The organism is Lysinibacillus parviboronicapiens (genome assembly GCF_003049575.1).
In the GTDB taxonomy this organism is placed as follows: domain Bacteria; phylum Bacillota; class Bacilli; order Bacillales_A; family Planococcaceae; genus Lysinibacillus; species Lysinibacillus parviboronicapiens.
On sequence record NZ_PYWI01000010.1, the window covers coordinates 1 to 57671 of the forward strand.

General features: G+C 39.0%; 53 protein-coding genes, 1 pseudogene, 2 riboswitches and 1 other annotated feature (1 of these 57 running past the window's edge). Of the genes and pseudogenes, 17 read left to right on the top strand and 37 right to left on the bottom strand.

The window, feature by feature from the left end; genetic code table 11:
* Positions 1–166: 166 nt before the first annotated feature.
* The 5 genes from C9J35_RS10315 to C9J35_RS10335 all read right to left on the bottom strand — a co-directional run bounded on the left by C9J35_RS10315 (position 167) and on the right by C9J35_RS10335 (position 3247).
* The gene (locus C9J35_RS10315; RefSeq protein WP_054768735.1) at positions 167–1345 is read right to left on the bottom strand and encodes a M20 family metallopeptidase; all 1179 of its coding nucleotides are present in this window, start codon (positions 1343–1345) and stop codon (positions 167–169) included.
* Positions 1346–1581: 236 nt separating this feature from the next.
* A complete protein-coding gene (locus tag C9J35_RS10320; protein WP_107924442.1) occupies positions 1582–1962 on the bottom strand; it encodes a DUF423 domain-containing protein in 381 nt (126 codons plus the stop codon).
* 89 nt (positions 1963–2051) lie between these two features.
* Entirely contained in the window at positions 2052–2318 is a 267-nt protein-coding gene (locus C9J35_RS10325; RefSeq protein WP_054768736.1) for a YwdI family protein, read from the bottom strand.
* Positions 2315–2494 (bottom strand): hypothetical protein, encoded by a 180-nt coding sequence (locus C9J35_RS24160; protein WP_054768737.1) that lies wholly within the window; start codon positions 2492–2494, stop codon positions 2315–2317. The genes C9J35_RS10325 and C9J35_RS24160 overlap by 4 nt, the downstream gene beginning before the upstream one ends.
* A 75-nt stretch (positions 2495–2569) precedes the next feature.
* Positions 2570–3247, bottom strand: coding sequence for a uracil-DNA glycosylase (locus C9J35_RS10335; protein WP_107924535.1), 678 nt, complete (start codon positions 3245–3247; stop codon positions 2570–2572).
* Positions 3248–3422: 175 nt separating this feature from the next.
* Here C9J35_RS10335 and thiD point away from each other — a divergent pair, with 175 nt between their 5' ends.
* Positions 3423–4253, top strand: a complete 831-nt coding sequence (gene thiD, locus C9J35_RS10340; RefSeq protein WP_054768738.1) for a bifunctional hydroxymethylpyrimidine kinase/phosphomethylpyrimidine kinase — start codon at positions 3423–3425, stop codon at positions 4251–4253.
* Between the two features lie 134 nt (positions 4254–4387).
* Here thiD and C9J35_RS10345 read toward each other — a convergent pair whose 3' ends face one another.
* Positions 4388–4936, bottom strand: coding sequence for an acyl-CoA thioesterase (locus tag C9J35_RS10345; protein WP_107924443.1), 549 nt, complete (start codon positions 4934–4936; stop codon positions 4388–4390).
* 170 nt (positions 4937–5106) lie between these two features.
* On the opposite strand from C9J35_RS10345, the gene C9J35_RS10350 reads away from it, so the two are divergent.
* Positions 5107–5388: a hypothetical protein gene (locus C9J35_RS10350; protein ID WP_107924444.1), complete on the top strand. Its 282-nt coding sequence runs from the start codon at positions 5107–5109 to the stop codon at positions 5386–5388.
* A gap of 85 nt (positions 5389–5473) precedes the next feature.
* Here C9J35_RS10350 and C9J35_RS10355 read toward each other — a convergent pair whose 3' ends face one another.
* Complete coding sequence (locus C9J35_RS10355; protein ID WP_107924445.1) at positions 5474–5836, bottom strand: DUF779 domain-containing protein; 363 nt, start codon at positions 5834–5836, stop codon at positions 5474–5476.
* A 21-nt stretch (positions 5837–5857) separates the two neighbouring features.
* Positions 5858–7378 (bottom strand): acetaldehyde dehydrogenase ExaC, encoded by a 1521-nt coding sequence (gene exaC / locus C9J35_RS10360; RefSeq protein ID WP_107924446.1) that lies wholly within the window; start codon positions 7376–7378, stop codon positions 5858–5860.
* A gap of 300 nt (positions 7379–7678) precedes the next feature.
* Here exaC and C9J35_RS10365 point away from each other — a divergent pair, with 300 nt between their 5' ends.
* Complete coding sequence (locus C9J35_RS10365) at positions 7679–8029, top strand: YojF family protein (protein WP_107924447.1); 351 nt, start codon at positions 7679–7681, stop codon at positions 8027–8029.
* 13 nt (positions 8030–8042) lie between these two features.
* Positions 8043–8732, top strand: a complete 690-nt coding sequence (gene bshB2, locus C9J35_RS10370; RefSeq protein WP_107924448.1) for a bacillithiol biosynthesis deacetylase BshB2 — start codon at positions 8043–8045, stop codon at positions 8730–8732.
* 44 nt (positions 8733–8776) lie between these two features.
* Here the strand turns inward: bshB2 and C9J35_RS10375 are convergent, their stop codons facing one another.
* Positions 8777–9523 carry a TerC family protein gene (locus tag C9J35_RS10375; protein WP_107924449.1) on the bottom strand — a complete coding sequence of 249 codons (747 nt, stop codon included), beginning with the start codon at positions 9521–9523 and terminating at the stop codon, positions 8777–8779.
* Positions 9524–9793: 270 nt separating this feature from the next.
* Here C9J35_RS10375 and ilvA point away from each other — a divergent pair, with 270 nt between their 5' ends.
* Entirely contained in the window at positions 9794–11056 is a 1263-nt protein-coding gene (gene ilvA, locus C9J35_RS10380) for a threonine ammonia-lyase IlvA (protein ID WP_107924450.1), read from the top strand.
* A gap of 162 nt (positions 11057–11218) precedes the next feature.
* Here ilvA and C9J35_RS10385 read toward each other — a convergent pair whose 3' ends face one another.
* From C9J35_RS10385 to C9J35_RS10395, 3 genes are all read right to left on the bottom strand, one after another.
* Complete coding sequence (locus C9J35_RS10385; protein ID WP_107924451.1) at positions 11219–12013, bottom strand: ABC transporter ATP-binding protein; 795 nt, start codon at positions 12011–12013, stop codon at positions 11219–11221.
* Positions 12006–13034: an ABC transporter permease gene (locus C9J35_RS10390; RefSeq protein ID WP_107924452.1), complete on the bottom strand. Its 1029-nt coding sequence runs from the start codon at positions 13032–13034 to the stop codon at positions 12006–12008. The genes C9J35_RS10385 and C9J35_RS10390 overlap by 8 nt, the downstream gene beginning before the upstream one ends.
* 93 nt (positions 13035–13127) lie before the next feature.
* A complete protein-coding gene (locus tag C9J35_RS10395) occupies positions 13128–14150 on the bottom strand; it encodes an ABC transporter substrate-binding protein (protein WP_107924453.1) in 1023 nt (340 codons plus the stop codon).
* A 340-nt stretch (positions 14151–14490) separates the two neighbouring features.
* Positions 14491–14535, top strand: a riboswitch (PreQ1 riboswitch).
* A gap of 8 nt (positions 14536–14543) precedes the next feature.
* Here C9J35_RS10395 and C9J35_RS10400 point away from each other — a divergent pair.
* Entirely contained in the window at positions 14544–15026 is a 483-nt protein-coding gene (locus C9J35_RS10400; protein WP_107924454.1) for a QueT transporter family protein, read from the top strand.
* A 288-nt stretch (positions 15027–15314) separates the two neighbouring features.
* Positions 15315–15516, top strand: a binding site (T-box leader).
* Positions 15517–15576: 60 nt separating this feature from the next.
* On the top strand, positions 15577–16740 hold the full coding sequence (trpB, locus tag C9J35_RS10410) for a tryptophan synthase subunit beta (protein ID WP_107924455.1): 1164 nt from the start codon (positions 15577–15579) through the stop codon (positions 16738–16740).
* Positions 16741–16805: 65 nt separating this feature from the next.
* Here the strand turns inward: trpB and C9J35_RS10415 are convergent, their stop codons facing one another.
* Positions 16806–18431: a long-chain fatty acid--CoA ligase gene (locus C9J35_RS10415; protein ID WP_107924536.1), complete on the bottom strand. Its 1626-nt coding sequence runs from the start codon at positions 18429–18431 to the stop codon at positions 16806–16808.
* Positions 18432–18848: 417 nt separating this feature from the next.
* Here C9J35_RS10415 and C9J35_RS10420 point away from each other — a divergent pair.
* Positions 18849–20072: pseudogene (locus C9J35_RS10420) on the top strand (IS110 family RNA-guided transposase).
* 477 nt (positions 20073–20549) lie between these two features.
* On the opposite strand, the gene C9J35_RS10425 reads toward C9J35_RS10420, so the two are convergent.
* Together C9J35_RS10425 and C9J35_RS10430 are read right to left on the bottom strand one after the other, a co-directional pair.
* Complete coding sequence (locus tag C9J35_RS10425; protein ID WP_107924456.1) at positions 20550–21503, bottom strand: L-threonine 3-dehydrogenase; 954 nt, start codon at positions 21501–21503, stop codon at positions 20550–20552.
* A gap of 323 nt (positions 21504–21826) precedes the next feature.
* Positions 21827–23482 (bottom strand): methyl-accepting chemotaxis protein, encoded by a 1656-nt coding sequence (locus C9J35_RS10430; protein WP_235616271.1) that lies wholly within the window; start codon positions 23480–23482, stop codon positions 21827–21829.
* A gap of 173 nt (positions 23483–23655) precedes the next feature.
* Between C9J35_RS10430 and C9J35_RS10435 the strand changes: the two genes are divergently transcribed.
* Positions 23656–24822, top strand: a complete 1167-nt coding sequence (locus tag C9J35_RS10435; protein ID WP_107924458.1) for an FtsW/RodA/SpoVE family cell cycle protein — start codon at positions 23656–23658, stop codon at positions 24820–24822.
* A gap of 215 nt (positions 24823–25037) precedes the next feature.
* Here C9J35_RS10435 and C9J35_RS10440 read toward each other — a convergent pair whose 3' ends face one another.
* Entirely contained in the window at positions 25038–25829 is a 792-nt protein-coding gene (locus C9J35_RS10440; RefSeq protein WP_107924459.1) for a carbon-nitrogen family hydrolase, read from the bottom strand.
* Positions 25830–25922: 93 nt separating this feature from the next.
* Here C9J35_RS10440 and C9J35_RS10445 point away from each other — a divergent pair, with 93 nt between their 5' ends.
* Complete coding sequence (locus C9J35_RS10445) at positions 25923–27089, top strand: pyridoxal phosphate-dependent aminotransferase (protein ID WP_107924460.1); 1167 nt, start codon at positions 25923–25925, stop codon at positions 27087–27089.
* Positions 27090–27128: 39 nt separating this feature from the next.
* Here C9J35_RS10445 and C9J35_RS10450 read toward each other — a convergent pair whose 3' ends face one another.
* The gene (locus C9J35_RS10450) at positions 27129–27632 is read right to left on the bottom strand and encodes a PPC domain-containing DNA-binding protein (RefSeq protein ID WP_054768008.1); all 504 of its coding nucleotides are present in this window, start codon (positions 27630–27632) and stop codon (positions 27129–27131) included.
* A gap of 206 nt (positions 27633–27838) precedes the next feature.
* Positions 27839–27943: riboswitch (SAM riboswitch) on the top strand.
* 90 nt (positions 27944–28033) lie between these two features.
* Here C9J35_RS10450 and C9J35_RS10455 point away from each other — a divergent pair.
* The 6 genes from C9J35_RS10455 (at position 28034) to C9J35_RS10480 (ending at position 33774) form a co-directional block, all read left to right on the top strand.
* Positions 28034–28864, top strand: a complete 831-nt coding sequence (locus tag C9J35_RS10455) for a MetQ/NlpA family ABC transporter substrate-binding protein (protein WP_107924461.1) — start codon at positions 28034–28036, stop codon at positions 28862–28864.
* Between the two features lie 63 nt (positions 28865–28927).
* Positions 28928–29953: a methionine ABC transporter ATP-binding protein gene (locus tag C9J35_RS10460; protein WP_107924462.1), complete on the top strand. Its 1026-nt coding sequence runs from the start codon at positions 28928–28930 to the stop codon at positions 29951–29953.
* On the top strand, positions 29946–30617 hold the full coding sequence (locus tag C9J35_RS10465) for a methionine ABC transporter permease (protein ID WP_107924463.1): 672 nt from the start codon (positions 29946–29948) through the stop codon (positions 30615–30617). Before C9J35_RS10460 ends, C9J35_RS10465 begins: the two co-directional genes overlap by 8 nt.
* A 13-nt stretch (positions 30618–30630) precedes the next feature.
* Complete coding sequence (locus C9J35_RS10470; protein ID WP_107924464.1) at positions 30631–31410, top strand: enoyl-CoA hydratase/isomerase family protein; 780 nt, start codon at positions 30631–30633, stop codon at positions 31408–31410.
* A 13-nt stretch (positions 31411–31423) separates the two neighbouring features.
* Positions 31424–32584 carry an alpha-hydroxy acid oxidase gene (locus C9J35_RS10475; protein ID WP_107924465.1) on the top strand — a complete coding sequence of 387 codons (1161 nt, stop codon included), beginning with the start codon at positions 31424–31426 and terminating at the stop codon, positions 32582–32584.
* Positions 32581–33774: a CaiB/BaiF CoA transferase family protein gene (locus tag C9J35_RS10480; RefSeq protein WP_107924466.1), complete on the top strand. Its 1194-nt coding sequence runs from the start codon at positions 32581–32583 to the stop codon at positions 33772–33774. Before C9J35_RS10475 ends, C9J35_RS10480 begins: the two co-directional genes overlap by 4 nt.
* Before the next feature lie 99 nt (positions 33775–33873).
* Here the strand turns inward: C9J35_RS10480 and C9J35_RS10485 are convergent, their stop codons facing one another.
* The 20 genes from C9J35_RS10485 to C9J35_RS10580 form a co-directional block, all read right to left on the bottom strand.
* Positions 33874–35073, bottom strand: coding sequence for a glycine C-acetyltransferase (locus tag C9J35_RS10485; RefSeq protein WP_201262058.1), 1200 nt, complete (start codon positions 35071–35073; stop codon positions 33874–33876).
* 363 nt (positions 35074–35436) lie between these two features.
* Positions 35437–36501 carry a nucleotide kinase gene (locus tag C9J35_RS10490; protein WP_235616272.1) on the bottom strand — a complete coding sequence of 355 codons (1065 nt, stop codon included), beginning with the start codon at positions 36499–36501 and terminating at the stop codon, positions 35437–35439.
* Positions 36502–36613: 112 nt separating this feature from the next.
* A complete protein-coding gene (locus C9J35_RS10495; RefSeq protein WP_054768010.1) occupies positions 36614–37249 on the bottom strand; it encodes a YczE/YyaS/YitT family protein in 636 nt (211 codons plus the stop codon).
* 226 nt (positions 37250–37475) lie between these two features.
* Positions 37476–37970 (bottom strand): Cys-tRNA(Pro) deacylase, encoded by a 495-nt coding sequence (gene ybaK / locus C9J35_RS10500; protein ID WP_107924469.1) that lies wholly within the window; start codon positions 37968–37970, stop codon positions 37476–37478.
* Positions 37971–37994: 24 nt separating this feature from the next.
* Positions 37995–38792: a putative metalloprotease CJM1_0395 family protein gene (locus C9J35_RS10505; RefSeq protein WP_107924470.1), complete on the bottom strand. Its 798-nt coding sequence runs from the start codon at positions 38790–38792 to the stop codon at positions 37995–37997.
* Positions 38793–39681: 889 nt separating this feature from the next.
* Positions 39682–40254, bottom strand: coding sequence for a VanZ family protein (locus C9J35_RS10510; protein ID WP_054768011.1), 573 nt, complete (start codon positions 40252–40254; stop codon positions 39682–39684).
* A 163-nt stretch (positions 40255–40417) separates the two neighbouring features.
* A complete protein-coding gene (locus C9J35_RS10515) occupies positions 40418–41956 on the bottom strand; it encodes an acyl-CoA carboxylase subunit beta (RefSeq protein WP_107924471.1) in 1539 nt (512 codons plus the stop codon).
* 78 nt (positions 41957–42034) lie between these two features.
* On the bottom strand, positions 42035–42817 hold the full coding sequence (locus C9J35_RS10520; RefSeq protein WP_054768012.1) for an enoyl-CoA hydratase: 783 nt from the start codon (positions 42815–42817) through the stop codon (positions 42035–42037).
* On the bottom strand, positions 42814–43731 hold the full coding sequence (locus tag C9J35_RS10525; protein ID WP_107924472.1) for a hydroxymethylglutaryl-CoA lyase: 918 nt from the start codon (positions 43729–43731) through the stop codon (positions 42814–42816). The genes C9J35_RS10520 and C9J35_RS10525 overlap by 4 nt, the downstream gene beginning before the upstream one ends.
* A gap of 12 nt (positions 43732–43743) precedes the next feature.
* Positions 43744–43956, bottom strand: coding sequence for an acetyl-CoA carboxylase biotin carboxyl carrier protein subunit (locus C9J35_RS10530; protein ID WP_054768013.1), 213 nt, complete (start codon positions 43954–43956; stop codon positions 43744–43746).
* A gap of 67 nt (positions 43957–44023) precedes the next feature.
* Positions 44024–45382 carry an acetyl-CoA carboxylase biotin carboxylase subunit gene (locus C9J35_RS10535; protein WP_107924473.1) on the bottom strand — a complete coding sequence of 453 codons (1359 nt, stop codon included), beginning with the start codon at positions 45380–45382 and terminating at the stop codon, positions 44024–44026.
* Between the two features lie 13 nt (positions 45383–45395).
* Positions 45396–47030 carry an AMP-binding protein gene (locus C9J35_RS10540; RefSeq protein ID WP_107924474.1) on the bottom strand — a complete coding sequence of 545 codons (1635 nt, stop codon included), beginning with the start codon at positions 47028–47030 and terminating at the stop codon, positions 45396–45398.
* A 31-nt stretch (positions 47031–47061) separates the two neighbouring features.
* Complete coding sequence (locus C9J35_RS10545; RefSeq protein WP_107924475.1) at positions 47062–48204, bottom strand: acyl-CoA dehydrogenase; 1143 nt, start codon at positions 48202–48204, stop codon at positions 47062–47064.
* A gap of 90 nt (positions 48205–48294) precedes the next feature.
* A complete protein-coding gene (locus C9J35_RS10550) occupies positions 48295–48942 on the bottom strand; it encodes a TetR/AcrR family transcriptional regulator (protein ID WP_107924537.1) in 648 nt (215 codons plus the stop codon).
* A 448-nt stretch (positions 48943–49390) separates the two neighbouring features.
* Positions 49391–50443, bottom strand: a complete 1053-nt coding sequence (locus C9J35_RS10555; RefSeq protein WP_054768014.1) for a YkvI family membrane protein — start codon at positions 50441–50443, stop codon at positions 49391–49393.
* Between the two features lie 18 nt (positions 50444–50461).
* A complete protein-coding gene (gene menC, locus C9J35_RS10560; RefSeq protein WP_107924476.1) occupies positions 50462–51568 on the bottom strand; it encodes an o-succinylbenzoate synthase in 1107 nt (368 codons plus the stop codon).
* A gap of 1 nt (position 51569) precedes the next feature.
* Positions 51570–52382: a GNAT family N-acetyltransferase gene (locus tag C9J35_RS10565; RefSeq protein WP_054768015.1), complete on the bottom strand. Its 813-nt coding sequence runs from the start codon at positions 52380–52382 to the stop codon at positions 51570–51572.
* Positions 52383–52716: 334 nt separating this feature from the next.
* Complete coding sequence (locus C9J35_RS10570; protein ID WP_107924477.1) at positions 52717–53832, bottom strand: M20 peptidase aminoacylase family protein; 1116 nt, start codon at positions 53830–53832, stop codon at positions 52717–52719.
* 5 nt (positions 53833–53837) lie between these two features.
* Positions 53838–54707, bottom strand: coding sequence for a MurR/RpiR family transcriptional regulator (locus C9J35_RS10575; protein WP_235616273.1), 870 nt, complete (start codon positions 54705–54707; stop codon positions 53838–53840).
* Positions 54708–55086: 379 nt separating this feature from the next.
* Positions 55087–57276 (bottom strand): DNA topoisomerase III, encoded by a 2190-nt coding sequence (locus tag C9J35_RS10580; RefSeq protein WP_107924478.1) that lies wholly within the window; start codon positions 57274–57276, stop codon positions 55087–55089.
* Positions 57277–57636: 360 nt separating this feature from the next.
* Here C9J35_RS10580 and C9J35_RS10585 point away from each other — a divergent pair, with 360 nt between their 5' ends.
* Positions 57637–57671 carry the 5' portion of a hypothetical protein gene (locus tag C9J35_RS10585; RefSeq protein ID WP_107924479.1) on the top strand. The gene runs 163 nt beyond the window's last position, so 35 of the gene's 198 nt are visible here — the first part of the coding sequence; it begins with the start codon at positions 57637–57639; its stop codon lies beyond the right edge, outside the window.

Sequence of the window (57671 nt, forward strand, 5' to 3'; positions counted from 1 at the left end):
TGTTTTGCCTCCAGTTTCCTTCAGATTCCGCGTCGCCACGGACACCCTTGCTCTTGGCTAACCTCTACTTCTGTCTTCGGGGTTCGGGACTTGCACCCTATAGTTCATACGCATGCCGGGCGCACACCAAAAAAGAGCTGTCCAATAAAATTGGACAGCTCTTTTTTTAATGATTATGTTGTAAATATTGTAAAGTTGCTTTGCCTAAAGTTTTTGCTGCAATCAACATTGCACGTTCATCAAAATCAAAGCGTGCATGATGGTGTGGGTAAGCTGTTGCCCACTCAGGTTTTTTTGCCCCTGTAAAGAAGAATGTACCTGGTACTTTTTCGAGATAATAAGCAAAGTCTTCCCCAATCATGAAAGGTGGACATGTTATGACATTTTCTACCCCTGGCACGTCAAGTGCAAGTTGTGCAACAAAGTCGGTTTCATTTACATGGTTATAGACAGGTGGATAACCTCTAGTATAACGATATTCATAACTTGCGCCAAAAGCAAGGCAAGTCGCCTTTAATACCGCCTCCAGTTCCTGTTCCATTTGCGTACGTACTTGCTCATCAAATGTACGCACTGTCCCAGTTAATGCAACTCGTTCTGCAATGACGTTGAACGGATTAATGGCTTCAAAATGACCGATGGTTAAAACCGCTGATTTCAATGGATCAATACGGCGAGATACAAGTTGCTGAGCATTAATGACAAACTGTGATGCAAGGACAACAGCATCCACTGAATGATGCGGCTCAGCACCATGCCCACCTTTCCCTTGGATTAGGATTTCCGCCTTATCGGCAGCGGCCATAATAGCTCCATCACGTACCAAAATATCACCAAGTGGCGTTGGCGCCCATAAATGTGTACCAAAAATGACGTCCACTCCGTCTAAACAGCCATCTTCAATCATCGGCTTAGCCCCGCCTGGAGCAATTTCCTCCGCGTGTTGATGAATAAATACTACATTACCGGCAAGTTCATCCTTCATAGCATTTAACGCCTTCGCCAGTCCGAGCAAAGTAGCCGTATGTCCATCATGTCCACAAGCATGCATTTTGCCAGCTACCTTTGACTTATAAGGAACATCATTTTCTTCCTGAATCGCTAACGCATCAAAATCCGCACGTAATGCCACCGTTTTCCCCGGTTTCGCACCATGCAAAGTTGCAACAACCCCGCGTTCTCCTACCCGCTCACGTACCTCGTGCCCTAATGCTCTATGAAAAGCAGCTATATAGGCTGGCGTTTCCACTTCTTCAAAAGATATCTCAGGATACTCATGTAGCTGACGACGAATTGCTACTATTTCTTCATAATTTTTATCGAGTAATGTAAATAACCTTTCCATATAGCACATCCCTACTTCCTATTTGTCGAATTTTTCTGGTAATGTTAGTGTACCTCATAAATCCTTACAAAAACAATAGGAATTGAGTTTAATATGGTATATCTTACTGAAGGGATTTCTTATAAGGGAGATATTAGCATGATAATTGGAGCAATACTCCCAAGTGATGCTATCGACCGATAAAAGCAAAAAAATCCCACACATGTTAATGTGCAGGAATGATTGACATTATTATATTATCTAGCGTGTTTAAGAGCAGTTAGTATAATCAATACCCATCCAGCTAAAAATAGCACACCACCAATTGGGGTAATGGCACCTAACACTTTAATACCGCTTAATGCTAACACATATAAGCTACCGGAAAAAAAGACTATACCTAAGTTAAAGAAGATACCAGCTACATTTAATTTCTTAATTTCACCTAGTAATTTTGTGCTCATTAATAGGCCAATCACAAGTAAACCTGTCGCATGAAACATTTGGTATTGTACTGCCGTTTCCCAAATACCCTGTCCATAATCGTCTAATATGTCTTTTAATGCATGTGCACCAAATGCACCAAATGATACTGCTAAAAAACCGTGAAGTGCACCTGTGACAATAAATCTCTTCATCTCATTCTCCCTACCTTTTATCTGCTCTATAGTCTTTATATTTGAGTATCGTTAGTAACCCTAAACAAGAACCTGTTAGTTACCCTCGCTTAAAAATCAAAAATTGAATCGCCGTTTGCGCCATCATCCTCTTCAACTTTCGCTGTGTATAAGCTAGGAGGTGTCGGCTCTGTAGCTAACATTTGTGGCAAATGTTTTGGTTGCGCCTTAGGTAGCTCTACAGAAGAATCTAACACAACATCACATAACGCACGAATAGCGCTTAATGTCTCACGTATTTGTTGTTCACTTGCTGCCTGTTTTGCGTCTGCTAATTGTTTTTCTAGTTGCTGTAATATGGCTTGATAAGAAATCATTGCGCTCTCCCACTTTCTTCTCTTGGCACAAATTTTAGGCAATTCATTCCAGAGGATTGTTTGACGACAACGGATGGTATTTGCTTTGTTTTAAAGCCATATGCTGCACAGGCACGTGGCGTTTGCGGGTCCCATGTGATTTTGAAAAATTGACATTTGAAACAATTTACCTGCATCGTTGTCCCTCTCTTTCTTCTATAGTAACTGTACCATGATTTTTAATGTGTATAAAGTAAACGATTTGTGCCAATCTACACTAAACACCAGTCGATAGGTTTCTCTCCCCACGCCAATAGTTGTTCATTTACCTTTGAATATGGTTTACTTCCAAAGAAGCCACGGTATGCACTTAGTGGACTTGGATGAGGTGCTTCTAAAATGACATGGGGAGTTGAATATTTACGAATTAATTGTTTTTTTCGTTGTGCTGGTTTTCCCCATAGTACAAAAATAATTGGCTTTTGTCTGGCAGCAAGTTTATCAATTACAGCATCTGTAAATTGCTCCCAGCCCTGTTCCCTATGAGAATTTGCCTGACCTGCACGGACTGTTAAAACTGTATTCAAAAGCATTACGCCCTGTTGCGCCCATTTCATTAATGTACCATCCTGCGGAATTGGACAACCTATATCATCCTGTAATTCTTGTAACATATTGCGTAAACTTGGTGGGTGTGGGATGCCTGGTTTCACAGAAAAACTTAAACCGTGTGCTTGGTTAGGACCATGATAAGGATCTTGTCCTAAAATCACAACCTTCACCTCTCGATAAGCTGTAGAATAGAAAGCATTCATGACATCACTCATCGGTGGATATATTGTTTGAGTCGAATATTCATTTGCTACAAATTGTCGGAGTGTTTGATAATATGGTTTTTCTAATTCATCAGCAAGTATTGTTTGCCAATCATTCGGGAAAATTTGTTTCATTGCCATTTAAAGCCCCTTTCTTTTCTACAACGGTACAAAAAAGTAGTGTCTAATTCAAGCACGAATGATTACTGACCTTATAAAAATATTGATTTCTGACTATTTTTACAGAATCAGAATCAGACTATACTAGACGGTAACTTTAAAACTTTTATTATAAAGGAGATCTTTCCACATGGCTCTAAAAAAAACATTAACAATCGCAGGTTCAGATACATCAGGCGGCGCAGGTATGCAAGCCGATCTTAAAACATTTCAAGAACACGGCACATACGGTATGGTTGCGTTAACAGTAGTCGTAACAATGGATCCAAACGGTTGGACTCATAATGTCACACCATTACCAACAGAGCTGTTACAAAAACAAATTGATACAGCACTATCAACAGGCATTGATGCTGTGAAAACAGGGATGCTTTCAACAGAAGAAATCATTCGTATTGCTGGCGATGCTATCGCAAAATCAGGCACTACAAACGTTGTGATTGATCCAGTTATGGTATGTAAAGGAGACGACGAAGTGTTAAACCCAGGTAACACAGATGCGATGATTCAACATCTATTACCACTTGCTGCTGTCACTACACCAAATCTATTCGAAGCTGGTCAATTAGCTGGGACAGGCACACCTAAAACAATCGAGGACATGAAAGTAGCTGCTCGTAAAATTAATGAATTAGGTGCTAAAGCTGTTGTGATAAAAGGCGGTAAAGCCTTAGCTACTGAAAAAGCTACTGACTTATTCTTCGACGGCACTACATTCTATTTATTAGAATCTGAAAAAGTATCTTCAACTTATAATCACGGCGCAGGTTGCACGTTTGCCGCTTCTGTTACAGCAAATCTTGCAAACGGTCTAACGATAAAAGAGGCTGTTATTGAAGCAAAAGAATTCGTATCGGCTGCAATTGCGCATGGTTGGGCATTAAATGACTATGTTGGTCCTGTTATGCATGGAGCAAAATCACGTTTCGGCGCGCCAGAAGTAACAGTATCCGAAATCTAATTAAATAATTTATAATATAATGCACTTTGAGCGATCATCATTACTCAAGCTCAAAAACATATGTAAGAAGCTCATGTAAATAACAAAACTAAAAGGCATCTGATTAGCAAACTTGATACTAATCAGATGCCTTTCTAAATATAATTCTCTATCAGTTCGAGCCGATAATCCCATGGATCGTTCATCGAAATAAAACTAGCTAATGCCTTACTCTCTTTTTTACGCTCTGCTCGTGCTTTTGCACGCTCAGATGCAGTCTCATGTAATTTCGTCTCTTCAACGGTTTCAGGTATAACACGTGGAACTGCGGCCGGTCGATTATTGTCATCTAATGCCACAAAGGTTAATAGAGCAGTTGCAGCCACTTTACGTTCACCTGTTTTCAAATTTTCCGAAATAACCTTTACGAATACCTCCATTGAAGATGTTCCCGTCCAAGTAACATAAGATTCGAAATACACTGAGTCTGTTGGACGAATCGGATGCAGAAAATCCACAGAATCCGTCGAAGCTGTGACACAATCTTTACGACTATGCTTAGCAGCAGAAATCGAGGCGACTTGGTCGATATCACTCATTAAACGTCCACCAAAAAGGGTATTATGATTGTTAACATCATTCGGAAAAACTCGGCTCGTCCGCATCACTCTTGATTCCTTACAATACTTAAACTCCTTATTCACAACAATTCCCCCTTTAAAACATAATTTGTTCTTATTATAATGCTATATTGTTCTAGGAAAATCAAATTTATTTATAGAAAATTAGGAATTTTCTGTTTTAATGATAAAATCGGACAAGATACCTTCCCACATTGCACACCATATATTAACTGTATATGGGAGGGAGAAATATGAAAAAACGTAAATTTGAAGATGCAAATGAAGAATCAGCATTGCTTTCTGAGGAATTAACCGCTTCTAAAGTTGAAGTAATTGCCTCCATTGTTCTAACACTTGGCTATTCACTCTCAACCCTCGCCACGATATTAGCATTCCAAGAGGAAGAAGAAGTTGCACAATTAAAATCGTCCAATTCACAAGATCAAAATCAGCAATTTAAACAAATGCTTAAACAATTACATTCTGTCAATGACCGTTTAGATTCCATTGAACGAAAACTCAATCGGTTTTAAAAGATACATACCCCTTATCAACAAGTTTCATCATAAAAAAGCCACGATTCTCCGTCATAAAAGAGAATCGTGGCTTTATTTTCTATTAAAATAGTTTATTAACTTCGTCATACTCATCTGCTGTGAATACTTTTGATTTCGTGATAAAGTGCATTTCTTCTACGCTATCTAAGGAAAAGCTAGCACCTCTACCTACCATCGCATCAATAATTAATTGCGTATGTTTGAAATACTCATATTGTGCCCTGTGAATGTAAAAAGGAACGTCACCTATTGTACCAAGATAGATATCGTTGTCTCCAAGCTTAAAATCTCCTTCCACATAACACATCGGTACAGAGCCTTCACAGCAGCCGCCAGATTGATAAAACATGATAGCGCCATGTCTACTCTTAATAAGGTCTATTAATTTTAAAGCCTCTTTAGTGGCAATCACTCGTTCTACCATGTACTTATCCATCCTTCAAACTTAGAAGAAACCTTGAGCCTCTTCTTTATAGTTAACTAGAATACATTTAGTTTGTTGATAATGATCAAGCATCATCGCATGATTTTCACGGCCGATACCTGAAAGTTTGTAACCACCGAAGGCAGCACCAGCTGGGTATTGGTGATACGTATTAGTCCATACACGACCAGCTTGGATAGCACGACCAGCGCGGTATGCAGTGTCACCAGAACGTGACCAAACACCAGCACCTAAACCGTATTCTGTATCATTTGCGATTTCCATTGCTTCATCGAAATCTTTGAATGTAGTTACACCTAGTACTGGACCAAAAATTTCTTCTTGGAAAATGCGCATTTTATTATGACCCTTGAATACTGTTGGTTTAATGTAGTTACCACCAGCAAGGTCACCAGCAAGCACATTTTCTTCCCCGCCGATTAAGCATTCAGCGCCTTCTTCTTTACCTAGTTGTAAGTAAGAAAGGATTTTTTGTTTTTGTTGCTCTGAAGCTTGAGCACCCATCATCACTTCTGTATCTAAAGGGTTACCGATTTTAATTGCTTTTACGCGTTCTAAAGCACGTTCGATGAATTGGTCGTAAATTGATTCGTGAATAAGGGCACGAGAAGGACAAGTACAAATTTCACCTGAGTTTAAAGCGAACATTACGAAGCCTTCAATTGCTTTATTTAAATATTCATCATCAGCAGCCATCACATCTTCAAAAAATACGTTTGGTGATTTACCACCAAGTTCTAATGTTACTGGAATAATATTTTCAGTTGCGTATTGCATAATTTGACGACCAACAGCAGTTGAACCAGTAAAGGCGATTTTAGCGATACGTTTATTTGTTGCCAGTGGTTTACCCACTTCAATACCGAAACCATTAACGATATTCAATACACCTTTAGGCAAAATATCTTGGATTGTTTCAATTAAAACTAGTAACGAAACTGGTGTTTGCTCAGCAGGTTTCATAACGATACAGTTCCCTGCCGCAAGTGCCGGCGCGATTTTCCAAGCAGCCATTAATATTGGGAAGTTCCAAGGTATGATTTGACCAACAACGCCTAGTGGCTCTTGGAAATGGTAAGCGACTGTGTCATTATCTAATTGAGTTGTATGCCCTTCTTGCGCGCGAATGGCACTTGCGAAATAACGGAAGTGGTCAACTGCAAGAGGTATATCCGCATTTAATGTTTCACGCACGGCTTTACCGTTGTCCCAAGTTTCTGCGACAGCGATCATTTCTAAGTTCTCTTCAATGCGATCAGCGATTTTATTTAAAATAGCTGCACGTTCTGTTGCAGAAGTTTTCCCCCATGCATCTTTCGCTGCATGTGCAGCATCAAGTGCTAACTCAATATCCTCAACAGTAGAACGAGCTGCTTTGGTGAATACTTGACCTGTTACAGGTGTTTTATTCTCAAAATATTGACCTTTTACTGGAGCGACCCATTCGCCACCGATAAAGTTATCATATTTCTCTTTGAAATTTACAACTGCTCCTGGAGTATTAGGATTTGCATAAATCATAGTATAAATCTCCCAACATTATAAATTATGAAACCGCATACAAATCACCGCGACAAGCGACTCAATTTGTATGAATCAACTTTCATGTGTCCTATATTGATACATTAATATAATTTTTTCAAGTATTTGAACTTAAAAGAACTAACTTTATTGGATAACATAATTATCTTAATATATAAAAATCTACAGATATATGCATAAAAAAAATTATCGGTTGACAGATACTAGGGCATTCAATTTCCCTTTGTGACCTTTTTTGACTATACTTAAAAGAGAAACAATCGTGAAAGGAGTGTTAAGATGCAAGAAATACAGGTAGAGACGTTGCAGGAATTATTAAATTCTTTCGCCAACAAAGATATTTACATTCATCTTGAGACGACAAACGGTTCTTATGCAGCACACTATGATGAAAAGTTTTTTAATGCTGGTGCTTTTATTCGCAATGCAAAAATTAATTATGAACTAGCGAAAGTGGTGGATGATTCACCACATCGTGTTGGTTTAAAAATGGCGCATGGCTGGGTTTACGCCCAAGGTATCACACATTATGAATTAGATGATTTAGGCCGTTTGTTAATGGCTGGACTAGACTACTCTGGCAAATTGGCGATTGCACTTGAAATTAGTGAAACGCCATTTACTTATTAAGGGGGACGACTATTTGAATTTACAACCACAGCGTCATATTTTAATTGTTTACCCTCACCCAGATGATGAGGCTTTCTCAGTTGCTGGTACGATAGCTTATTATACAAAGAAAATGAATACACCTGTTACATATGCCTGTTTAACATTAGGGGAGATGGGTCGTAATTTAGGTAATCCACCTTTCGCAACGCGCGAATCATTGCCAGAAATTCGTCGTAAAGAGCTCGTTGCTGCGGCAGAGGCGATGGGCATACAAGATTTGCGCATGCTTGGCTTGCGTGACAAAACAATCGAATTTGAAGATGACGAAAAAATGGTGAAGCTTGTTGAGGGTTTAATTGAAGAATTAATGCCATCACTTATTTTCACTTTCCTCCCTGGCTTTGCGGTACATCCAGATCACGAAGCAACAGCACGTGCTGTAGTAGAAGCCGTTCGTCGTATGCCAATAGCAGCACGTCCACAGATTTTAGGCTGTGCCTTCGCCAATGATACGATTGAAAAGAATGGTGAACCACATATACAACTAGATATAAGTGAAATGAAGATGGATAAACTAAAAGCGTTACAAGCTCATGCCTCACAAACAGGTTGGATGATGCAAGAGACAGAAAAACGCATTGACGACGGCGAGCCAATGAGCGAAAGCTGGCTAAATGTTGAAAAGTTCTATATTATTAACCCCGATCAATATGTAAAATAAAAAACGGCTCTGTCCTCTTAAGTTAACGAGGACAGAGCCGTTTTTCAATTAAGTACTTTTATTTTATTTACCACATGTACAATCATTGTCATTACGAAGGCAATAAGCAATACGACAAAAAACATATAATGCGGAATGTGCACGCCAAATACGGTAACGAGCATTTTGAGTGCAATAATACCGATAACGATAAATGCCGTTGACTCTAGCTCAGGTATTTTTTCAATGATGACTAAAAATATGCCTGCAATTGTACGCATCATTAAAATACCTAGCATTCCTCCAACTAGTAGTACCCAGACTTGATCGGATATCGCAAAAGCAGCAAAAATAGAATCGATTGAAAATGCTATATCCATGAGCTCTACTGAAATAACAGTCGCCCAGAATACCCCAAATAAACGTACCATTATCCCCGTCTTTTTTACTTCCTTTACGCTATCCTCTTCCCCTATTTTTAAGAAATGGGCAATACAAATCCAACCTAAATACATTGCCCCTAACACTTTGATATACCAAAACTCTACAAGATAAACGCCTATTCCAATAAATAAGAAACGGAAAAAATATGCGCCTAGCATTCCATACATTAATGCTCTTTTCCGTTGCTTATTTGGTAAATGCTTAACCAGTACTGCTAGTACGAGCGCATTATCAGCTGATAGCAACCCCTCAATTATCACTAGTGAAGATATTAATCCCCACGACACAGGATCAGCTAAAACTTCCCGCCACATCTCCCAATCGAAAAATTGCATATATGTGGATAGAATGCCATGAATGATGTCCAATACCTTACCCTCCTACTTGCCCTAAGCTAGTCTAATATATGCTCAACATTATTCTTTATGATAGATAGGTATTTTTGTGCATCAATCTCGATGAACCATCCATTACTCTCGAACGTGTCGAATTATTCTACAATACGTATTTACCGAATTTATTTAATCTTCAAAATAGACACCGAAAATTTAGAATTTACTAAAAATTAATAACAAAAACCTAATAAAATATGCTATCATAAATGAATGTTTTATACGTAAAACGGAGGATGAATGCTAATGGAAGTTGCTGACACTAAAACTGTGCAAGTTGAGAATATCTTAATTGCACATCATTTTTTAAAAGATGTAGTTGTGCATACGCCACTACAAAAAAACGATTATTTATCCGAGAAATACGGAGCTAATATTTATTTTAAGCGTGAGGATTTACAGCATGTACGCTCATTTAAACTACGCGGTGCCTACTATAAAATCAAAAAAATTGAGGAAGAGGCACGTATTGCGGGAGTTGTCTGTGCTAGTGCAGGTAATCATGCACAAGGTGTAGCTTATGCCTGTGCCCAACTGAAAATTCAGGCGAGTATCTTTATGCCGCAAACAACACCAAAGCAAAAAATCGACCAAGTGCGTATGTTTGGCCGTGAATTCGTAGAAATTATGCTCGCTGGTGATACATTTGATGATTCTGCAGAGAGTGCATTATCGTACTGTGAGGAGCAAGAGAAAATCTTTATCCATCCCTTTGATGATTTTGATGTGATTGCAGGACAAGGAACTGTCGCAGTTGAAATCATGAATGACATGGAAGAGCCTATCGACTATGTTTTCGGCAGTATAGGCGGTGGTGGTTTAATGTCAGGTGTCTCTGCCTATGTAAAAAACCTATCCCCAAATACTAAAATTATTGGGGTTGAGCCTGCTGGTGCTGGTAGTATGAAGGCTGCTTTTGCGGAGGGTGGCACTGTCGCACTTGACTGGATTGACAAATTTGTGGATGGCGCTGCGGTAAAATGCGTCGGTCATCACACATACGATGTGTGTCGACGTTATTTAGACGATATTGTGCTCATCCCTGAGGGCAAAGTATGTACAACTATTTTAGATTTATATAATAAACATGCCATTATCGCAGAACCTGCTGGTGCCTTATCAGTAGCTGCACTCGATAACTATAAAGAAGAGATTAAAGGTAAATCAGTCGTTGTCATCATCAGTGGGGGCAACAATGATATCGGTCGTATGCAAGAAATCAAAGAAAAATCTTTAATTCATGAAGGCTTACTATATTACTTTATTGTTAGTTTCCCTCAACGAGCTGGTGCACTTCGCCAATTCCTAACAAGTGTCCTAGGGCCAAATGATGATATCACCACTTTTGAATATACGAAGAAAAACAACAAGGAAAGTGGCCCTGCGCTAGTTGGTATTGAACTTGGCAACCGCGATGACTATGAAGGCCTACTAGCACGTATGACACAATTTGGCTTCAACTATAAAGAAGTCAATAATGATCTTCAATTGTTTGGTTTGTTAGTATAAGATATTTAGTCACACTTGCATTGAATGCGAGTGTGATTTTTTTGTGGCTTCTTTATTAATCGAAACAAATTACGCTTTTATCGATAACTTTTGCTTATTTATCAGTCCTACTTGTTAAAAATACCGACAAAAACGCCCATACCTCGGTATGGGCGTTTAAAATTATCCAAGCAGCGCGCGGTCGGAGTTCATTTTCTCTCCACGTATACGTTCAAATTCTGCCATAAGATCTGGAATTGTAAGTTCATGCTTGCGATCCTCGCCAACTTCTAAAATGATTTGACCTTTGTCCATCATAATGAGGCGATTTCCTAAGTCTAACGCTTGTTGCATGTTGTGCGTTACCATTAGCGTTGTTAAGTTGTCTTTTTCCACGAGATGTTTTGTAATGCGTGTAATTAGTTCCGCACGTGACGGGTCAAGTGCAGCTGTATGTTCATCTAACAATAAAATCGATGGCTTCGTGAATGTTGCCATCAAAAGAGACAGTGCTTGACGTTCACCACCTGAAAGCAAGCCAACCTTGGCGGATAAGCGATTTTCTAAATTTAAGCCGAGCATGCCTAATGATTCTTTGAAAAATTCACGTCGTTTTTTATCGACGCCTACACGTATGCCACGACTCTTATTTCGAGAGTAAGCTAAGGCCAAATTTTCTTCAATGGTCATTGTCGGTGCAGTACCCGCCATAGGGTCTTGAAATACGCGACCAATATAGTGTGAACGTTTATATTCAGCTAGACTTGTAACATTGTTACCGTCAATTAACACTGTCCCGAAGTCAGGTGTTAATGCCCCTGAAATCATATTCATCATTGTTGATTTCCCAGCGCCATTACTACCGATTATTGTGACGAAGTCGCCTGGTTTTAAATGAAGGTTGATATCAGCAAGTGCTATTTTTTCATCTGGTGTGCCTTCATTAAAAATTTTGTTAATGCCGTCTAATTTAAGCAAGACCTTTTCCCCCTTGCTCAGTGGTTTTTACTTGTGTGCGTTCTACAGCACGCTTTGCTTTACGTTTTCGTTCTTTGTTTTTATCCACAAACTGCGGTACGATAAGCGCTAAAATAACAATAATAGCTGTAATTAATTTCATATCCCCTGAATCAAGGAAATCTACACGTAATGCTAATGCTAAAATAATACGGTAAATAATCGCACCCGCAATAACAGCCAACGTCGTTCGCATAATTGTTTTTGTTCCAAAAATCGCTTCCCCGATAATAACAGAGGCAAGACCGATAACAATCATCCCTATCCCCATACTAACATCAGAAAACTTTGAATACTGTGCGATTAAAGCTCCAGAAAATGCGACAAGTGCATTTGAAAGACCTAGCCCAAGAATAATAAGTGTATCAGTATTCGCAGAGAAGCTACGAATCATACGTTTATTATCACCTGTTGCTCGGATAGCCAGCCCGACTTCTGTTTTTAAGAACCAGTCTGCAATAACTTTAATTAAAATCGTGATGAATAATACTACAATCAGCGTACTCCATGTTGACGGTACTTGCTGAATGCCGATGCCTTTTAATACGTTATTTAATGCAGCATCGATACCTAAATTACTCCAAAATGCTTGGAACTTCGAAAACAATGTTTCTGAGTTCAGTAGTGGAATATTCGGACGACCTATCGTATTTTCTGCAGTTAACCCCATGATACGTAGGTTAATAGAATATAAAGCTATCATCATTAATATCCCTGATAATAATGGGTTAATCTTCCCTTTTGTGTGAAGAATCCCTGTCATACATCCAGCAATAAATCCAGCAACAATTGCCACTAAAGTCGCTAAGATTGGGTGATAGCCTAGCAGAATCATCGTCGCTGCTGTAGCCGCCCCTGTTACAAAGCTTCCATCAACCGTTAAATCCGGAAAATCTAACACACGGAATGTTAAATACACACCAAGTGCCATAATTGCATAGATGATTCCTTGCTCCACTGAGCCAAATATTGCGGTAAACATAATTGAATCATCTCCTAAAATTATCGTAAAAAATGAAGATAAAGCGGGGACAATCCTCCCCCGCTTCACCTAAATATGATGCCACTTTGGGCATTATTTTTCTAAAAGCTCCGCACCCCAAGAATCTTTAATATCAATACCTAAATCATCAGCAACTTTTTTGTTCACTAATAATTTTAAGTTTTGTGGATATTGGGCAGGTATTTCAGCAGGTGTTGCTTCACCTTTCAGAATTTTCACTGCCATTTGGCCAGCTTCATAGCCAATATCATAGTATTCAAAGCCGTATGCAGCCAAGCCACCACGTGCCACCGAGTCAAGCTCACCTACGATCAGTGGTAATTTGTTAGCATTTGCTACATCAATGACTGACTCAAGAGCAGAAACGACCGTATTATCCGTAATGATATAGAAAGCATCTACTTTCCCAATTAGTGATTCAGCTGCTTGTTTTACATCTGCTGAAGTTGCTGCTGAAGCATCCTTTACTGCTAAGCCTTGCTCACCCATGACCTTTTTCACTTCATTTACTTGTGCTACTGAGTTTTGCTCACCAGCGTTGTAGACCATGCCAACGTTTTTAGCACCTAAATCTTTTAATAAGGCTACAGTTTTGTTAATTGTATCAGGGTGTAAATCGATTGTTCCTGTTACGTTTTTACCTGGTGCCTCCATTGACGCAACTAATTCTGCACCAACTGCATCCGTTACTGAAGTAAAGATAACCGGAATATCAGTTGTAGCAACAGCTGCCGCCTGAGCAGATGGTGTAGAGTTCGCAAAAATCAAATCGACATCTGCACTTACTAGATTGTTCGCGATTGTTGTATTTAAGCTGTTATCGCCCTGTGCAATCTGCGAATCATATTCTACCTTTAAGCCAGAATCTTCAATGGCTTTTTTAAAGCCTTCCGTCGCTGCGTTTAATGATGGATGCTCAACGATTTGTGTAATCCCAATTTTATATGTTTTATCATCTGCCGAGCTACTTTCACTTGTATTGTTCTTGTCGTCACCCTTCGATTCTGTTGAACTAGAACCGCCGCTACCACATGCAGCAAGCATTATTACTAACCCAAATAATAGGAACGAAAGCTTTTTCATATTGCGCTTCACAAATAATCCCCCCGACTTTTATCTCTATTATCTATCACACTTTACTCCAGCAAAGTGTGAACGTATCGCTATATTATCGTTATTATCGATGTTCGTCAACAACATTATGAATGTTCTGACTTTTAAATTTGACGTAACATTTTACTTTTTCATTTAATTTGCCGCTTTAAACCGCTAAACTACGCCGTTTTTATAAATATAAATATTTTAGTAATCGTTCAAATTATTTTATGACAATTTTGCGAAGTTAAATGTTGGGCGTATTTTTTATTAAGGACTTTTATTTTTCTGACATTTGACTTCCGTCTAAGTTTTATACTAAAATATTTATTTGTGTAAAAGCACCGTGGTTCGTAACCATCCCACGAAAAAAAACTAAGGAGAAATGAATAGATGAAAGTAAAATTTTTAGCAGCAAGTGGTATTATTGCCGCGTTATACATTGCGGTTACTATGCTAGTGGCACCGTTTGGATTTACTGAAGTGCAATTCCGAGTATCGGAAATGTTTAATCATTTAGTTGCCTTTAATCCGCGCTTTGCCGTAGGGATTATTATTGGTGTGTTTATCTCTAATTTATTTTCACCACTTGGCATTTACGATTTAGTTTTTGGTGTTGGACATTCAATGATTACTTTAGGACTGTTCATACTGATTTGTAAATTTGTAAAAAATATTTGGGCACGCTTAATCATCAACACGCTGTTATTTACATGTACAATGTTCATTATCGCCTTTGAATTGAACTTAGCCTTAGAATTACCATTTTTCTGGACATGGATAACTGTCGCTGCAGGTGAATTTGTCGTACTAGCAGTCGGTGCACCGATTATGTATATACTGAACAAGCGTCTAAATTTCAAAGATTTGATATAACTTAATTTCAGTATCTATTAATAGAGACGAGTCTTCTCCAAGATTCGTCTTTTTTGTATTTATAGAAATTACGAAATGAATGACTAGATATTTTTTCTTATCTTGACACTATTCTGAAAATACCTTAAAATTCATTTCAATAATAAAGTGAAACTTTAATCAGTGAAGGTGATCTTCACGCCATCCTGATTATTAGTAGCACCAATCGGGCTTTTACAGGCAGTAATCTCCCGCCTAAAATTTTTCTCAGAATTTTAAAGTGGAAGTCATACTGCTCGTTCAAGCGGGATAAATGCTAGGAAGAAGAAGAGTAGCAAGACACTGTATTTGAAGAGAGCTGATGGTCGGTGCAAATCAGTAGTACATACTTGTGAATGGACTTCGGAGCAGCCGCATTAAATATGTGGACGAACTAACTCCCCGTTATAGGAGTCCCAAAAGCGCGCAATTTTTGCGAATAAAGGTGGCACCACGGTTACTCGTCCTTTTACTGAAAGGATTGAAGTGACTTTTTTTATGGAGAAAATTAGAATAGAGGAGTCGAGTTAAGATGAGTACAGTAGCAGAGAAAAAAGGATACTTTGGGGAATTTGGAGGCAGTTTTGTGCCAGAAGAGCTTCAAAATGTATTAAATATTTTAGATGAGAACTTCCAGAATTATAAAGATGATAAAGACTTTAAAAATGAATTAGATTATTATTTTCGTGAATATGTAGGGCGCAAATCTCCCCTTTACTTTGCTGAAAACTTAACTAAGCAATTGGGAGGCGCAAAAATCTATTTGAAACGTGAGGATTTAAACCACACGGGTTCACATAAAATCAATAACGTCTTAGGTCAAATTTTACTTGCAAAACGTATGGGAGCTAATCGTGTTATTGCAGAAACAGGTGCAGGGCAACACGGTGTTGCAACGGCTACTGCTTGTGCAATGTTTGGGATGGATTGCACTGTTTATATGGGCTTAGAAGATACTAAACGCCAAGCATTAAACGTATTCCGTATGGAGCTACTCGGTGCAAAAGTAGTGGCAGTTGATAAAGGGCAAGGACGCTTAAAAGACGCTGTAGATGAAGCATTTGCAGATTTAGTAGAAAACTACCAAACAACTTTCTATTTATTAGGCTCTGCTGTGGGGCCCCACCCATTCCCATCAATGGTGAAACACTTCCAATCAGTCATTAGCCGTGAAAGTCGTGCACAAATTTTAGAAAAAGACGGAAAGCTACCTGCTGCTGTCCTAGCATGTGTTGGTGGTGGTAGTAACGCCATTGGTGCGTTTGCTGAATATATTGCAGATGACAATGTTCGACTAATCGGCATCGAGCCTGATAAAGCCGCAACATTAAATGAGGGAACACCTGGTGAATTACACGGATTCAAATGTTTAGTATTGCAAGATTCTGCTGGTAATCCACTACCAACATACTCGATTGCTGCTGGTCTTGATTATCCAGGAGCAGGTCCTGAGCATAGTCATCTAAAAACGATTGGTCGTGCAGAATATGTGACAGTTACAAATGAAGAAGTACTAGAAGCATTCCAAGTACTTTCAAAAGTCGAAGGGATAATTCCAGCCTTAGAAAGTTCGCATGCCGTTGCTCACGCATTAAAACTTGCGCCTACGCTATCTGCTGAAGAAAGTATTATCATTAACATTTCAGGGCGTGGAGATAAGGATGTTGAGCAAGTATTCCAAATGCTAAACAAATAAACGCAAAAATGAGCGACTTCTATATATAGGAAGTCGCTCTTTTCAATACGTTGGGATGAATAGTGCTACACGAGTGTACTTAGTTTCGGGTAAATTTCTGCCACATTATCGCGTAGTTTTGCCTTAAGGAATTTACCAACTGAAGTTTTTGGAATTTCAGCTAAGAATACGATATCATCCGGCACCCACCATTTCGCAAATTGACTTTCTAAAAAGGACAGTAACTGTTCACCTGTTGCTGACTTTCCTTCTTTTAATACAACGCACGCTAATGGGCGCTCTTGCCACTTCACATGTGGTATCGCAATGACAGCTGCCTCAAAAACGGCTTCGTGTGTCATTAAGGCATTTTCTAAATCCACTGAAGAGATCCATTCTCCACCTGATTTAATTAAATCCTTGGTACGATCTGTGATTTTGATAAAGCCATCTTCTGTTCTTACGGCAATATCACCAGTATATAACCAGCCATCGCGGTATGCATCGTGCGTACGTGCGTCACGATAATATTCGTGTGAAATCCATGGTCCTCGGAGACGTAATTCTCCCATTGTCACACCATCCCACGGTACCTCCCCATTCTCATTGACAATGCTCGATTCAATGCCAGCCATCGTCATACCTTGCATCGCACGTGACTCAATTTGTTTTTCAATTGGCCATTCTTCCATCCAAGACATGTAATTCGATAACGCTACAATTGGTGTCGTCTCTGTCATACCATAGACGACAATATAAGGAATACCGTATTTTTCTTCAAATGTGCGAATAAGGCGCGTAGGTGATGCCGAGCCACCACAACAAATCGCACGTAGTGAACGGATATCTCGCTCACGTTTTTCTTGCTCCTGTAACGCACCAAGCCAAATTGTTGGTACCCCAGCTGTTAATGTTACTTTTTCTTGCTCTACTAAATCTAAAATTAAGTCCGACGAGAATTGTGGACCCGGTAGTACTTGAGTTGCCCCTACATTCACACTCGCAAATGGTAAACCCCATGCATTTGCGTGGAACATTGGCACGATTGGCATGACTACATCACGCTCAGCAATCCCCATTGAATCTGCCATACTAAGCATCATACTGTGTAATACCAAGCCTCGATGTGAATACACTACCCCTTTTGGATTGCCGGTAGTCGCACTTGTATAACACATTCCTGCAGGTGCTTCCTCTTCTAAGTCATCTGGAAACTCAAAATTTTCATCTGCGGCTTGTAATAATTCCTCATAATTTAATACATTGGGTAATGTCGTTTCAGGTAATGTATCTTCATCCGTCATAATAATATAATGTTTCACTGTTTTTAACTCTGAAGCAATATTTTCAATGATTGGCACAAGATCCACATCAATCATCAATATCTCATCTTCTGCGTGATTAATAATATAAATTAAGTGCTCTTCTGATAATCGAATATTGACCATATGCAACACAGCACCCGTGCACGGTACCGCAAAATACGTCTCTAAGTGGCGATGCTGATTCCAAGCAAAGGAACCAATCTTTTTTCCTTTCTCCATCCCCATCTTTGTAAGCGCATCTGCTAATCTTCGCGTTCTTTTTGCCCATTGTCCATATGTTAAACGGTGAATTTTATGTGGGCTTGTACGTGAAACTATGGTCTTTCTAGCAAAATAACTTTCTGCTCGTTTAAAGAAATTTGTTAACACTAACGGTGCTTGCATCATAATAACATCCATCCCTTCATCTCATGAACTTTCCCAAATTTCTTGCAAAAATATTAACAGGCTATTTTAACTGAATACTATTAATATTCTGAATTATATTATATTAGCACATTAAAGTTAATGCTATATATTCCACAAATTTTCTTTTATATGTAGATATATTGTATTTTTATAAAACATACTAACATTAGTAGTACAAACCAAGGCCATGGTTTGTGCTACTATTTTTTATAGTAGAAGTGAAGAAAAGCCGACCAGCCTCTGGGACCATTTATGAGTCCGTATATAAAACCGGCTAACTTCATGCCCTTATATGAATCCGTTTAGTATGTTGGGTCCAAGAGATCGTGTATAAGAAAGTGGAATCGATAAGGTACTGTGAAGGCTTCTATGATTGGTCAAAAGGAGAAAAATGAGATGAAACATGTCATTGCGTTAGATGTCAGTAAAGGAAAAAGTACTGTTGCGATTTATGATGGTTACCGCCAATGTGAGTTTGAAGGTGTGCTACATCATACACGGGGTGATTTCGAGCGATTACACGAACGAATGGAAGAAATGACAAAGCACGATGGACAAGCGCCAGCTATCGTATTTGAAGCCACAGGTATCTATTCAAAGCCTGTAGAAGCGTTTTTCAAAGATTACGGCTATGCATACTGCCGCATGAATCCACTTGAAGCGAATTTACAGATGGCAACGATGCGTCGCAATAAAACCGATAGCAGTGATGCCCATGAACTCGCGAAGACACATTTCAAAATGGAACGCAAAACAACCTACATACAAGACGATTATTATGAACAGATGCGTGCACTGACTCGTTATTACAATGAAATCGACGAAGAAATCATTTTACTCAAAAGTAGAATGCATGCCATTTTACAGTTGAGTTTCCCAGAATTAGAAAAGCTGATTACACCGAGTTCAGCACTATTTTTAAATATTGTACAACTAAATCCGCACCCCGCACTTTTACAGGCCCATTCAAAAACGATTATTACAAATCATTTAAATGGCAATACGCGAAAAAAACTGTCGCTAATGCGTGCGGAGGCTAAAGCGATTACATTATTAGAAGCAGCTGAAAATAGTTACCCCGCGATTAAGCCCACAGATATTCGTTGTGATCAAGCACGAGATTACGCAGCTCGCATTGCCGATTTACTAGAGAAGAAAGATGCGCTTGTGAAACAGATGGTGGAATGATCGGAAGGACGAAAAGAATATCTCGTATTTCGTTCGATTCCTGGGATTGGCGATTCAACGGCGTGCCGATTAATTGGAGAGATTGGTGACATCCGCCGCTTTCAAAATGCGAAACAACTGAACGCTTATGCAGGCATTGATATTATGCGGTACCAGTCTGGGAATACGCACTATCGAGACAGGATTAATAAACGAGGAAACAAACATTTACGGAAGATTTTATATTTTATGGTGTGCGCCATGCTTATGGCAAAAGGAAAACCGAATCATTTTGTGGACTATTACTACAAATTAAAAAAGCAACCCCAGAGGAAGCCTCATAAGGTTGCGATCATCGCCTGCATCAATAAGTTTCTGAAAGTGACATTTCAGTTACTGACGCGTGGCATTCTTTACGATTATGAGTCCGCACTACCAGCTCAGAAATCGTAATCACCTACATAAAACTATAGCATAATGACCTTTCGAAAAAAATAAAAATCGTAGGTCTTTTTGGCGTATCTAAAAATGAGTGTGAAGTGGTGAGGGATATCCCTCACCACTTCACACTCATACAAATATAAATTATTCATTAAATAAGGTTGACTAATCGTAAGAAAGAGGCTGGGACAAAACTTTAAATTTTAAGAAAGAGAAGCAAAGGTATTATTAAATTGTTGCTATCTAAAATGAAGAAAAATTTAGACGTTCTTCCTTTTGGCATAAATAAAAGTTAGAAGAGAGCACTAGTTGATGGTAACGAAGGTGGCGACTCCTGGGGGATTAGCGTGACGCCTGAGACTACAGGCTCAGGCCACGCCCCCGGAAAGCGTCCGCCGTAGTGGACATCAACGTTCACAGCAAAAAAGTGTTAGATCGACATCAGTCAATCTAACACTTTTTCTCTTTTGTCCCAGCCTCTTTCATTTATTATGAAATCGCCTTTGTTTGAAGCTTGAGTTTTAATTTCTCCAGCATATCTGCTGTCATTCTTGCTAAATCGTACTCTGTCTGAAAGCCCCATTCCGTTTTTGCGGCTTCAATATTTAAAGAGTTTGGCCAACTATCAGCAATGGCTTGGCGTACAGGATCAACCATATAGTCCATACGGAAATGTGGAAGATGTTTTTTAATTTCAGCTGCAATTTGTGATGGCTCAAAGCTCATAGCAGTTATATTAAAGGCATTGCGATGAATTAATTTCTTACTATCCGCCTCCATTAAATCTACAATAGCCTGTAATGCATCTGGCATATACATCATATCCATGTACGTGCCCTCTTTAATGTAAGAAGTGTACTTACCTTGCTCAATTGCTTCATAGAAAATCTCTACAGCATAATCTGTTGTCCCACCACCAGGAGGAGTCACATAAGAAACCAGACCTGGGAAACGCACACCTCGTGTGTCTACGCCAAAACGATCAAAATAATAGTCACATAATAATTCTCCGGCTACTTTGTTTACACCATACATAGTTGTCGGGCGCTGTAATGTATCCTGTGGTGTATTATCCTTTGGTGTTGATGGTCCGAATGCACCAATAGAACTAGGCGTAAAAAATTGTAAGTTCAATTCACGTGATACTTCTAATGCGTTCATTAAACCACCCATGTTCAAATTCCAAGCGAACAAAGGATTTCTTTCGGCAGTTGCGGATAATAAAGCCGCTAAATGCATCATTGTATCTGCTCCAAAGTCCTTTGCTAAATCGTGCATTCTTTGTCCATCCGTCACGTCCAATACTTCGAACGGACCCTTTGTATGATCAAGCTTTCGAATATCTGTAGCTAATACATTGTCCTCTCCATAAATACCACGAAGCTTTTCCACTAGTTCAGAACCTATTTGACCAAGGGCTCCTGTAACCATAATCTTTTCCATATCTCCAAACCTCCACCTGTGAACAATTGTACTTACCGAAAGTACAAAATTTCGTATATAAACATTGATTTAATAACACTTTTGCTGAATTTCATTATAAAGTGTTCATATTAAAAATACAACATCAATGTTTATAACTTTTGGAATTTTACCGTAATACCCCTTATTATTAGTATATGGATTCGGAAAAATATTGTTCCGCACTAAGAATAGAAATACATTTGTCCTCTCTAAAAGAACAAATAGTTTACTTCGCATAAAAAGAACCTTCTTTACCGTCTATACCGCAAAGAAAGTTCTCTATCATCTCAAGTTATTATTAATTAAATTAAAAAACGCTTTACAGCAATTTGTAATACCTTAGATACTTTTCGTAATTCTTTTATATAACTATGAAATTGCTGCTGAGCAGCTAATTGATCTGCCGTTAACGTTGCTACATGTTTAGTGGAGGCAACATTTGTATTAGAAAGTGAGGTTAGCATCACCGCATCTTCATTCACCTTTTTCGTATGCTCCGCAATTTCTTGAACTGTAGCCGAGACTTCTATTATATAAGGCTTAATGGTATGTACTTTTTCTAAAATATGATTAAAGCTAATTGCTGTTTGACCCGTTACATTCACACCTTTTTCAGTCGCTGTTAAAACACCGTCCATCATTTGTACAGCATAGTTAGAATCTACATGGATATTTTGCACAATCGACGTAATCGTCTGTGTAGAATGGACCGTTTGTTCGGCAAGTTTGCGCACCTCGTTCGCAACGATTGCAAAGCCCTTACCGTGCTCTCCCGCCCTAGCAGCTTCAATCGAGGCATTCAACGCTAGTAGGTTGGTTTGTGCTGTGATTTTCTCAATTACTTCTACCATATGATCGATACTTGCCGCGCGCTCAACAAGGTTAAAAATAGCTGTATTCGATTTTTCTACTGCAAGCCTAATGGCCTGTATTTGTGCTAAATTTGCTTGGACAATTTCTGTTCCACTTTCCGCATCACGTGCAGTGTCATGAGCAAAACTCTCAACAAGCTGAACCTTCTCTAAAATGACCTGTACACCAGTTAGTACCTCTTCCAAAGAAGCTGTATTGGAGGCTAATTTTAAAGACGAGGCACTTGTAGAATTAGAAATGTTTTGCACATCCTTTGCAATTTTGAGCGTAGTTGTTGAAGATTGTTCAGACGATACTTGCAACATTGCTGTCATTCCTTCAACCTCTTCTGCACTATTTGTAACCGTATGAAGTAATCGTTTTACCTCAGTAACCATCTGATTGTAAGACAGCACAACCTCCCCGAGCTCATCATGTGCCACGTAGCTCGCATTCGCCGTGAAATCCCCCTGCTCAGCACGTTTTAATAATGACTTTAACTGTCGTGTTGGTACGTTAATCGCCTTTGTAGCTATAAAACCTATAATGATTACTAATAGTACAACGAATAAGCAAACACCACCGAGTAACCAATAACCAAATTTCATATCCTTTTGGAAAGCTATCTGCTGTTCCTCTGCTCTCTGCACTAAGTAGCTTTGTGTTTCTTCTAATAGGACGTGGCTTTGCTGGCTAACCGATAAAAATGATTGCTCATTATTATCCAACCGCTGATAGTTTTCGATCATTTCCAGTTGTTGTGCAAGCAATGTTTTATACTTTTTCACCTGATGACCCATCTTTTTATCGATGGCTAGATTTTCTAATTGACCTAAAGGTTTCTCAATATTTTTGAAAATGGCTGCCAACTCTTGTTCACTACCATTAGTATCAACTAAATAATCTAATTGTCTCTGTGCTTCCTCTACCTCATTCAACCAGCCAATGGGTACAAGACCCTGTGTATAACTTTCGCTCGCATGCCATGACATTTTTCGTAAATAATCTACACTAAATACTCCTAGTAATACATTGGAAAGTACACAAACAATCATTAGAACAAGTAGCTTATCTTTCACCTTTATGTAACGAAAAAAATGCATCATCTTCGGCTCCTTCTCCAACTCTTACCAATAATGATAGTATGAAGATATAAAGCCAGTGTTATGTTTTTGTAAAAATTCCTCGAAGAATTTTACTTTTTCCTTAACAAGCAACCTTCCACACATTTCCATCGTTGTCTATCTATATACACTTTTTCATTTAAGGGGGTGTTTGCATGATGCAGCTCAAGAAGTTGGATGGCAGTTTGGTCGTTAGTTTATTTTTGCTCGGTGTAATTAGTTGCCTTTTTGTACATTCAGGTAGCGTAGTATTTGAACAATATACAAGTTCATTTATTATAAAACAAAGTATTTTTTATCTTATCGGTTTTTCAATGATGTTCGGGGTGGCAATGCTTGATATTGAACAATTGAAGAAAATTGGTTGGCCATTTTACGGATTAATGGTTTTATTGACAGTTGGGTTAATTGTGGCACCAGAGAGTATTGCACGAACTGTAAATGAAGCTAAGTCCTGGTATCAGATTCCATTTTTAGGTTCTCTACAGCCATCGGAATTTTTGAAATTTGCTTTTTTAATAGTTGTTGGTAAGGTCATTGTCGCTCACCAGGAAAAGCATGTGCGCCCTTCATACTTAACAGATTTAGCTCTACTACTTAAAATTGCACTTATTGTTATTCCACCGACACTTGTTGTTTATAAGCAGCCTGATACGGGCATGGTTATGTTGTATATGGCGATGATTTTACCGATGATTTTCTTTTCTGGTATACACACAAAATTACTTGTAGCCTTTACGACTATTCCAGTGGTTATTGTGAGTACAGTCGTTATTCTTTATGTGCAATTTAATGATTTCTTTACGGAAAAACTATTAGGAAAATTATCAGGACATCAAGTATCTCGTATTTACGGATGGCTACAACCCTATGAATATCCCGATTCCTCTTTTCAAGTACGACAGGGCTTTTTAGCAATTGGATCTGGTGAGTTTACTGGGAAGGGATACTTAAACAACGATGTCTACGTACCAGAAAAGCATACTGATTTCATTTTCTCTGCTATTGCTGAGGAATTTGGTTTTGCAGGTGGTGCCTTTGTGATTATGTTGTTATTCTTTGTCATTTATCGCATTGTACTTATTACTGTCCAAGCAAAAGACCCATTTATGGCATTAATGGGGGCTGGTATTTCTAGTTTATTAGCTTTCCAAATTACACAGAATATTGGTATGACACTCGGCTTATTACCAGTAACAGGTGTAACATTGCCATTTTTAAGTTATGGAGGGAGCTCACTGCTATCCAACTTTATGTTAATGGGCATTGTAATGGTGATACATAAATCCTATAACGGGTACATATTTACTTATAGGAAATAGGAGGAACATATGGACAATACTTTAAAAAAGCGCATTTTATTATTACTGCTATTAACTGGCGCTGTTTTATTTATACTTATACTTCGTCTAGCCTTTCTTATGCTTTAGTGAATGTACATTTGTCTCCTATAAAAAAAAAGCTGTTCTTAGTACCATACATCTGGTGTTAAGAGGCAGCTTTCTGTTATTGTTTTAGATGGTGAATTTCTTAAGTTTTATTTCATGACAACGCCACTATATAATCCAGGTCTACGGTCATCATAAACAGGAATTCTACCTCGTACTTCATCGACGATTGAGAAGTCAACATCTATAACAGCCACTTCTTCGTCCTCTGCACCAACCCACAGTACCTCTCCCCACGGCTGAATAATCATGGATTGTCCGTTGAAGTTTTCCACCTTTTTCGCTATACGGTTGATCGCAATGACGAAGCATTGATTTTCGATGGCACGTGCTTGTAATAATGTTTTCCAGTGATCAATGCGTGGTGTTGGCCACTGTGCAGGTACAAACAAGACTTTTGCGCCGTCTAATGCATGGGCACGTAACCATTCTGGGAAGCGGATGTCATAGCAAATTACACCTGCCGCCTCAATATCGCCAAGTGCAAAGCGATTCATTTCATCACCCGCTTCTAAATATAAATGTTCGTCCATCAAGCGGAATAAATGTGCCTTACTGTATTCTCCTACCTGCTTCCCTTTGTTATCAAACGTATACATTGTATTGTAAAATTTGTCGCCCTTTTTCGTTGACACCGAGCCTCCAACAATATGTACGCCAAGCTCTTTCGTTAAACCTTGTAGAAATGTTTTTGTGCGCTCGCCATCGACGTCCGCAAGCTCTGGTAATTTTTCAAGCGCATAACCTGTATTCCACATCTCTGGTAGTACAATAATCTCTGCACCGAGACTTGCAGCCTCACGAATCTTTTTTTCTGCGCTTGCGAAATTTTCTTCTACTTTGCCAAAACCTACGTTTAATTGAATACAACCGATTTTCATTTTTCATTCCCCCTCTAGACAATATGTAAAAAAAGTAATAGTATTTGCATCATATCTACAATAATTATTATATTCTGAAAAAGGTGAAAGTACATGGAATTCTCTAAAAAACTACAGCAACTGCCCACACAATTTTTCGCGGCACTTGTGCAGAAAGTCAACTCGGCTCTTGCAGAAGGACGAGATGTTATTAATCTTGGACAAGGCAATCCCGATCAGCCCACACCTCCACACATTATTAAAGCCTTACAACAAGCAGCCGAAAATCCACAACATCATAAATACTCTCCATTTCGTGGTATCGCAGAATTGCGTCAAGCTGCGGCTGATTTTTACAAACGTGAATATAATGTCGACATTGATCCTAATACGGAAGTAGCCATTCTAGGTGGTACCAAAATTGGCCTTGTTGAACTACCACTGGCTGTTTTAAATCCTGGCGATTATATGCTACTACCTGACCCAGGCTATCCTGACTATTTATCAGGCGTTGTACTAGGTGATGTAAATTTTGATGTCATGCCGCTTTTTGCAGAAAACGCCTTCTTGCCTGATTATAAGGCTTTGTCAGACGAAGTAAAAGCCCGTGCCAAGTTACTTTACTTAAACTATCCGAATAACCCTACTGGTGGTACAGCGACACTAGAGTTTTTTGAAGAAACTGCTCGCTTTGCTAAAGAACATAATATTATCGTATCACATGATTTTGCCTATGGCGCCATTGGCTTTGATGGCAATAAACCTGTTAGCTTCTTACAAGCAGCAGGCGCAAAAGATGTCGGCATTGAAATGTATACATTCTCTAAAACGTTTAATATGGCCGGCTGGCGTATTGGGTTTGCCGTTGGCAACGCTAAAATTATTGAAGCGATCAATGTTATTCAGGATCATCTATTTTGTAGCCAATTCCCTGCCGTTCAACAGGCAGCAGCTATAGCACTTACTTCCTCACAGGAGTGTGCAATAGAGCTTAGGGCAACCTATGAACGCCGTCGCAATGTTCTTGTGGAAGAAGCCCAACGGATCGGCTGGCAGGTAACAGCACCAAAAGGTTCGTTCTTTGCGTGGCTACCTGTCCCAGTAGGGTATACAAGTGAGCAATTTGCCGAGCTATTACTCGACAAGGCTGATATTGCTGTCGCAGCTGGCAATGGCTTCGGTAAGTATGGTGAAGGATATGTCCGCGTTGGCTTACTTGTCAGCGAAGAACGTTTACGTGAAGCCGTAATAAGAATTGAGAAATTAAATTTATTTAAATAGACCAACAGACTGTCCAATCAACGTGCGGACAGTTTTTTGTTATTTATTTATTTTTCGAGGGCTGTCTAATCCTTCTTCTAGCGGATAAAATTGAACATGCGCTGTTTCTTCATCGAAACGTCTAAAATGCTGTACGCCCCTTACCTCCGCTAAAACAACATCTGCGGTAATGACTGGATTGCCACCTTTTATAAAATGGCCACCAGATACACCTCCCCATTGATCACTCATCGAGCCATGGAAATGTGTTTCATATACATCATCACGCTTGCAGACAACGCCCGAACCTTGTATAAATTCTAGCGGCCCTGCCTTTTCAATGATTTCACTAAAGCGTACGTTAATTTTTGATGTCTCATCTGGCACTAAATAAACAAAGCTACTTTTTTGAAAACTACCGATACAGCTAACAATTGTTGCTGACGCAATTGCATTCTCTTTACATACAGCTTCAATTCCCTCGACAATATCTGTTCCCATTAAGATGCGTGCACTAATAACTCTACCAAATGACCCTACTCCATAATTAACCCTTACAGACATAAAAAAACCTCTTTCCCTGAATAATTATATTCACATATCACTAGCAGAGACTTCATGCCCAGCACTATCGTCTTCACGGGCAATTTCTATCATCAGAAAACCCTATTGAATATAATTTAATTTTATAAAATATTTAAAATATTTATTGACTTAATATAACCTATAAATTATATTAGTTCTATCGGATTTACAAAAATACTATAAATCTCTTATCAAGAGTAGCTGAGGGACTGGCCCTATGAAGCTCGGCAACCCCCCTTTTTGGGAAGGTGCTAAATCCTGCAAACGATTATTCGTTTGAAAGATAAGAGAGGACTTCTTTTCATGAGCCTCTCTTAAGTTTGTAAGAGAGTTTTTTTTATTTTCAAAAACCGATAAAACAACTTTGGAGGTAATTTTTCATGAAAAAGAAAAGCAAATTTTTAGTAGGTTTAGCAAGTCTCACATTAGCAGTGGCATTAGCTGGTTGCGGTAGTAAGGACGACAGCAAAGGTGCTGGTGAGGCTATTAACGAAAATAAAATCGTAGTTGGTGTAACATCTGGTCCACACGAACAAATTGCAGAGGTTGCTGCCAAAGTAGCACAAGAAAATGGCTTAGAGGTTGAACTAAAATCTTTCTCTGATTACGTTTTACCGAATACGGCATTAGCACAAGGTGATTTAGATGCCAACAGCTATCAACATGAACCGTTTCTAGATACCTTTAATAAAGACCATGATACAGATTTAGTACCTGTTGGAAAAACAATTTTAAATCCAATGGGGGTATACTCTGAAAAATATAAATCATTAGATGAAATTCCTGACGGTGCAACATTTGGTTTGCCAAATGATCCGACAAATGGTGCCCGTGCCCTATTCGTCCTGCAAGAAGCAGGCTATATCAAATTGAAAGAAGGCACTGGTTTGACAGCGTCCATTCACGATGTGGAAGAAAACAAAAAGAACTTAAAATTTATTGAACTAGAGGCTGCACAAATTCCAAAGCAATTAAGTGAAGTAGATGTAGCGGCTATTAACACAAACTTCGCACTAGAAGCTGGCATTAATCCTAAAGCAGATTCCATTCTTTTAGAATCTACTGACTCTCCATATGTAAACTACATTGTTGTGCGTGCTGAAAACAAAGAAGACCCAACGATTAAAAAATTCGTTGATGCTTATCAATCGGAAGAAGTACGAAAATTTATTGAGGAAGAATTCGATGGTTCTGTAATTCCAAGCTGGTAATACAACACGACAAAAGTTACCTTATAAACGGTAACTTTTTCCTTTAGGAAGGAGAAATAGCATATGATTCAATTACAAAATATATCAAAAGAATTCAAAACAAAAACAGGTACGGTCAAAGCAGTTGATGGCATTAATCTTCATGTGAAAAAAGGTGAAATTCATGGAGTTATTGGCTACAGTGGTGCCGGAAAAAGTACACTTATTCGATGCGTGAATTTATTAGAACGTCCAACAGCAGGTAAAGTATTCATTGATAACGTAGATATTACAACTGTGTCATTAAATGAGCTTCGCCACACACGCCAAAAGATCGGCATGATCTTCCAACATTTTAATCTCTTAAAAACGGCAACGGTCTATAACAATATTGCCGTACCGTTAAAGCTGCTTGGCTATAGCGATACGGAAGTAAAAAATCGTGTTGCCAAGTACGCTGAAATTGTTGGTCTGACAGAGAAATTAGATAGTTTCCCAAGTCAATTATCAGGTGGTCAAAAACAACGTGTTGCGATTGCTCGTGCACTTGCACAAGAGCCAGAAATTTTACTAAGTGATGAAGCAACAAGTGCTCTCGACCCAGAAACAACGGAAGCCATTTTAGAGCTATTGCTAAAAATCAACCGGGAGCTCGGCATTACGATTTTGCTAATCACGCATGAAATGAATGTTATACAAAAAATTTGTGATGATGTATCGGTTCTTGAAGCTGGTAAAGTCGTAGAATTCGGGAACGCTATTGAGCTATTTGCTAGACCTCAACACCCAACGACTCGAAAATTTTTAAATACTATTTCACAACGGAATTTATCGCCTACCTTAATCGAACAATTAAACGTTTCAGGCAGTGTTATTCGCTTAACTTTTTTAGGCGAAAGTACGGGGAAACCTTTACTGGCAGAAGTAAGCAAAATTTACGATGTACAGCCAAACATTTTAACAGCTAATATTATTGAATTAAAAAATGGCATTGTCGGTAATATCGTTGTTCATTTAAACGGTGAAGTACATATCGTCCAAAAAGCACTTACGTATTTTACAGAAAACGGCGTAGCTATTGAGGAATTGGGAGGCGAACTACATGGATAGCATTCAAAACTTCTTTACAAATTGGTCACACATTATTGGAAAATCTATGATTGAAACCTTCCAAATGGTTAGCATTTCATTATTCTTTTCTATTTTAATCGGAATTCCTTTAGGGCTTTTAATTGTTTTAACACGCCCAGGTCAATCATTTGAAAATAAATTTTTGTATCAACTTTTTAATTTACTCATTAATATCGTCCGTTCTGTACCATTCATCATTTTACTGTTCTTCATCCTACCATTTACAAAGATAATCGTTGGCACAACGATTGGCGTAAAAGGTGTCATTGTCCCACTTGTTATCTATACAGCTCCTTATATCGCACGTTTAATGGAAACAGCACTTTTAGAAGTAGATGCTGGGGTGGTTGAGGCTTATACAGCAATGGGCATTAAACGTCGTCATATTATTTGGCATGTATTACTACGAGAAGCACGTCCATCTATTATTTTAGGCTTAACTATCGCAACAGTCGGACTTATCGGGGCAACTGCAATGGCGGGCATGGTTGGAGCTGGTGGTTTAGGTGACTTAGCATATCGTTACGGTCACTTGCGCTATGAAGTAGATGTGATGTATGCAACTGTCTTTATTTTAATTATTCTTGTCCAAAGCATTCAATCTCTTGGTAACCGCTTTGCTGCAAAACTAAAAAAAGACTAATAGGAGGATTCGCATGACAACTGAAATATATGTAGAGAGAGATGGCTATATTGCTACATTAGTGTTAAATCGTCCTGATAAACGTAATTCCTTGTCGAAAGCGATGTTCCAAGCCATTGTAGATAACCTAGAAATTTTACGTGAAGATTCTTCTGTAAAAGTATTAATCGTGCGCGGAGTAAATGACATTGCCTTTTGCTCTGGCGCTGATATTAGTGAATTTTTAGATATTCGTTATGCGGCTGAAAATGCGAAAGCCTACAACGACTTAGCATTGAAAGCCATTGATGCACTTTATAAATTTCCCCAGCCTACAATTGCGATGATACAAGGCTTAGCTATTGGAGGCGGCTTAGAGCTAGCCAATGCTTGTGATTTCAGACTAGCAACGCCAAAAAGTAAACTTGGTATTACAGCTGCGAATATTGGTATTATCTATAACCTTGAAAGTACAAAACGACTGATAAATATTGTTGGTGTTGCAAAAGCAAAAGAGATTTTATATACAGCGAATAGCTTTACAGCTGAAGAAGGAAAAAACATTGGCTTAATTACAGCATTACATGAACCAGTTCAAATTGAAGAAGCAACATTACAGTTTGCCAAACTTTTATTAAGTAAATCATCTGTTGCCAATGCGGGCATTAAAAAAATTATTCAAGCAATTGTAGATGGCGAGACCGAAGAAAGCGAAGAACTGGCGCAAATGATTCTTGATTCGTTTAACTCTGATGACTACAACGAGGGTATTCAAGCATTTCTAAATAAACGAAAGCCCACTTTCAATAAATAAGGAGGTAATAATGATGACAAACACAACAAATGGCGATTTACTATTAAAAAACATAAACGCGCAAGCTCCCTTTCCTATTTCTTTTGCTGATCTAGAGAAAGCCGTCGCTGAAAAAATCGATGCTGGCCCTTATGGCTATGTGCGCTCTGGTGCAGGTGGCGAACAAACATTACGCAATAACCGTGCCGCCTTCGAAAAATATTCTATTATCCCCCGTTTTTTAAATAATGTAGCAAACATCGATACAACGATTGAATTATTCGGGAAGACATATCCAACACCATTATTGTTTGCACCCGTTGGTATGAATAAAATGGCACACGAAGATGGCGAGCTAGCTGTTGTGCGCGCAGCCAATCATTTAGAAATCCCCTATATTCAAAGTACGGTTTCCAGTTACGCACTTGAAGATGTTGCTCAAGCAGCTCCAAATGCGACAAAATGGTTCCAATTATATTGGTCTACTAATGAAGAAATTGCATACAGCATGGTTGCTCGCGCAGAAGCTGCCGGCTTTGAAGCCATTGTCTTAACTGTCGATACAGTGATGCTCGGTTGGCGGGAGGAAGATGTACGTAATCAATTCTCCCCTTTAAAGCTTGGCTATGCACGCGGAAATTATGTCAATGACCCTGTTTTTATGGCCTCTTTACCGGATGATTCTTTTGAATCGTATGTGCAAGGTGTCTTGCAAAATGTGTTCCATCCTACATTGAATTGGGAAAATGTGCGTGAATTAAAACGCCATACAAAATTACCTATTTTGCTAAAGGGTATTTTACATCCAGAAGATGCACAACTGGCTGTAGACAATGGCATAGATGGTATTATCGTTTCCAACCATGGCGGCCGCCAATTAGACGGTGTCATTGGTTCGCTTGATGCACTACCTGCCATTGTTGAAGTGGTGGATGGACAAGTTCCTGTCATTTTAGATAGTGGTGTTTATCGCGGTATGGATGCGCTTAAAGCACTTGCTTTAGGTGCTGATGCAGTAGCAATCGGGCGTCCTTTCGTTTACGGACTAGCACTAGACGGACAACAAGGCGTCGAAAAAGTCATGACGAATTTATATGATGAATTAAAAGTATCTATTGCATTAGCAGGTGCTACATCTGTGAAGGATTTACGCAATGTGACTTTGGTGAAAAACAATGGGGTTGATGACATATGAAGCAAGCATTAGCAGGATTAAAAGTAGTCGATTTATCACAAGTACTTGCCGGTCCTTATTGCACAATGGTGTTAGCGGATATGGGGGCTGAAGTCATTAAGATTGAGAAGTATCCAAATGGAGACGATACACGATCAATGGGTCCCTTTATCAATGAAGAAAGTCATATGTATATGATGGTTAACCGTAATAAAAAAGGTGTTTGTATCAATTTAAAAACACCTGAAGGGTTAGAATTATTCCAAGAGCTGATTGAGTCTGTCGATGTGCTTGTAGAAAATTATCGTCCAGGTGTCACAAAAAAACTGGGTATTGATTACGATACATTGAATGCCATTAATCCAGGGCTCATCTATTGCTCCATTTCAGGCTATGGACAAACAGGGCCTTATAGTCAAAAAGGTGGCTATGACATTATGGCACAGGGACTTAGCGGTTTAATGCATATGACCGGTGAACCTGATGGCCGCCCAGTCAAAGTTGGTTTTGCCGTGAATGACATTGCCGCAGCGCAAACAGCCCTACAATCTATATTAATGGCCTATATTTATAAACTTCGAACAGGTGAGGGACAATATGTGGATGTATCACTTGTAGAATCGGGTCTAGCTTGGACAGTGTGGGAAGCTGCTGCTTATTTTGGTGAAGGGCAATTACCTGAACGTACAGGTACTGCACACCGTGTATCCGCACCCTATCAAGGCTTTAAAACAAAAGATGATTATATATTAATCGGTGCGGGCAATCAAAAACTGTGGGAAATTTTCGCAAACAAAGTAGTGAACCGTCCAGATTGGTTAGACAATCCACTATTTGCCACAAATTACTTACGCGCTCAAAATGTAAAAACATTAGAAACAGAAATAGAAAGCGAACTCTTGAAATATGGTGCTGCTCATTGGTTACAGTTATTAGACGAATACGGTGTACCTTCTAGCCCTATTTATTCATACAATCAAACTTTACATGACCCACATATTTTAGATCGCGGTATGGTCCTTTCTTATGAGCATCCAATTGCTGGTCCAATGCGGACCCTCGGTTTTCCTGCAAAATTCTCTAAAACGCCAGGTCAATTGACAAGTGCCGCACCTACATTAGGTCAACACAATGAGGAGATTTTACAAGCATTACATGTGACAGATCAACGCATTCAACAATTGAAATCAGCGAATGCTATCCATTCCTAATGTCGATTTTGCAGTACCGTCACTTTCGCGATTCTATCCGTCATTTCAAAAATCAAATGAAAATGAGGCTACCTCATAGCCGAGGAGCCCCGTTTTTTTTTATTGAATAACCCCTAATTCACGACCTACTTTTTCGTAAATTGCTAGTGCATTATCTAACATATCTTTTGTATGTGCCGCTGTTGGCATATTACGAACACGCCCTGTGCCCTTTGGAACTGTTGGGAAAACAATTGACTTTGCATAAACGCCTTCTTCAAATAGGCGACGCGAGAATTCTTGTGTAAGCTTTTCATCACCAATAATACATGGCGTAATTGGTGTTTCAGAATCTCCGATATTAAAGCCTAACTTCGCAAGACCTGCTTTTAAATAATGGCCATTTTCCCATAGCTTATCGTGTAGTTCTGTAGAGTCAATCAGCATTTGAACTGCTGCTGTAATTGCGGCCACATCACCTGGTGGTAACGCTGTTGAGAATAGGAATGGGCGAGAGCGTACTTTCAACCAGTCGATTAGGTTTTTCTTACCTGCTACATAGCCACCAACGACACCAATCGCTTTTGATAATGTGCCAATTTGGAAATCGATTTCTTTTTCTAAACCGAAATGCTTGACTGTCCCCTTACCTTTACCAGTTACACCTGATCCATGTGCATCATCTACATAAGTAATCAAATCAAATTCTTTAGCAATTTCAACGATTTCTGGTAGCTTGGCAATATCACCGTCCATCGAGAATACGCCATCTGTAATGACCATCACTTTATTATATAAACCAGACGCTGTGGCTTTTTTTGCCTTCGCGCGTAAATCTTCCATATCAGAGTGATTGTAAGCAATGATTTTGGCACGTGATAAACGACAACCATCAATAATAGATGCATGGTTTAATTGATCTGAAAGAATGGCATCGTTTTTATCCATAACAGCAGAAATCGCCGCCATATTACAATTGAAACCTGATTGATAAGAAATCGCCGCTTCAGTTCCTTTAAATTCAGCTAACTTTTCCTCTAATTTCACATGAAGATCAAGCGTACCATTAATCGTTCGAACTGCACCCGCGCCCACACCATATTTATCAGTCGCTGCTTTTGCAATGCGCTTTAATTCTTCATTAGTCGCTAAACCTAGATAGTTATTGGAAGATAGGTTAATAAGATTCTGACCACGCACCTGAATTACCGGTCCGTTTGCGCTCTCTACTGCATCGATTTCATTGTATAAGCCTTGATCATGTAAGGCTTGTAGGTTTTCATTCAAAAATGCATTTAGTACTTTAGACAAGTGTATCATCCTTTCTAAGATCATTTCGTCTCGACGTAGATATGTCCGGATTTGATATTATGCTTAGGTCTGCACAAGAGCCTACGGATAGCGGTCATTTCGTAAGTCCACAAAGACGTAACGTTTTCCCGCTACAGGTCAGTTAGCGGTTACTGTAGGATACGATAAAGTTCGTCTACCATCTTACAGTAACTTCTTCCAAAATCCGTGACATCCGTCGGAGTTGTTTAATCTGCATTCAGTTGGCATTTTTTCATCCTGTAAAAAAGGGTTGCACTCGCATTTATCCCGTTACCTACAGAAGTGAGGGCTGCTGAATGAAGATCAATTATTCTAGTTCCTAGTGTAGCATAAGCGCACAATTATATTAAATCACTTTGTTAATCTTTCAAATAAAGGTGCTGTTTTTTCACGCCACACGGCCGTCGACAAACAATGGTCCATTAACTGGCGTATCGTGTTCTCCGCCTCTTCGTAACGCGTCGCATAACCCATAGCATCTTGTAAAGCTGCTTTATATTTCACACGAATTTCTTCAATTTTCCCTTCAGCATCATCTGAAAGTGAGCAATGTTGACCCATATCAAATATCTCATCACCCAGTCTGTCATCCTGTGGTTCAAATACATGTGGCTCTGTACTATCAAAAATACAGAAATTCAATTCTGGAATAATGACCATATCGATTGAGCCCGCATCCAGTCCACACCACACAATTTGTGCATCTAGCCCTCTTGCATTTGCTTCATCTGCTAATCCTTTCATTAGCGAAGATTTCCCTGTGCCTGGCTTGCCCTTAATCATCAGCCTTCTAGCCAAATTTTTCGTGATGCTTTCAACTGTATTTTGTGCACCTCGTGGTGTTAATGTGCCTAGTAATCTGTGTGTGCGAATACCTGTTTTATTAAGTGTTATTGACTGAAAAACAGCTGATTTTAAATTTTCAACTTGATTATTTAAAGCTTGCCAGTCCATACAGCTTTGCGTTACAACTTCCCAATCGTCATGAAGTTTTTTAGCAATTTCCAGCATAGTAATACACTTTTCACGATACAACTCTCGATCCTTCATTGCATTAGCAAGTTTGTCACCAACGACCGCAAGCTGCTCTTCTGCTAAACAATCATAAAAGGACAGCACACGATGCTTCGTGCCAAGTAAAGTTGGTTCAATCCCCCACTCCGATGCCCATACAAACAGACGATTGCAACCTCTAACATACACCGCCTCTACGGTATCTTCTAACAATGCATGTTTAAACCACTCCACCTCAAAACCTTGCTTCACATAAAAATAACCAAGTTCCTTCAGTAGCTCTGAGCCTTTAAAGGTTGGTGCGCCTTGTAGAACGTATACTAGTGTTGCCTCTTCCATCATTTCTTTATATAAATGCTTTCTCCCTTGGCCTGTCAATGCGTGTCCAAAATAATAGGTCACATTTCCGTTCAGTGTCGTTCCCCCTTTGCCTTATGCCCTGCATTATATGAATTATCTCTTTAAAAAATGAAAAAACTACTTTTATCTCCATATCGATAAAAGTAGCTAATTTTCAATAAAATGGCTTCATGCCCTCAATACTACCGATACATTTCATTAAAACTTTTCGACAATAGGGCAATGAATACTGCACAATATAACCGGACGTTAAGGCAATTAATACTGTACCAACGCCAACAGGGCCGCCAAGTAACCATCCTAGAATCGTAACAAATACCTCAATACCCATACGCGCTGTTTTAATAGTCCCACCAAATTTTTCAACAAGGATCATCATTAAAGTGTCTCGCGGGCCAGCTCCCATATTAGGCGCTATATACATACCGCAACCAAAGCTTAAAACAAATAATCCCATCACAAAATAGGTTATCTGAAATCCATAGATATCCGTTGACGGCAATAACCAGTTAAATACATCAATAAATGAACCGATAAGTAACATATTTAGCCACGTACCAATTTTAGGCCATTCTCGTAACACCAACGAAGTCGAAACAACAATCAAAAACCCAGTTAAAATAGACCAGGTCCCAATGGTCAGACCAAAGTTTTGAAACAAACCTACATGTAAAACATCCCATGGGCTCGTGCCAACAATTTTCCCCTTAATAGACATCGTGATGCCAAGGGCCATAATCATCATGCCACCGATAAAGAACGTCCAGCGCCATCCCGTAATTTTTCGCATTTCGCAATCCTTCTCTCTATGTACGATATTGCTCTAACTGTACCATATTTTCTCGATAATGAAAGAATTCAGTTTGGGTGTCCTAAGTATTTCTAATGACTGGCTCTACCTGAGCGGTGACTTGTCTTCCTGAGCCGATTCCCTTCTCCCGCACGTTCACTTGAGAATATGGGCAAAGATACGCACAACCTAGTGTTTCTTTTCATAAAAAAAACTATCCATAATATTACACATGGATAGTTGTTATAGGTGCAAGTTGAGCCTTTGTCACTGCAATTAAATCATCCAGCTGCACATGAATTTGCATACCAATTTTACCTGCGCTGACAATAATGCGCCCTTGCTCCTGCGCAGAAGCATCAATAACCGTTGGATAAAGTTTCTTCATACCTACTGGTGAGCAACCGCCGCGAACATAACCCGTATAGCCAAGTAACTCTTTAACAGGAAGCATCTCAATTTTTTTCTCACCAACGACTTTTGCTGCTGCTTTTAAATCCAGTTCCTCTGCCACTGGAATGACAAATACAAAAAGCTTTTGTGCTCCTGCCTTTGCTACTAAAGTTTTAAAAACGTGTGAAACAGGTTGACCGATTTTTTCAGCTACTGACACTCCGTCCACTTGACCATCACCAGTTTCATACTCCATGACATCAAATTGTATTTTTTGCTGCTCTAATAATCTTACAGCATTTGTTTTCGTATGCTTTGCCTTTGCCACTTTTAAAATCTCCCATCTACAGCATTAGGCTGTCATTGAAAACATCGAATCGTTTCCAGCTCGATAGCCGTTTTTTGCCATTTGAATATGAGTAGCATACATAGCCAACGCATTTTTAAATGTCCGTGCTTTGAATGCTTCCTCATAGCTCTTACCGAAAATTGTATCTGCAAATGGGTCCAATTTCAATTCCTTCGAGAACCGCTCTGGTACCTTTACTTCAATAATTTCTCGTATGAAAGCAGGATTTTCCTCAAGTTGCTCCTTATCATCTTCATCGATGCTATGTTTTTTCGCCTGTATTTGCTGCAAGTGAGCATCCGCACTCGTTGCTACAAGTAAATCTTGAAATGATGGGTTAACCGGTGCTAGCGCCGCACTGCTAACTTGTTCTACGTTTTGGAACGTGTCGTCTATAGCGGTGTCTTTATCAGCAGTAGCAACTTCCTCTTCTGAAATATTACGTTGCCCCTCTGGCTGTGTTGCGTGCGTGTCAGGGGACGTTCCAGTTTTATCACCACCCACAGCTTTATACACTTGCTCATGGGCACGGACATTTTTTTCAATTTGCTGTAAATCACTAATCATCGCACGTTGTTGTGGTGTTACTTCTTTTGCTTCTTCTTTGTGTTGCTCATATAAATCTTGATCTTTATGTCCTAATAAGAGATTTTCAAGCTCCAGCAATAAAGGGTTTTTCTTTGGTTGGAAATACTGTGCATTTTTTCGATACGCATCTCCAGCCTCTTTTCGCTGTAAAATTTTTTTACGAGAGTGGCTATTTGTATTACTTTCTTGTTGAATTAAATTAGATAATTTCATATGATTCACCTCGACTTTCTATCTTAATATGCAAGTTGAATAGTAAATATGATTAAATTTACTATTACTATACATATACCAACTGAACAGTTTCTGTACCCTCATTATCGGAATTTTCTTAATTAAATTCAAGTGCAAAACACGACTAACATCCTAAAGGAATAATTACTTTTCCAAAAACTAATTCTATCGACCTATCCTACTTTGAAAAATATTCTATTTTTTTGTCTCATCTATTGTTTTATTGTTTATTAGCATTGAAATTTATTATGCTATACACTGGTAAATTAGTGTTTACTTCCAACTATAAAATGAAGACATTCGACAAAATCCCCCGAGAGTTTCAGCACTCGAGGGATTTTCATCTCGTATTAGGGTCCTAGGGGCAAGCTTTTCAAATTCATCGTAGCAAAAATAAGCATTGCCTGCATGGACAATTTTTGAGGTTTCGTAGGATTATTCAACGCATACATGTTTTTCTTTCACATCGGCAAAGACATGTTCAATTGTTACTTTACGCATTGTTTATGTTTCTTTTACTCCAACATGATGACAGAGATATTCACTTCCTCTACATAACCTTCCCAAAGCACAAAATGTTCAATTTCACGCTCATTGAGTTGGTTTTTTGTCATCCTATTTATCATCCAACATGTATAGAGCAGAATAGGCGATACAAGTTGATTGGCGTGGAAAGCGCGACACTCCTGCTGGAACGGCATGTGCGGAGAGATCATTTTTGCGGGGATCTTTCGAGCCATGCCTGCTGAAAGTGAGCATCTGGAACGGAAATCAACGATTTCTTACTATATTTATGCTAAAAAAATACTGTAGGCAAACTTAAATTCCTTTACGTTTGCCTACAGTTTGAACAGTCTATTGATAATAGTTAGTTATTGCTCTTAGGTATGACCAGTAAGCATTTATAGGCTATGTAACCAAACCATGCGCCAACTGTATTTAATATTAAATCGTCAATATCGGCAGAGCCAACCGTAAAAATAAACTGCACAGTCTCTACCGCAAGGCTGGAGAAAAAACCTAAAATAATGATTAGCCATGCTTTGCGAAATTTCTTCGACAGTAGGGGCAATAAAAAGCCCATTGGTGTAAATATTAATAAATTGCCAAGTAAATTGATTAGCAGCAGATCTAAATTAAAATACTGCGAGTAGTTTATATAACGTAAAATTGTTTCAAACGGCACAAAATTTGTTGTCACTCGCCAACTACTATAATCAAACATGCCTAACTCGCCCAAAGAATAGTCGCCCTGAAAAACAACAACAATAACATTCACTAGACGATCAATCACTAATTTATAAAATGCTATAAAAGAATAGACAATAAAAATTATCCAGCCTACAATCTTCACTTGCATATAATATGTATCAAGCCACGATCGATAAGGTAATGGTAGTTTCGCATCACCTTGGATATTCGATATATTATTTTTCGTCATGCTATACCACCCACTTCCTCTTATCCATCCCATATTTTAATATGTCTGCACTGCCCACGCAAGGGGCTAAATATAGCAAAAAATGCACCCCAGAATTTTTTTCTGGCGTGCTTTTTTCTCTAACGAATGAATAATAACAGCCCTTAAAAAATTTTATATGCCATTATACGGGATTTACACCATGCTTCCGTTGTGAAAACAACAAATATTTCGACATATATAATTCTAAACGTGTTTCTAATGCTTTACGTAAATCATTCGGTTCAATGACATCATCAATAATTAGCTCCGATGCTAAGCGATATATGTCAATTTCCTCTTGGTACTCTTTGCGTTTTTCTGCAATAAAGTTTGCCTGCTCTTCCTTTGGAAGCTCAGCAATTTTGTTTGCATACACAGCATTTACAGCTGCTTCAGGGCCCATTACGGCAATTTGTGCGTTTGATAATGCAATACAGCAATCAGGTTCAAAAGCTGGACCTGCCATTGCATACAACCCTGCCCCGTATGCCTTACGTACGATAACTGTTAACTTAGGCACAGTCGCTTCGCTCATAGCGAAAATCATTTTCGCACCATGACGAATAATACCAGCCTTTTCTACTTGTGTACCAATCATAAAGCCCGGTACATCTGCAAGGAAAATTAGGGGAATATTGAATGCATCACATAATGAAATAAACTTCGCTGCTTTGTCAGCCGAATCGTGGAATAGTACACCGCCCTTCACACGAGGTTGGTTGGCGATAATACCGACAGATTGACCATTTATGCGTCCAAGTCCAGTAATTAATTCTGAAGCAAATAATTTCTTTACTTCGCAGAAAGAATCTTCATCAATTAGTCGATCAATTAATTGATACATATCAAAAGGAGAATTTTGATTTTTTGGAATTAATTCTTCAATTGACTTTTCAAATGATGCCGGTGGCTTTGGCTCTTCCACTTTACTGCGCTCTGCATAGTTATTTGGGAAATAGCTCAAATATTTGCGTGCATATGCGATCGCTTCCTGCTCTGATTTTGCCAGTACATCTCCACAACCAGATACAGAACAATGCATCTTAGCACCGCCCATCGTTTCTAAATCCACTTTTTCACCAATGACCATTTCCGCCATGCGTGGTGACCCCAAGTACATAGAAGCATTCCCCTCAACCATCACTACGATGTCACAAAATGCTGGAATATAAGCACCTCCAGCTGCAGAAGGACCGAACAATAAGCAAATTTGTGGTACTTTGCCTGAGAGCTTGACCTGATTATAGAAGATACGTCCTGCCCCTCTGCGACCAGGGAACATTTCTAACTGATCTGTAATGCGTGCGCCTGCCGAATCGACTAAATATAGCAATGGGCAGTTTAGCTTCTCAGCCGTCTCTTGTATACGAATCATTTTTTCGACAGTTCGTTTTCCCCAAGAACCTGCTTTGATTGTGGAATCGTTCGCCAAAACACATACTGTGCGACCGTGAATTTTACCAATACCTGTAATTACACCATCTGCTGGTAAATCACCTGCTAAACAGTTAGCATACAAGCCGTCCTCTGATTGAAGACCATCATCTAATAATAATTCAAGTCGTTCACGTACGAATAACTTACCTTGTTGCGCATTTTTTTCGTGATATTTCGGCAGTCCTCCTGCTAAAATTTGTTCCTTCATCGTATTTGTCGTATTTTCTGTCGATACGTTGCTCATGTCCAATTCCTCCTTTTGCCCATTCCATTAGCCCTTATCTTAAAAGATAGGACACTACTATTTCTGAATCAAAATAAATTACTGTCCCGAATATTGTGGCGACCGCTTTTCCTGGAAAGCAAGCAGGCCTTCCAAACGGTCCTCCGTTGGGATAAGAGCACTGTATGCAAGTGATTCAATTTTCAAGCCTGTTGCTAAATCTACTTCAACACCTTGATTCATAGCAATTTTCGCCTGCATAAGAGATAGTGGCGCATTTTTCGCCATTTCGAGTGCAAGTTGTTGTGCCTTTTCCTGTAGCTCATGGCCGTCAAATACATACTCTACTATGCCGTATTCCTTTGCTTCTACTGCATTTAATCGACGTGCAGTATAAATTAATTCCTTCGCTTTTCCGATACCAATCAGTCGCGGTAAACGTTGTGTGCCTCCTGCGCCCGGAATAATACCTAACGATGTTTCAGTAAGACCTAATTGCGTATGTGCAGCTGCAACACGTAAATCACAAGCAAGAGCCAACTCAAGACCACCACCAAATGCAACTCCATTTAACACGGCAATAACTGGTTGCGCCAATGCTTCTACTTTGGTAACTGTCGCACCAATCAATTGCACAATTTGTTTTACTTGTCGATCAGACATACCTTTACGCTCTTTTAAGTCAGCTCCAGCACAAAATGCCTTTTGCCCTGTCCCTGTTAGCAATACAACCCGTACTGTCGGATCTCCGTTTACTTTATCCAAAGTGGCTCCAAGCTCATTCAATAACTGTACAGACATTGCATTTGCTGCTTCAGGTCGTGTTAGCGTGATGAGTCCTATGTTTCCTGCTATCAATTCAAAACGAACAAGTTGTGTCATAGAACATTAGCACTCCCTTCATTACGGACAATTGCCATTTGTTTAGACGCAACTGTTTTTCCTAGTTTTTGTTCTATAAAATGCGCCGCGTCTAGCAAAGATTTCATGTTAACACCTGTTTTTATACCCATTTCATCTAATAGATACAATAAATCTTCTGTGGCAATATTGCCTGATGCTCCTTTCGCATAAGGACATCCACCTAAACCACCTAGTGCACTATCAAATTTTGTAATCCCCATATCTAAGGATTTCATAATATTTACAAGTGCTGTACCACGCGTATCGTGAAAATGCATCGCAAATTTTTCTGTGGGGTATCTTTTTAATAGTTCTTCTAAAAGAGACTCTACCTGTGTTGGTACACCAACGCCGATTGTATCACCTAGAGAAATTTCATCGACGCCCATTTCTAGTAATTTATCAGTTACTCGTAAAACCTTTTCTGGCTGTATGTAGCCTTCATAAGGGCAACCAATCACCGTTGAAATATAACCACGTACGTTTTTATGCTCGTTCTTTGCCCCTGTTACTACTTCCTCTAATATAGGAAATGTTTCAGCAATTGATTTATTGATATTATTTTGATTATGGCTTTCACTTGCAGACATAAAGACGTTCACTTCATCAATATCAGCTTGCAAAGCGCGTTCTAAGCCACGCATATTTGGTACGAGTGCCGCATATGTTATATCTTTTTCTCGCTTGATGGCTTGCAGGACCTCTACCGCATCCGCCAATTGAGGGATCCATTTTGGATGGACAAACGACGTTACCTCAATATAATTTAATCCCGTCTGACTAAGTAAATTCACTAGTTGTATTTTATCTGCAGTAGTAATGTGTGCCTTTTCATTTTGCAAGCCATCACGGGGGCCAACTTCCTTTAACGTTACATGCTTCGGTAGTTGCATATAGATGCCTCCTTATTCGATTTCTAAAATATCGTCATCTACGTTAATGAAATCTCCCTCATTGGCAATAATTTTTGTCACAACTCCATCTTCCTCTGCAGCAATCGGAATCTCCATTTTCATGGATTCTAAAATTACTACGTCTTGCCCTGCTGTTACTTTTTCGCCTTCTGCTACAACGATTTTCCATACTGTTCCTGCCATACTCGCTTTCACTATTGCCATAAAAAATCCCTCCAAATAGTATTGTGTCAAAATTTATTTCGATATTTCAGGCGCATATTCGGCACTGTTATTTCGTTTCCGTTAGTTGCGGTAAATAATATTCCTCAACGAACTTAGTCGTTGTCTGTCCTTTTAAGAATTGCTCATGGGTTACAGTTTTTAAAAGCATCGGAATATTGGTCTGAATACCTTCTACTTTGTACTCCTTAAGTGCCTGAATTAGTCGCTCACATGCGATTGCGCGCGTTTCCCCCCATACGACTAATTTACTGATCATTGGATCGTAAAACGGTGTCACTGCTGAGCCTGCTTCTACCCCGCATTCATGACGAATACCTTCCCCAGCAGGTAACTCTAGTGCTGTAATCAGACCCGGAGACGGGAAGAAAGTTATTGGATTTTCTGCATAAATTCGTACTTCTATTGCATGCCCTTGTTTTTGAATGCTATCGCGCGTAAATGTTAATGGCTGCTGAGCCGCAACTTTTAATTGCTCTTCTACGAGATCCAGCTTCGTGATTTCTTCTGTCACGGGGTGTTCAACTTGTAAACGTGTATTCATCTCTAAAAAATAAAAATTTTGCTCTGCATCCACCAAATATTCGATTGTGCCGGCATTGACATAACCGATATGTTTAACTGCCTGAATAGAAGCATCTAACATACGTAGCCTCGTTTCTTCAGAGATGAATGGAGATGGTGCCTCCTCTACAACTTTTTGATTACGCCGTTGAATCGAGCATTCGCGTTCAAATAACGGAACAACATTGCCAGCATAATCAGCGATAATTTGTACCTCTACATGATGGGGATTAGCAATAAATCGTTCCATATACATCGTGCCATCACCGAAAAATGATTGTGCGCGTTTTTGATTACCTTCAAAAGCTTTTGCTAACTCCTCATCATTTTCCACGAGTTGCATCCCAATGCCACCACCACCAGCGGAAGCTTTCAACATAATGGGATACCCTAAACGGGAAGCAATTTCAATAGCTTCAGTACTATCGTTGACGGCTGTTTCTACACCTTCTACAATCGGTACACCTGCTGCCTTCATAGTCTTTCTAGCTTCTAATTTACTGCCCATTGATGCAATAACTTCAGCGCTCGGCCCAATAAAAACTAAGCCTTCTTGCTTACAGCGTTGAGCAAAACTAGCATTCTCCGATAATAAGCCGTAACCTGGATGGATTGCATCAGCACCGCTTTCCTTAGCCACTTCAAGAATCCGCTCCATATTTAAATAACTTTGTGCAACTGGTGGCTTTCCGATACAATATGCTTCGTCTGCTTCCCTAACATGTAAGCCTTCAGCATCCGCTTCTGAATAAACAGCCACGGTTTGAATTTTCAGTCGTTTACACGTTCGAATGATACGTCTAGCTATTTCACCACGATTGGCAATTAAAATTTTCTCGAACATTTCCTTACCTCCTTTATTTCACCGTCGCCGCAAAGCCCTCACGTAATTTATATTTCTGCACTTTTCCCGATGCTGTCATCGGATAACTCTCGATAAAGAAAATATGTTTTGGAATTTTATGTCTTGAAATTTTATCTTTGCAAAAGTTTCGGATTTCTTCTTCTGTTACACGTTCGCCTTCTCGTAAAATAATCCAGGCTGCTGCTTCCTCGCCATAAACTGGATCAGGGACGCCTGCAACTTGCACATCAGAAATTTTTGGATGCGTGTAAAGAAATTCCTCAATTTCGCGTGGATATAAGTTTTCGCCACCTCGGATAATCATGTCCTTTAAACGACCGGTTATTCGAACATAACCTGCATCATCTTTTGTAGCCAAATCTCCTGTGTGAAGCCATCCATCTGAGTCGATAGCAAGTTTAGTTTCCTCAGGATTTTTGTAGTACCCTTTCATGACATGATATCCTCTCGTACATAGCTCACCTTGCTCATGTGGAGTAGCTTCCTCATCTGTACCAGGAATTACGATTTTCACTTCTAAACTTGGTAATGCACGGCCAACTGTCTCGACTTTTAAATTGAGAGGATCATCTGCTCTCGTTTGTGTAATAACTGGAGAGGATTCTGTTTGTCCATAGCATATTGTCACATCTGTCATACCCATTTTGTCGATGACAGCTTTCATCACTTCGATAGGACAATTAGAGCCTGCCATTACTCCCGTACGTAATGACGATAAATCATATGACGAAAAATTCGGTAAATTCAATTCACTAATAAACATCGTTGGTACGCCATGTAACGCTGTACATTTTTCTTTCTCTACTGTTCGTAATACTTCTGCAGGGGAGAATTCCTGTACTGGTACCATCGTGCCACCACTAGTTGTAATCGCCAATGTACCAATTACACAGCCAAAACAATGGAAAAATGGCACAGGTATACACAAGCGGTCTTCATATGTTAATCGCATGCACTCAGCAATATTTAACGCATTATTCACTAAGTTATAATGCGTTAACATTACACCCTTTGGGAAACCAGTTGTCCCTGATGTATATTGAATATTAATGACATCATCATAATGAAGTAATTGCTGTCTTTGAGCTAATTGTTCCTCTGTTACTTGTTTTGCAGCGGCTAATACATCTGACCAGTTGAGCACACCAGGATACTTCGTGTTACCAATTAAAATAACATTTTTCAATAAAGGTAGGCGCTTCGATTGTAAATTACCTGGTTCACAATGTTCTAACTCTGGACATAACTCTTGTAGTGTATTTATAAAAGAATGGTCTCGAAAATTTTCAATTAAAATAATCGTTTTTGCATCTGATTGCTTTAATAGATATTCCAATTCATGTGCACGATAATTTGTGTTAACAGTGACGATTGGCGCTCCCATTTTCCCTGTTGCAAACTGCAATTGCACCCATTCTGGTACATTTGTCGTCCACACAGCAATGTGATCTCCCTTTTCGATTCCAAGAGACATTAACCCCCTAGCAACTAAGCGACTTTGATAATTTAGCTCCTCATAAGTCATTCGTAAATCTCTATCTGCATACACAAGCGCTTCACGTTTAGGATACTTTTCTGTTTTTTCATCTAGCAACTGACCAATTGTTTGATACACTAGCTGTGCCATGAAAATCCTCCTTCTATGTGCTATTTACTTATTAACAGCCGATTAGACGAGCAATAACGAGTCGTTGAATTTCCGATGTACCTTCACCAATTTCCATTAACTTAATGTCACGTAAATGACGTTCTACATCATATTCCTTCATATATCCTGAACCACCGTGAATTTGAATAGCTTGATTACAAGTGCGGAAGCCCATTTCAGAAGCAAATAATTTTGCCATCGCTGCTTCTTTACCAAATGGCTTCTTTTGATCTTTTAGCCACGCTGCCTTATGTACTAACGTACGTGCAAGCTCAATTTCCATTGCCATATCTGCTAATTTAAACTGGATTGCTTGTAATTTTGAGATAGGTGCTCCAAACTGCTCGCGTTCTTTTGAGAATTGCAATGCTTTTTCATATGCAGCCTGCGCAATTCCAACTGATAATGCTGCGATTGAAATTCGCCCCCCATCTAAAGTATTTAAAAATTGACTAAAACCACGCTTTTCATCACCTAATAGATTAGTCTTTGGTACACGTACGTTTTGCAATACAATCTCACAAGTATTTGATCCACGCACACCCATTTTGTCGTAATTACAGTTGATTGTTACACCAGGCGTATTCGTGGGAACGATAATAGATGAGATAATCTTTTTCCCATCTTCACGTTTACCTGTTACTGCTGTCACGATAATTTGACGAGCATGACCTGCATTCGTAATCCAGCATTTTTCACCATTAATGACATAATCATCGCCATCAATGACCGCAGTTGTAAGTGTACCTCCAGCGTCTGAGCCGGCATTGGGCTCTGTTAAACCGAATGCGCCCAGTGTTTCCCCCTTCGCTAATGGAACAAGCCATTCACGTTTTTGCTCCTCTGTTCCAAAATTATAAATTGGCGAAGCACCTAAACTAACTGCTGCTGCATAACTTAAACCTGTGCCCCCACACGCTCGACCAATTTCTTCAACAGCAATTGCATAAGATACAGTATCTCCCCCAGAACCACCGTATTCTTCAGGAAACGGGATACCCAATAAGCCTAGTTCTGCCATTTTTTCAAAGCTTTCTATTCTCATTGTAGAAGTTTCATCTACTTCACGCGCATAAGGTTTAATTTCTTTTTCTGCGAAATCACGAACCATATCTCGAATCATCACTTGCTCTTTTGTTAGTTCAAAATTCATTCCAAGTTCCCCCTTGTGTTAAATTCGCCATCGCGAATTTTGTTAAGATGACAATTGCTCCAACTTAAACCGACTAGTCGGTTTGTATTACTAATTAATAAAACCAGTCTCTGTAGCTGGCTTTACCTTTACCATAAATTGAATTGCTTCTTCCATAGCTTGTTCAGTGACGATTGCACGTAATATCATGTCCGTAAAGACTTCTGTAATTTCCTCCATTGTCAATGGCCCTGTTTGTTTAAACCATTTATATGTCCAGTTAATCATCCCAACTATAGCCATTGTTACAATCGTAGACGGCAATTCCGAACGAAAATCATTTGTCTCCTGACCTTCTGCAATAACCTTTTGTAAAATATCCCGATATTGGTCACGTTTTTTATGAATAAGCACGCTATACTCTTCCGGCAGTGAACGACTTTCTTCGTAAAATACTGTAATATGAGCCTGATACACATCAAACACTTGTGACAGCGTTTGAACCATAGCACATAACCGTGTAATCGGTGTGTTATATTGATCGTAAGCTTCCTGGGATTGCTTTATAACATAGGAAATAAACACATCATGAATTTCATACAACAATTCATCCTTTGATTTGAAATTATGATAAAACCCACCTTTTGATGCACCAATATATTCGACAATTCGATCGACAGTTACACTGTGGTAGCCATCTTGCTGAAACAGTACTAGTGAAGCGTCTACAATTCTTTGTTTTAATGTTTTCTTTACCATAGGCATCCATCATCCTCTTTATGACTCTACTCCATCACTCCCTATAATCAGGAAATAACAAAAAATACTATGACACCATTAATATAGCATTCCCAAAAAAAGGTGTCTAGCATTAACTGAGAAATTAACTGCAATTACGAGAATTTATTTACTTAATACAGCTATAATTACAAAACGCCATTTTACGTATGATACTTATCTTTATATAATAATTTTCAATATCGTAATATAATTTCTCTTATTAGCTATAACAAAGTTTGCTTTGTCTCAACGATTACTCATATACATTAAAGGTATGACTGCCATTAAATTTTCATGCACCACTTTCACCATAAAAAAAGAGACTTCTAAAAGTCTCTTTTTTGGTCCCGCATGTGCTTTGGAATTTTTGTTACCCGAGTACTATTTAAAATACTTTAGCTACTTAAGACATCACTAAATCATAACTTTATGCAACTGTAGGTACTTTTCGTATCCATGCAATAATGACTGCAATGATTAAAGCGAATCCTAAATACCCCATTGTTGAATACACTTTACCAACTAGTGTTGTAAACCCTACTAAGCTCGCTGCAAATCCAAGTAAACCAATAACGACAATACTAGGTTTAAAATATTTATGTTCTGGTGCGACAAAGCGTACCGTAAAAGCATAAAACATGCCAACAGCAGTGTTGTACATCATCCCTAACAATGCAATTGACATGAGCACACCAATAACTGGATGAATTTGTTTGGCCAATTCTAACGTTGGCATTGCTACTCCATTCACAACATCCAATTTCACGAACATCGCGATATTAATCAGTAATATTAAACCACCAAGCATAAGTCCACCAAGTAGCCCACCTAATCCTGCCACTTTACGATCTTTCAGCGTACCGCCCATAACAATTAACATAGCTGCACCCGCTGCTATATTGTATGACACATAAAGCAGAGCACCCATAAACCAGTTTGGCGCTGCAGTTGTCTGCTCCCTAGCTATCACTTCCTGCTGGGCAATCGTTAGATCCATCGTAAATATTGAATAGACTAATATAATAAAGATAATAGCCATTAAATAGGGTGTTACTAATGCTATTATATTAATAATATTTTTCACATTTAATAACAATGTTAAAATAGTAAGAATCACCATTATAATACTACCGACCATCGGATTTATTCCGAACATTTGATGGAATGTTGACCCTGAGCCAGCAAACATTACAACAGCTACGCCGAATAGGAAAAATGTAATTAATATATCTAAAATTACGCCTACATAGCGTCCGCCTATATGATAGATCACTTTTTTATGGGACGTTGTTTGTAAATCCGTGCCAAGTTGCGCTAAACTCATCCCTAAAAAAGCAAAGGCAATCGTTGCAACAATTGCCCCTGCAATACCGTACAAACCAAAACTTGTAAAGTATTGCATGATCTCTTGACCTGATGCAAATCCAGCCCCTACGATTAACCCAACAAATGCACCGCCTATTTGCCAACTTTTTTTCATGAAACACCCGCTTATCAATTATTTATATGTTTTATGTGCTACGGTGAATGAATTGATTGTGTCTACATTTACGTCAAAGCCGATTCCTGCTTTTTGAGACACTTGAATATAACCGTCTTGCGCAACAACCTCTGGCTCGATGACATCCTTTTCCCAATAACGATTTGAACCTGCAGTATCACCTGGTAAAATGAAATTTGCTAGTGTTGTTAAGGCTACATTATGAGCTCGTCCAATTCCTGACTCAAGCATGCCACCACACCAAACTGGGATATTATTTGATTCACAGTAATCATGAATTTTTTTCGCTTCTGTTAAGCCCCCAACACGACCAATTTTAATGTTAATGATACGCGTACTACCTAACTCCACTGCTTTTCGTGCGTCTTCTAATGAATGAATACTTTCATCTAAGCAAATTGGTGTATTGATTAGCTCTTGCAATTTCGCATGGTCGATAATATCATCTGATGCCAGCGGTTGCTCAATCATTGTTAAGTTAAAGGCATCAAGCTGCTTTAACGTATCCGCATCGGCTAGGCTATATGCTGAGTTTGCATCAGCCATAAATGCTACATCAGGAAATGTTTCACGCAACGTACGCATCACATCTACATCCCAACCTGGCTTTATTTTAATCTTCATACGTTTATAGCCTTCTTTTACATAACCGTCTACTAAGCCAACTAAATCCTCGATTGATTGTTGAATTCCGATACTGATACCAACTTCAATTTTGTCCTTGTTGCCACCAAGTGCAGCTGCTAATGATTGATTTGTTTGCTGTGCATAAATATCCCAAATGGCACCTTCTAGCGTTGACTTTGCCATATTATTTTTGCGAATTGGCTTGAAGAGTTCGTTTACTTCATCTGGATGCTTGATTTCTTTATGTAGAATTAGTGGAATTAAGAAATCCTCGAGCATATGCCAGTTCGTTTGTAGTGTTTCTTCGTTATACCAAGGAGAGTGGAATGCAACTGATTCTCCCCACCCAATAGTACCTGATGCATCTTTAGCTTCTAAAACTAAAAAATCTCTATCGTCAAACGTACCAAAGCTTGTAGTAAACGGTGCTTTTAATTTCATTTTTAAATGGCGAATTGTAATTTCAGTAATTTTCATGTTAGTTAGCTCCTTCCAAGCCTAATGTTGCTAGTTTTACGAACACATACTCGTTATAGTTTTCCTGTTGCTGTAATTGAACTGCTGTATAACCTTGCGCAAATAATTTTTGTATCAATCGACGTGTTTTCAAGCGCCAATCCAATGCCAAAGCTGGGTCTTGTATCTTTAGTGTTTGAAAACCCTTCGGTACTGGTAATGTGTATATGTTATTATTAAAAATAGAATTTTCTGATATTTTTAGATAAGGTAAGTCTTGCTCATTGAATATACAGTTTGCTACATTTACCGCTGTAGTTGCATCGATGGCAACATCATGCACTACATAGTCAGATGTTAAGTACCAACTGACCTCCAATCGATCAGATGGTAAACCTTTATTTAAGCTATCCTGCATTTCACCGTAGCAATTTTCTATATATGTGTGGCAAATACCATTTAACTTTGATAGATTGAGATAACCGTTTCGTGTTTCAAGCGGGTCAAACGTCCACACCATTAAATCATAGCCGCGCTCAATAGCAATGACTTGCTGGGCTTGCTTTAATGATTCGCCAATTCCTTGCGAACGATAATTTTTATCGATACCTAACATATGAGAACATAAATAACTTTTACCCTCTCGAAAACCGGCAAATCCGTAGCTAAAACCAACTATTTTGTCACCATCATAAGCTCCAACTACGATACCACCGTTTTTCACTGCTGTTAATGTTTGATGAATTGGAATTGGTGGCATACTCCACACGTTATATTCAAGTTGTTGTACCTGTTCCAGTTGTTCGATTGTTTTTACTTCACGAATATCAATCATTTAGAATCGCTTCTTTCTTTACTTTTATCCCGTACCAACAGGAGCTAAATTCTCTTAGGCTAATTAAGCTCCTGTATGTACCCGATTGGTTCAACTATTAAAGCGATGGCGTGGAAGATTCCACCGCTTCAGTTTCACTTTATCCCGTACCAACAGGAGCTAAATTCTCTTAGGCTAATTAAGCTCCTGTATGTACCCGATTGGTTCAATTATTAAAGCGATGGCGTGGAAGATTCCACCGCTTCAGTTTCACTTTATCCCGTACTTACAATTGAATAACAGCTGCGCTACTGCACGCTAAACAGTGCCTCGCTACCTCCTTTGTCGTTACTTCTTATAACGTACGTAGAATGGCTCTTGTGATGATAGCTACACCTGTTATGAGGCGTTCTTTATTAAACGTCATTTTCGGATGATGTAATCCTGGTGAAACACCACAACCAAGTCCAAGCATCGTGGCTTTAAGATGTGGTTTTTCATACGTATAAAAATGAAAGTCTTCGCCGCCTGGTGTAACAACTGGTGGTACGCACGCTACGTCCCCGACCACATCAATAATTGCTGCGCGCATATGTTCCATTGCTTCATCATTCACTAACGCTGCAACAATATGTGCATCCACCTGTAGCTCAATCTTTGCATTATACATGGCTTCCACAGATGCCTTTACACGTTCAATCCCTGCGGTTAACACGTGCATGACTTCATTCGTTTGTGCACGTGCATCAATACTAAATGTTGCTTTTCCAGGGATAATATTTGCCGAAGTACCTCCTGCATTAAATTGTGTCATTTTAGCCGAAGCTGATACATTCGGATCTGTCCAAATTTTTTGTAGACCCTCTACAATTGCTGCTCCTACTTCAATGGCGTTAATGCCAAGTTCAGGACGTGCACCATGTGCCTCTTCTCCAATAATCGTACCCGTAAAAAGCTTCGCTGCCCCGTGATATAACGCAGGTGTATACGTTCCATCCTGTAATTCTTTAAGTGGACGAACATGAACGCCGAACAAATAATTCAAGTCATCTATTACACCTTTATCAACTAAGGCACGAGCACCCTCTGCCTTTTCTTCAGCCGGCTGAAAAAGGATGCGCACTGCACCAGATAATGCTGGCTCCATATCCTTTAAAAGTAATGCCGTTCCAATAGCCATAGTCATATGGCCATCATGTCCACAAGAATGATTCGCTTTAAAAACACCATCAACTTCTTGCCAAAGCGCATCTATATCCGTTCGAAAGCCTACCTTCGGTGTTCCTTTTCCAATATCAACATAAAGCCCCGTCATATCGTCGAACATTTGTGGTTCCATATTGGCTTCCCTTAGTAAACTTGCAATGTATTGTGTCGTTTGCTGCTCCTGCCAACTAATTTCTGCATGCTCATGTAAATGCGAAAAAATTTCAGCCAATTTTGGCTGCAAGCTTTGTAAAAACTCGTTCATCCTATTCAACTCCATCGATTTGCAATAAAGCTATTTTGAAAATCATCATATTTTACGCGTTGACTTTCATAAAACTCATGATCCTGTGCTGTCATACCTGCAATAAGCGTATTCAAAAATGAGATAAGTGCTGGCATAGCGTCAATTGTTGACATTTCTTGTTGCTCATTTGCAAACGTAATTGTTGCATATTGCGCAATAGGTGCTACTGGGGAATCTGTTATACCAATAATCTCGCAATTTTTTGCTTGGATTTCTGCTGCTAATTGAATGGGCTCTTTAAAGTAGCGATGAAACGATAGAATAATAACTACAGAGTCCGCATCAATTTCTTGCAAAGCTCTTGCAATCTCGTTCGTTTCCAATCCAACGAGCACCACATTTGGCCGCAATAAATTCAGCGTGAAGTATAGCCATTTTGCAGCTAAATTTGAAGAACCGTAGCCAATAATGTAAATCTTCTTCTTCGTATGAAGTAACCTTGAAGCGCGATTAAAATCTTTATCATTAATATTTGCTGCAACACTTAAAATCCTTGTTGCATCTCTTTCCATTGTTTGCTCATAAAAACGTGGGTTTTCAAAAAGTTCTTGCTTTGATTCCAAATAATTTTGCAAACTACTACTATTGCCTTCATTGAATAAGTGTATCGTTACCTCACGCTGCAATTGTGCATATCCTGATAATCCTATTGCATAACAAAAACGAATTACTGTCGTTTCGCTCACTCCTGCTTGCTCGCCAACATTTGTAGCTGAGTGCATGCCAACATACTGCAAATTTTTAAGAACAAAGACCGCCACTTTTTGTTGGCTTTTTGAAAGTTTATGAAATTTTTCTTGAATGATATGTTGTATTGACCTATTATCCAACAAATTGAAGTGCACCCTTTTTTCTTTTATTTTTCTGAAGTCTAAACTTCATTTTTATGTTACATAGCCTAGCATAGTTTTTTTCGCAATTCAATATCTTTTCTGAAATTTCTGTTTTTATAAAAAATATTAAGCTATTACTCATCAAAATCGCCAATAATCACTCAACAGAACAACACCTATAAAGAAGATTATTAAATAATTATGATGATGCCTTGTTTCTAAGTTTACCAATTTAGGCCTGCATTCGACTGATTTTAGGATATGAACACATTCATGTCATATGGTAGTAAACATTTTATTTACCTTGATAATTAGGATTTGAAAAAACGCAGGCATGTTAATAATTAATTAACATGCCTGCGTTTCACTTTTATAACGATTAATCAAACTTCATCCCTTTTAATAAATCCGCAAAGGCATTATTAATAGGTTCCGCCTCTTTCTCTTGTTCCTTCAGATACTTTTGCACAGAGCGTTTATCTACTTTTCCGCCACCTTCTTTTTTACGGCGAGCTTCAAACGCTGATAATTTTTCACGATGGCCACATTTACAAACGAAAATTTGGCCATCGCCTTCGCCACGAAGTTCTAGCTTTTTCTTACACTGTGGACAACGTGCATTTGTTACGCGTGCTACATTTTTACGATGACCACATTCGCGATCTTGGCACACAAGCATTTTGCCTTTTTTACCATTTACCTCAAGCATTGGTTTTCCACAATCTGGGCAAGATTTCGTTGAAATATTATCGTGCTTGTACTTTTTATCACTGCTTTTAATTTCAGATACGATTTCTTTTGTGTAGTTTTTCATTTCACTAATGAAAACTTCTTTTTTCAGTTTGCCTTTAGCAATTGCTTCAAGTTTTTGCTCCCATTCACCTGTAAGCGTAGGTGATTTTAATTTTTCTGGTACTAAATCAAGGAGCTGACGACCTTTTGAGGTAATGTGAATGTCTTTACCTCGCTTTTCAATAAGGAATGAATTGAAAAGCTTATCAATAATGTCGGCGCGTGTTGCCACCGTACCAAGTCCACCAGTTGATTTTAATGTGTCTGCTAGTTTCTTATCTTGTGTCTCCATGTACTTCGTTGGATTTTCCATAGCAGATAGTAATGTCGCTTCATTGAAACGAGCAGGCGGTTTTGTTTGCCCAGACGTTTGGACAATTAACTTTGTTTTTAATATATGCCCCTTTTCAATGCGAGGCAGGATTTGCTCTTTTAAATCATCTGTCGACTCTTCGTCTTCGAAGCGATTTTGGTATACTTCTTTCCAGCCAGCGCTAAGTATTGTTTTACCACGAGCGACAAACTTCTCTTCACCAATTGTTGCATTTAATGTTAACTGCTCGTATTCAAATGCAGGATATAATACCGCTAAGAAACGTTTGACAACTAAATCATATATTTTACGTTCTTTATCCGTAAAAGCTGAGAAATTTACATATCCTTCCGTTGGAATAATGGCATGGTGATCTGACACTTTGCTATCGTCTACGAAAGATTTAGAAGTTTTTATAGATTTATTTAAAACCTTATTTGCTAAAGTACGGTATTCTCCAATCGCACAAGCTTTTAATCGGTCTGATAGTGTACTAATAATGTCTGAAGATAAGTAACGTGAATCTGTACGAGGATATGTTAGTACTTTGTGCTGCTCATACAGCTTTTGCATAATGTTCAACGTTTCTTTTGCTGAGTAACCAAAGATTTTATTGGCGTCACGTTGAAGCTCTGTTAAATCATACAAGCCTGGTGCGAATGATTTTTTAGGTTTACGATCGATATCTGTGACTACGGCATCTTTATTGCCAAGTTTTTTCATGATGATATCAGTTTTCTCCTTATCAAAGCTACGGCTGTTACCCTTGTTATCCTGCCAAGTTAATTTTAAATTATCGCTTGTTTGTGCTTCAATGCCATAGTAAGTTTGTGGTTTAAAATGTTTGATTTCATCTTCGCGTTTAGCAATGATGGCCACCACAGGCGTTTGCACTCGGCCACAATTTAGTTGTGCATTAAATTTGGTCGATAGTGCACGACTGGCATTTAGTCCGATATACCAATCTGCTTCAGAACGTGCCACTGCAGAATGATACAAATTTTCGTATGCCTTACCAGGTTTTAAATTATTGAAGCCATCTTTAATGGCCTTATCTGTAACAGATGAGATCCATAATCGTTTCATAGGCTTACGTACTTTTGCTTTTTCTATAATCCAGCGTGCCACAAGCTCACCTTCACGCCCAGCATCAGTTGCGATAATAATGTCACTCACATCACCACGCGTCAATTGCGATTTTACCGCGTTATATTGCTTACCTGATTGTTTAATAACTGTAAGCTTCAAGTTCTCTGGAAGCATCGGTAAATCTTCTAAGTTCCACGTTTTATATTTCACATCATAACTCTCTGGATCCGCTAATGTCACTAAATGTCCTAGTGCCCAAGTAACGATATATTTATCGCCCTCAAGATAACCATTTGCCTTTTTATTACAGTTAAGTACACGTGCAATATCACGCGCCACAGATGGTTTTTCAGCAATTACTAAGCTTTTTGCCATTTATGTCATCCTCTCTAGTTCCTTACATCCAATTACGCCTCGACGTAATGGCGTTTTAGGTTGTGAATTGTGCCTGCACAATTCACTCCTTGTCAAAATCTGCTGCTGTCACTGCGCTACAGGTCGTTTTCGCGCACTAAAAATCTGAGACTTCCGCCAGAGGCACTTTCTTCATTCAGCAGTCGTTTGGAGCCCATTATACTGAATACAGATAACTATAGCATAGCTTGTAGATATTCGTTGTACGTTATATATTTCTTAATCGTCAAAAAACTTCACTCGACACTTCGCATACTCTAAAACCTCAAACATATATTGAATTGACAGAATATTCTCCAAACTATAAGGAGGGTAAAAAAAATGCAAGCTCGACATTTTAGACCACGGAATGTGAT

Bases quoted from the DNA above. Each gene is read 5' to 3' on its own strand.
- C9J35_RS10315 (WP_054768735.1), bottom strand. From the start codon at position 1,345: ATGGAAAGGTTATTTACATTACTCGATAAAAATTATGAAGAAATAGTA.
- C9J35_RS10320 (WP_107924442.1), bottom strand. From the start codon at position 1,962: ATGAAGAGATTTATTGTCACAGGTGCACTTCACGGTTTTTTAGCAGTA.
- C9J35_RS10325 (WP_054768736.1), bottom strand. From the start codon at position 2,318: ATGATTTCTTATCAAGCCATATTACAGCAACTAGAAAAACAATTAGCA.
- C9J35_RS24160 (WP_054768737.1), bottom strand. From the start codon at position 2,494: ATGCAGGTAAATTGTTTCAAATGTCAATTTTTCAAAATCACATGGGAC.
- C9J35_RS10335 (WP_107924535.1), bottom strand. From the start codon at position 3,247: ATGAAACAAATTTTCCCGAATGATTGGCAAACAATACTTGCTGATGAA.
- thiD (WP_054768738.1), top strand. From the start codon at position 3,423: ATGGCTCTAAAAAAAACATTAACAATCGCAGGTTCAGATACATCAGGC.
- C9J35_RS10350 (WP_107924444.1), top strand. From the start codon at position 5,107: ATGAAAAAACGTAAATTTGAAGATGCAAATGAAGAATCAGCATTGCTT.
- C9J35_RS10355 (WP_107924445.1), bottom strand. From the start codon at position 5,836: ATGGTAGAACGAGTGATTGCCACTAAAGAGGCTTTAAAATTAATAGAC.
- exaC (WP_107924446.1), bottom strand. From the start codon at position 7,378: ATGATTTATGCAAATCCTAATACTCCAGGAGCAGTTGTAAATTTCAAA.
- C9J35_RS10365 (WP_107924447.1), top strand. From the start codon at position 7,679: ATGCAAGAAATACAGGTAGAGACGTTGCAGGAATTATTAAATTCTTTC.
- ilvA (WP_107924450.1), top strand. From the start codon at position 9,794: ATGGAAGTTGCTGACACTAAAACTGTGCAAGTTGAGAATATCTTAATT.
- C9J35_RS10390 (WP_107924452.1), bottom strand. From the start codon at position 13,034: ATGTTTACCGCAATATTTGGCTCAGTGGAGCAAGGAATCATCTATGCA.
- C9J35_RS10400 (WP_107924454.1), top strand. From the start codon at position 14,544: ATGAAAGTAAAATTTTTAGCAGCAAGTGGTATTATTGCCGCGTTATAC.
- trpB (WP_107924455.1), top strand. From the start codon at position 15,577: ATGAGTACAGTAGCAGAGAAAAAAGGATACTTTGGGGAATTTGGAGGC.
- C9J35_RS10415 (WP_107924536.1), bottom strand. From the start codon at position 18,431: ATGATGCAAGCACCGTTAGTGTTAACAAATTTCTTTAAACGAGCAGAA.
- C9J35_RS10425 (WP_107924456.1), bottom strand. From the start codon at position 21,503: ATGGAAAAGATTATGGTTACAGGAGCCCTTGGTCAAATAGGTTCTGAA.
- C9J35_RS10430 (WP_235616271.1), bottom strand. From the start codon at position 23,482: ATGATGCATTTTTTTCGTTACATAAAGGTGAAAGATAAGCTACTTGTT.
- C9J35_RS10435 (WP_107924458.1), top strand. From the start codon at position 23,656: ATGATGCAGCTCAAGAAGTTGGATGGCAGTTTGGTCGTTAGTTTATTT.
- C9J35_RS10440 (WP_107924459.1), bottom strand. From the start codon at position 25,829: ATGAAAATCGGTTGTATTCAATTAAACGTAGGTTTTGGCAAAGTAGAA.
- C9J35_RS10445 (WP_107924460.1), top strand. From the start codon at position 25,923: ATGGAATTCTCTAAAAAACTACAGCAACTGCCCACACAATTTTTCGCG.
- C9J35_RS10450 (WP_054768008.1), bottom strand. From the start codon at position 27,632: ATGTCTGTAAGGGTTAATTATGGAGTAGGGTCATTTGGTAGAGTTATT.
- C9J35_RS10455 (WP_107924461.1), top strand. From the start codon at position 28,034: ATGAAAAAGAAAAGCAAATTTTTAGTAGGTTTAGCAAGTCTCACATTA.
- C9J35_RS10460 (WP_107924462.1), top strand. From the start codon at position 28,928: ATGATTCAATTACAAAATATATCAAAAGAATTCAAAACAAAAACAGGT.
- C9J35_RS10465 (WP_107924463.1), top strand. From the start codon at position 29,946: ATGGATAGCATTCAAAACTTCTTTACAAATTGGTCACACATTATTGGA.
- C9J35_RS10470 (WP_107924464.1), top strand. From the start codon at position 30,631: ATGACAACTGAAATATATGTAGAGAGAGATGGCTATATTGCTACATTA.
- C9J35_RS10475 (WP_107924465.1), top strand. From the start codon at position 31,424: ATGACAAACACAACAAATGGCGATTTACTATTAAAAAACATAAACGCG.
- C9J35_RS10480 (WP_107924466.1), top strand. From the start codon at position 32,581: ATGAAGCAAGCATTAGCAGGATTAAAAGTAGTCGATTTATCACAAGTA.
- C9J35_RS10485 (WP_201262058.1), bottom strand. From the start codon at position 35,073: ATGATACACTTGTCTAAAGTACTAAATGCATTTTTGAATGAAAACCTA.
- C9J35_RS10495 (WP_054768010.1), bottom strand. From the start codon at position 37,249: ATGCGAAAAATTACGGGATGGCGCTGGACGTTCTTTATCGGTGGCATG.
- C9J35_RS10505 (WP_107924470.1), bottom strand. From the start codon at position 38,792: ATGAAATTATCTAATTTAATTCAACAAGAAAGTAATACAAATAGCCAC.
- C9J35_RS10510 (WP_054768011.1), bottom strand. From the start codon at position 40,254: ATGACGAAAAATAATATATCGAATATCCAAGGTGATGCGAAACTACCA.
- C9J35_RS10515 (WP_107924471.1), bottom strand. From the start codon at position 41,956: ATGAGCAACGTATCGACAGAAAATACGACAAATACGATGAAGGAACAA.
- C9J35_RS10520 (WP_054768012.1), bottom strand. From the start codon at position 42,817: ATGACACAACTTGTTCGTTTTGAATTGATAGCAGGAAACATAGGACTC.
- C9J35_RS10525 (WP_107924472.1), bottom strand. From the start codon at position 43,731: ATGCAACTACCGAAGCATGTAACGTTAAAGGAAGTTGGCCCCCGTGAT.
- C9J35_RS10530 (WP_054768013.1), bottom strand. From the start codon at position 43,956: ATGGCAATAGTGAAAGCGAGTATGGCAGGAACAGTATGGAAAATCGTT.
- C9J35_RS10535 (WP_107924473.1), bottom strand. From the start codon at position 45,382: ATGTTCGAGAAAATTTTAATTGCCAATCGTGGTGAAATAGCTAGACGT.
- C9J35_RS10540 (WP_107924474.1), bottom strand. From the start codon at position 47,030: ATGGCACAGCTAGTGTATCAAACAATTGGTCAGTTGCTAGATGAAAAA.
- C9J35_RS10545 (WP_107924475.1), bottom strand. From the start codon at position 48,204: ATGAATTTTGAACTAACAAAAGAGCAAGTGATGATTCGAGATATGGTT.
- C9J35_RS10550 (WP_107924537.1), bottom strand. From the start codon at position 48,942: ATGGTAAAGAAAACATTAAAACAAAGAATTGTAGACGCTTCACTAGTA.
- C9J35_RS10555 (WP_054768014.1), bottom strand. From the start codon at position 50,443: ATGAAAAAAAGTTGGCAAATAGGCGGTGCATTTGTTGGGTTAATCGTA.
- menC (WP_107924476.1), bottom strand. From the start codon at position 51,568: ATGAAAATTACTGAAATTACAATTCGCCATTTAAAAATGAAATTAAAA.
- C9J35_RS10565 (WP_054768015.1), bottom strand. From the start codon at position 52,382: ATGATTGATATTCGTGAAGTAAAAACAATCGAACAACTGGAACAGGTA.
- C9J35_RS10570 (WP_107924477.1), bottom strand. From the start codon at position 53,832: ATGAACGAGTTTTTACAAAGCTTGCAGCCAAAATTGGCTGAAATTTTT.
- C9J35_RS10580 (WP_107924478.1), bottom strand. From the start codon at position 57,276: ATGGCAAAAAGCTTAGTAATTGCTGAAAAACCATCTGTGGCGCGTGAT.